The 57,671-nt window shown below is 64.5% G+C and carries 48 protein-coding genes (1 of these 48 running past the window's edge); 17 read left to right on the top strand and 31 right to left on the bottom strand.

Annotation, left to right across the window (positions count from 1 at the left end; genetic code table 11):
* A protein-coding gene (locus tag AB5Y72_RS04060) for a TIGR01621 family pseudouridine synthase (RefSeq protein WP_325782988.1) crosses the window boundary here: on the bottom strand, positions 1-420 show its 5' portion. It extends 225 nt beyond the left edge of the window; only the first 420 of its 645 coding nucleotides appear in the window; it begins with the start codon at positions 418-420; the stop codon falls past the left edge of the window.
* An 89-nt stretch (positions 421-509) separates the two neighbouring features.
* On the opposite strand from AB5Y72_RS04060, the gene AB5Y72_RS04055 reads away from it, so the two are divergent.
* Positions 510-2,102, top strand: a complete 1,593-nt coding sequence (locus AB5Y72_RS04055) for an ABC transporter substrate-binding protein (RefSeq protein WP_325782989.1) — start codon at positions 510-512, stop codon at positions 2,100-2,102.
* A gap of 136 nt (positions 2,103-2,238) precedes the next feature.
* Here AB5Y72_RS04055 and AB5Y72_RS04050 read toward each other — a convergent pair whose 3' ends face one another.
* The 3 genes from AB5Y72_RS04050 to AB5Y72_RS04040 all read right to left on the bottom strand — a co-directional run bounded on the left by AB5Y72_RS04050 (position 2,239) and on the right by AB5Y72_RS04040 (position 6,220).
* A complete protein-coding gene (locus tag AB5Y72_RS04050) occupies positions 2,239-3,792 on the bottom strand; it encodes a PAS domain-containing methyl-accepting chemotaxis protein (RefSeq protein ID WP_209792764.1) in 1,554 nt (517 codons plus the stop codon).
* Between the two features lie 119 nt (positions 3,793-3,911).
* On the bottom strand, positions 3,912-5,570 hold the full coding sequence (locus tag AB5Y72_RS04045; RefSeq protein ID WP_325782990.1) for a fatty acid--CoA ligase: 1,659 nt from the start codon (positions 5,568-5,570) through the stop codon (positions 3,912-3,914).
* 71 nt (positions 5,571-5,641) lie between these two features.
* Positions 5,642-6,220 (bottom strand): RBBP9/YdeN family alpha/beta hydrolase, encoded by a 579-nt coding sequence (locus tag AB5Y72_RS04040; RefSeq protein WP_368198620.1) that lies wholly within the window; start codon positions 6,218-6,220, stop codon positions 5,642-5,644.
* A 298-nt stretch (positions 6,221-6,518) separates the two neighbouring features.
* Here AB5Y72_RS04040 and AB5Y72_RS04035 point away from each other — a divergent pair, with 298 nt between their 5' ends.
* Positions 6,519-7,571 carry an AraC family transcriptional regulator gene (locus AB5Y72_RS04035; protein ID WP_368198619.1) on the top strand — a complete coding sequence of 351 codons (1,053 nt, stop codon included), beginning with the start codon at positions 6,519-6,521 and terminating at the stop codon, positions 7,569-7,571.
* A 207-nt stretch (positions 7,572-7,778) separates the two neighbouring features.
* Here the strand turns inward: AB5Y72_RS04035 and AB5Y72_RS04030 are convergent, their stop codons facing one another.
* The 12 genes from AB5Y72_RS04030 to AB5Y72_RS03975 form a co-directional block, all read right to left on the bottom strand.
* Entirely contained in the window at positions 7,779-10,292 is a 2,514-nt protein-coding gene (locus AB5Y72_RS04030; RefSeq protein ID WP_368198618.1) for an RND family transporter, read from the bottom strand.
* A gap of 69 nt (positions 10,293-10,361) precedes the next feature.
* Positions 10,362-11,459, bottom strand: a complete 1,098-nt coding sequence (locus AB5Y72_RS04025) for a YCF48-related protein (protein ID WP_325782993.1) — start codon at positions 11,457-11,459, stop codon at positions 10,362-10,364.
* Between the two features lie 87 nt (positions 11,460-11,546).
* Positions 11,547-12,908 (bottom strand): DUF1329 domain-containing protein, encoded by a 1,362-nt coding sequence (locus AB5Y72_RS04020; protein ID WP_325782994.1) that lies wholly within the window; start codon positions 12,906-12,908, stop codon positions 11,547-11,549.
* Between the two features lie 26 nt (positions 12,909-12,934).
* Positions 12,935-14,848, bottom strand: a complete 1,914-nt coding sequence (locus tag AB5Y72_RS04015; protein WP_368198617.1) for a DUF1302 domain-containing protein — start codon at positions 14,846-14,848, stop codon at positions 12,935-12,937.
* A gap of 456 nt (positions 14,849-15,304) precedes the next feature.
* On the bottom strand, positions 15,305-15,934 hold the full coding sequence (locus AB5Y72_RS04010; protein ID WP_042078516.1) for a CoA transferase subunit B: 630 nt from the start codon (positions 15,932-15,934) through the stop codon (positions 15,305-15,307).
* 2 nt (positions 15,935-15,936) lie between these two features.
* Positions 15,937-16,632, bottom strand: coding sequence for a CoA transferase subunit A (locus AB5Y72_RS04005; RefSeq protein ID WP_325782996.1), 696 nt, complete (start codon positions 16,630-16,632; stop codon positions 15,937-15,939).
* A gap of 173 nt (positions 16,633-16,805) precedes the next feature.
* A complete protein-coding gene (locus AB5Y72_RS04000) occupies positions 16,806-17,831 on the bottom strand; it encodes a putative sulfate exporter family transporter (RefSeq protein ID WP_325782997.1) in 1,026 nt (341 codons plus the stop codon).
* Entirely contained in the window at positions 17,819-18,817 is a 999-nt protein-coding gene (locus tag AB5Y72_RS03995) for a DsbA family protein (RefSeq protein ID WP_325782998.1), read from the bottom strand. The genes AB5Y72_RS04000 and AB5Y72_RS03995 overlap by 13 nt, the downstream gene beginning before the upstream one ends.
* Positions 18,818-18,892: 75 nt before the next feature.
* Complete coding sequence (locus AB5Y72_RS03990) at positions 18,893-20,227, bottom strand: MFS transporter (RefSeq protein WP_325782999.1); 1,335 nt, start codon at positions 20,225-20,227, stop codon at positions 18,893-18,895.
* 188 nt (positions 20,228-20,415) lie between these two features.
* The gene (locus AB5Y72_RS03985; protein WP_042078521.1) at positions 20,416-21,465 is read right to left on the bottom strand and encodes a 3-keto-5-aminohexanoate cleavage protein; all 1,050 of its coding nucleotides are present in this window, start codon (positions 21,463-21,465) and stop codon (positions 20,416-20,418) included.
* An 80-nt stretch (positions 21,466-21,545) separates the two neighbouring features.
* On the bottom strand, positions 21,546-22,394 hold the full coding sequence (locus tag AB5Y72_RS03980) for a TauD/TfdA family dioxygenase (RefSeq protein WP_325783000.1): 849 nt from the start codon (positions 22,392-22,394) through the stop codon (positions 21,546-21,548).
* Between the two features lie 66 nt (positions 22,395-22,460).
* Positions 22,461-23,441, bottom strand: a complete 981-nt coding sequence (locus AB5Y72_RS03975) for a quinone oxidoreductase (protein ID WP_325783001.1) — start codon at positions 23,439-23,441, stop codon at positions 22,461-22,463.
* A gap of 382 nt (positions 23,442-23,823) precedes the next feature.
* On the opposite strand from AB5Y72_RS03975, the gene prpB reads away from it, so the two are divergent.
* The 4 genes from prpB to prpF all read left to right on the top strand — a co-directional run bounded on the left by prpB (position 23,824) and on the right by prpF (position 29,834).
* Positions 23,824-24,723 carry a methylisocitrate lyase gene (gene prpB, locus AB5Y72_RS03970; RefSeq protein WP_325783002.1) on the top strand — a complete coding sequence of 300 codons (900 nt, stop codon included), beginning with the start codon at positions 23,824-23,826 and terminating at the stop codon, positions 24,721-24,723.
* A 64-nt stretch (positions 24,724-24,787) separates the two neighbouring features.
* The gene (prpC, locus tag AB5Y72_RS03965; RefSeq protein WP_042078526.1) at positions 24,788-25,945 is read left to right on the top strand and encodes a 2-methylcitrate synthase; all 1,158 of its coding nucleotides are present in this window, start codon (positions 24,788-24,790) and stop codon (positions 25,943-25,945) included.
* The gene (gene acnD / locus AB5Y72_RS03960; RefSeq protein WP_325783003.1) at positions 25,945-28,563 is read left to right on the top strand and encodes a Fe/S-dependent 2-methylisocitrate dehydratase AcnD; all 2,619 of its coding nucleotides are present in this window, start codon (positions 25,945-25,947) and stop codon (positions 28,561-28,563) included. Before prpC ends, acnD begins: the two co-directional genes overlap by 1 nt.
* A gap of 71 nt (positions 28,564-28,634) precedes the next feature.
* Positions 28,635-29,834: a 2-methylaconitate cis-trans isomerase PrpF gene (gene prpF, locus AB5Y72_RS03955; RefSeq protein WP_325783004.1), complete on the top strand. Its 1,200-nt coding sequence runs from the start codon at positions 28,635-28,637 to the stop codon at positions 29,832-29,834.
* A gap of 90 nt (positions 29,835-29,924) precedes the next feature.
* On the opposite strand, the gene AB5Y72_RS03950 is transcribed toward prpF, so the two are convergent.
* Positions 29,925-30,179 carry a DUF6719 family protein gene (locus AB5Y72_RS03950; protein ID WP_157005451.1) on the bottom strand — a complete coding sequence of 85 codons (255 nt, stop codon included), beginning with the start codon at positions 30,177-30,179 and terminating at the stop codon, positions 29,925-29,927.
* A gap of 466 nt (positions 30,180-30,645) precedes the next feature.
* Here AB5Y72_RS03950 and AB5Y72_RS03945 point away from each other — a divergent pair, with 466 nt between their 5' ends.
* The 4 genes from AB5Y72_RS03945 (at position 30,646) to AB5Y72_RS03930 (ending at position 34,213) form a co-directional block, all read left to right on the top strand.
* Entirely contained in the window at positions 30,646-31,302 is a 657-nt protein-coding gene (locus AB5Y72_RS03945) for a Bax inhibitor-1/YccA family protein (RefSeq protein WP_042078530.1), read from the top strand.
* Between the two features lie 95 nt (positions 31,303-31,397).
* Complete coding sequence (locus AB5Y72_RS03940) at positions 31,398-31,565, top strand: hypothetical protein (RefSeq protein WP_157005453.1); 168 nt, start codon at positions 31,398-31,400, stop codon at positions 31,563-31,565.
* Between the two features lies 1 nt (position 31,566).
* Positions 31,567-33,708: a YccS family putative transporter gene (yccS, locus tag AB5Y72_RS03935; RefSeq protein ID WP_325783005.1), complete on the top strand. Its 2,142-nt coding sequence runs from the start codon at positions 31,567-31,569 to the stop codon at positions 33,706-33,708.
* Positions 33,709-33,868: 160 nt separating this feature from the next.
* The gene (locus tag AB5Y72_RS03930) at positions 33,869-34,213 is read left to right on the top strand and encodes a TusE/DsrC/DsvC family sulfur relay protein (protein ID WP_325783006.1); all 345 of its coding nucleotides are present in this window, start codon (positions 33,869-33,871) and stop codon (positions 34,211-34,213) included.
* 105 nt (positions 34,214-34,318) lie between these two features.
* On the opposite strand, the gene dedD is transcribed toward AB5Y72_RS03930, so the two are convergent.
* The 7 genes from dedD to AB5Y72_RS03895 all read right to left on the bottom strand — a co-directional run bounded on the left by dedD (position 34,319) and on the right by AB5Y72_RS03895 (position 43,157).
* Positions 34,319-35,122 carry a cell division protein DedD gene (gene dedD, locus AB5Y72_RS03925; protein ID WP_325783007.1) on the bottom strand — a complete coding sequence of 268 codons (804 nt, stop codon included), beginning with the start codon at positions 35,120-35,122 and terminating at the stop codon, positions 34,319-34,321.
* Between the two features lie 144 nt (positions 35,123-35,266).
* Positions 35,267-36,520, bottom strand: coding sequence for a bifunctional tetrahydrofolate synthase/dihydrofolate synthase (gene folC / locus AB5Y72_RS03920; protein ID WP_325783008.1), 1,254 nt, complete (start codon positions 36,518-36,520; stop codon positions 35,267-35,269).
* Positions 36,521-36,522: 2 nt separating this feature from the next.
* On the bottom strand, positions 36,523-37,386 hold the full coding sequence (accD, locus tag AB5Y72_RS03915; protein ID WP_209792798.1) for an acetyl-CoA carboxylase, carboxyltransferase subunit beta: 864 nt from the start codon (positions 37,384-37,386) through the stop codon (positions 36,523-36,525).
* Positions 37,387-37,505: 119 nt separating this feature from the next.
* Positions 37,506-38,315, bottom strand: a complete 810-nt coding sequence (truA, locus tag AB5Y72_RS03910) for a tRNA pseudouridine(38-40) synthase TruA (protein ID WP_042078536.1) — start codon at positions 38,313-38,315, stop codon at positions 37,506-37,508.
* 164 nt (positions 38,316-38,479) lie between these two features.
* On the bottom strand, positions 38,480-40,585 hold the full coding sequence (locus AB5Y72_RS03905; RefSeq protein WP_325783009.1) for a FimV/HubP family polar landmark protein: 2,106 nt from the start codon (positions 40,583-40,585) through the stop codon (positions 38,480-38,482).
* 286 nt (positions 40,586-40,871) lie between these two features.
* On the bottom strand, positions 40,872-41,888 hold the full coding sequence (locus AB5Y72_RS03900; RefSeq protein ID WP_042078538.1) for an aspartate-semialdehyde dehydrogenase: 1,017 nt from the start codon (positions 41,886-41,888) through the stop codon (positions 40,872-40,874).
* A 141-nt stretch (positions 41,889-42,029) separates the two neighbouring features.
* Positions 42,030-43,157 (bottom strand): 4-phosphoerythronate dehydrogenase, encoded by a 1,128-nt coding sequence (locus tag AB5Y72_RS03895; protein ID WP_325783010.1) that lies wholly within the window; start codon positions 43,155-43,157, stop codon positions 42,030-42,032.
* Between the two features lie 243 nt (positions 43,158-43,400).
* Between AB5Y72_RS03895 and AB5Y72_RS03890 the strand changes: the two genes are divergently transcribed.
* On the top strand, positions 43,401-44,123 hold the full coding sequence (locus AB5Y72_RS03890) for a phosphatase PAP2 family protein (RefSeq protein ID WP_216991845.1): 723 nt from the start codon (positions 43,401-43,403) through the stop codon (positions 44,121-44,123).
* Positions 44,124-44,186: 63 nt separating this feature from the next.
* Here the strand turns inward: AB5Y72_RS03890 and AB5Y72_RS03885 are convergent, their stop codons facing one another.
* Entirely contained in the window at positions 44,187-45,008 is an 822-nt protein-coding gene (locus AB5Y72_RS03885) for a MetQ/NlpA family ABC transporter substrate-binding protein (RefSeq protein WP_219142154.1), read from the bottom strand.
* Between the two features lie 353 nt (positions 45,009-45,361).
* Between AB5Y72_RS03885 and AB5Y72_RS03880 the strand changes: the two genes are divergently transcribed.
* From AB5Y72_RS03880 to AB5Y72_RS03870, 3 genes are all read left to right on the top strand, one after another.
* On the top strand, positions 45,362-45,748 hold the full coding sequence (locus AB5Y72_RS03880; RefSeq protein WP_325783011.1) for a VOC family protein: 387 nt from the start codon (positions 45,362-45,364) through the stop codon (positions 45,746-45,748).
* Positions 45,749-45,825: 77 nt separating this feature from the next.
* Complete coding sequence (locus AB5Y72_RS03875) at positions 45,826-46,365, top strand: hydrolase (protein WP_325783012.1); 540 nt, start codon at positions 45,826-45,828, stop codon at positions 46,363-46,365.
* A gap of 5 nt (positions 46,366-46,370) precedes the next feature.
* A complete protein-coding gene (locus AB5Y72_RS03870) occupies positions 46,371-46,562 on the top strand; it encodes a hypothetical protein (RefSeq protein ID WP_244462950.1) in 192 nt (63 codons plus the stop codon).
* Between the two features lie 18 nt (positions 46,563-46,580).
* On the opposite strand, the gene modF is transcribed toward AB5Y72_RS03870, so the two are convergent.
* Positions 46,581-48,035, bottom strand: coding sequence for a molybdate ABC transporter ATP-binding protein ModF (gene modF, locus AB5Y72_RS03865; RefSeq protein WP_368198616.1), 1,455 nt, complete (start codon positions 48,033-48,035; stop codon positions 46,581-46,583).
* Between the two features lie 120 nt (positions 48,036-48,155).
* Positions 48,156-50,528: a phosphoenolpyruvate synthase gene (gene ppsA, locus AB5Y72_RS03860; protein ID WP_325783014.1), complete on the bottom strand. Its 2,373-nt coding sequence runs from the start codon at positions 50,526-50,528 to the stop codon at positions 48,156-48,158.
* A gap of 307 nt (positions 50,529-50,835) precedes the next feature.
* On the opposite strand from ppsA, the gene AB5Y72_RS03855 reads away from it, so the two are divergent.
* A complete protein-coding gene (locus AB5Y72_RS03855; RefSeq protein ID WP_209792829.1) occupies positions 50,836-51,648 on the top strand; it encodes a pyruvate, water dikinase regulatory protein in 813 nt (270 codons plus the stop codon).
* A gap of 120 nt (positions 51,649-51,768) precedes the next feature.
* Here the strand turns inward: AB5Y72_RS03855 and AB5Y72_RS03850 are convergent, their stop codons facing one another.
* The gene (locus AB5Y72_RS03850) at positions 51,769-52,062 is read right to left on the bottom strand and encodes a hypothetical protein (protein ID WP_084202974.1); all 294 of its coding nucleotides are present in this window, start codon (positions 52,060-52,062) and stop codon (positions 51,769-51,771) included.
* Between the two features lie 149 nt (positions 52,063-52,211).
* On the opposite strand from AB5Y72_RS03850, the gene AB5Y72_RS03845 reads away from it, so the two are divergent.
* The gene (locus tag AB5Y72_RS03845) at positions 52,212-52,394 is read left to right on the top strand and encodes a hypothetical protein (RefSeq protein ID WP_264818473.1); all 183 of its coding nucleotides are present in this window, start codon (positions 52,212-52,214) and stop codon (positions 52,392-52,394) included.
* 25 nt (positions 52,395-52,419) lie between these two features.
* Positions 52,420-53,796 carry an amino acid permease gene (locus tag AB5Y72_RS03840; RefSeq protein WP_042078547.1) on the top strand — a complete coding sequence of 459 codons (1,377 nt, stop codon included), beginning with the start codon at positions 52,420-52,422 and terminating at the stop codon, positions 53,794-53,796.
* A gap of 212 nt (positions 53,797-54,008) precedes the next feature.
* On the opposite strand, the gene AB5Y72_RS03835 is transcribed toward AB5Y72_RS03840, so the two are convergent.
* The 3 genes from AB5Y72_RS03835 to AB5Y72_RS03825 form a co-directional block, all read right to left on the bottom strand.
* Positions 54,009-54,707 (bottom strand): SIMPL domain-containing protein, encoded by a 699-nt coding sequence (locus AB5Y72_RS03835; RefSeq protein WP_042078562.1) that lies wholly within the window; start codon positions 54,705-54,707, stop codon positions 54,009-54,011.
* A gap of 55 nt (positions 54,708-54,762) precedes the next feature.
* Positions 54,763-55,320 carry a hypothetical protein gene (locus AB5Y72_RS03830; protein WP_319890603.1) on the bottom strand — a complete coding sequence of 186 codons (558 nt, stop codon included), beginning with the start codon at positions 55,318-55,320 and terminating at the stop codon, positions 54,763-54,765.
* Positions 55,321-55,406: 86 nt separating this feature from the next.
* Positions 55,407-57,671 (bottom strand): type I secretion C-terminal target domain-containing protein (locus AB5Y72_RS03825; RefSeq protein WP_368198615.1); only part of this gene is annotated, 2,265 nt, incomplete at its 5' end.

Raw genomic sequence — 57,671 nt, 5'->3', positions numbered from 1 at the left:
CTGGGGCTTGATGCGATAGAGGCGCAGCCCCTCGCGCACCGACACCGAATCGAACCAGCTGATGGCGGGGTTGTTCAGGGTGCGGGCCAGCATCCAGCTGCCACCGCGCCCCTTCTCCATGTCCCCCTTCACCCAGCCCTGCTTCTTCTTCGGCTTGCGATCGGAGAGGGCCAGATACTGCTTGCTCACCTCCCTCGCCGCAAAGGCCATGCTGAGCGCACGGTTGGCCTCGGGCGTGCGGGCCAGCAGCACCAGTCCCGAGGTCATCTTGTCCAGACGGTGGACCGGATAGAGGGTGAGCCCCGTGTCCTGCTTGACCCGGCTGACCAGGCCAGGCTCACCGCCGTCGTCATGCATGCCTAGGCCTGGACTCTTGTCGATCACCATGAAATCTTTGTGTTGCAACTGTATCCGGTACATCTATAACCCTTTAGAATGTATTTTGTTAACAACTAGAATGCAGGCCTGCAGGCCATCCCCCATGGACCCTCAGTACAAGAATCGCACGAATGAAAAAATGCCTGTTTTGGCTGTTGTTGATTGGCATCAATTACGCCTCCCCCCTCCTGGCCAGTGAGCGCACTCATGAGCTGCCGGACCGGGTGGTCTTGCAGTTGCGCTGGCTGCACCAACCCCAGTTCGTGGGCTATCACATGGCCAAGGCCAAGGGGTACTATGCCGACGCCGGGCTGGATGTCGAGATCCGTCCGGGCGGCAAGGGGATAAGCCCGGTCCAGGAGGTGCTGAGTGGCCGCGCCGACTTCGGGGTCGGCAACACCGAGGTGCTGACGAGTTACGCCAATGGTGAACCCCTGCTGGCACTTGCCAGCGTCTATCAGCACTCCCCGTCCATCTTCCTGGCCCGTCGCGACAGCGGCATTCTCACCGTTGCGGACATGCGTGGCAAACGGATCATGATGTTCCCCGGCCATCAGGACGCCGAGCTGCTCGCCACCCTCTACTATCAGGGGCTGCACGAGCGCCAGCTCATCCCGGTGCCCACCTCGGTCAACATCGACGATCTGATCGAGGGCAAGATAGACATCTTCAACGCCTACCTCAGCAACGAGCCTTTCTACCTGGAGGAGCGCGGCGTCTCGGTCTCCGTCATCAATCCCCGCAACTACGGCATCGACTTCTACAGCGACATCCTCTTCACCACCCAGACGCAGGAACAGCTCAACCCGGATCGGGTGGCGCGCTTTCGGGCCGCCAGTCTCAAGGGGTGGCGCTACGCCCTCGCCCATCCCGAGGAGGCCATCGCCCTGCTGCGCACCGAATATGGTGTCAGCCGCAGCCAGGCCCACATGGAGTACGAGTTGCAGATGAGCAAGGAGATGATCCAGCCGCTCTATGTGGAGATCGGGTATATGAATCCGGATCGCTTCGCCCACATCATGCAGCAGCTGGTCGAGATAGGGCTGGTGGCCAGGCCGGTGTCCCTGACCCGCTTCCTCTACCGGGTGCCGTCCGAGCAGTGGATCTTCTGGCGCCCCTGGTTCTTGCTGAGCCTGGGAGCCGGCGCCATCATACTGCTGCTCGCCCTCTACCTGCTCGCCAACAACAAGCGGCTCTACCGGGAGGTGGCGCTGCGCAAGCAGCGGGAGCAGGAGATACTGCAGCTGGCTCGGCGCGATCCCCTCACCGGATTGCCCAATCGCCTGAGCCTGATGGAGCAGTTGAAGACGCAGGTACAGAGCGACAAGCCGGGCTGCCTGCTGTTTTGCGATCTCGATGACTTCAAGCGCATCAACGACAACTTCGGCCACAGCCAGGGGGATGCGCTGCTCTGTCAGCTGACCCGGCGGATCCACGACGCCATCGGCCATCATCACTTCTTCGCGCGCCTCGCGGGGGACGAGTTCATCCTGCTGCTGCCCGGCTACGACACCCATCAGGCGGAGGCGGTCACCGGGGTGATCCGCCAGGCCATGGAGGCCCCCTTCGTGGTGAGTGATCAACCCATGCGGGTCGGGATCAGCATAGGGGTCAGCCAGTACCAGCAAGACTGGAGCCCGGAGCAGTGGCTCATCCAGGCCGACAGGGCCATGTATTGCGACAAGAGCGGCGGCCTCATGACGCTGGCGGAACAGTCCGGCTGATGCCGCGATGGCAGATGGTGCGAAGGCCGGAGGGGGCCGGCCGAGGGGGGCATGCCCCGCATCCAACACCGCGAGCCCCGCGCCCGCAAGAGAGAGGCCACCCAGGGGTGGCCTCTTTGCATTCAGGGGATGGAGACTAGCCGAAGGTCTGCCCCAGGGACTTGAGCTGGCGCGCCTTGGTGAGCAGGATGTCGCTCGAGGCGTCCATGTCCTGCATCTTGCTGCTGTTGGTGTGGGAGTGCTGGGAGATGACGTTGACGTTTCGGCTGATGTCCTCGACCACCGCCTGCTGCTCCTCCGCCGCCGCCGAGATCTGGGTCGACAGGTCGACCACCCGCTCTATCTCCGCCAGCACCTGATGCAGGCTCTCCGATCCCTGCCGGGTCAGGGCGACGCAGGACTGGGTCTGCTGCAGGTTCTGCTGCATCATCCCCTTCCAGTTGTTCAGGGTGCGCTGGATCTGCCCTATGCTGCCCTGGATCTGTTCGGTTGCCTTGTGGGTGCGGGTGGAGAGGGTGCGCACCTCGTCCGCCACCACCGCGAAACCGCGCCCCTGCTCCCCGGCCCGCGCCGCCTCGATGGCGGCGTTGAGCGCCAGCAGATTGGTCTGATCCGCGATGCCCTGGATCTCGCTCATCAGGACTCCGATGCGATCCGACTCCTCCGCCAGTGCCACCGCGGCCGTGAAGGCATGCTCTGCCTGGGTCGCCAGCTCCGTCACCCTCTGCTGGGTATCCTCCAGCTGCTGGTCTGTGTTCTCGCAGTGGGCCTTGGCCTGGGCGATCTGGTTGTCCGTCTCCTGGATGTTGCGGGCGATCTCGTGGGCGGTGGCCGCCATCTCGGTGATGGCGGTCGCCACCTGCTGGGTCTGGATGTCCTGCTCGGCGATGTCGGCGCTGGCCTCGCTGGAGGCGGTCTTGAGGTGCACCGCCAGATCCTGCAGGGAGAGGGTGGCATCGTCCACCCGCCCGAGTACGGTGCGGATCCTGGCCTGCAGCAGCTTGATGTGGAAATCGGCGATGGCGCTGGGCTCGTCCCCCGAGTAGATGAGCCGGGTCAGGCTGTCATACTCTTCGGCCAGCTGGCGCAGATAGCGGGGGGTGGTGATGAGGGCGTGGCGATAGAGAAGGCCCAGCCACGCCATGGGCAGCAACATGAACAGGGGAGCCCACGGCCCCATCAGATAGCCGCCCCCTGCCAGCATCAGCAAGAGGCCGACGATGGCCAGCGCGGGGCGCACGGGGCGCAGGCTCAGGCCCGCCTTGCGCTCCCCCCGCTCCACCGCCTTCAGCCTGGCGTAGGTGCGGGCGGCCACTTCCTTCATCTCGGGGGTGGCGCGGCTGCGCACCGACTGGTAGCCGTTGATCCGCCCCTGCTCGAAGATGGGGGTGACATAGGCATCGACCCAGTAGTAGCGCCCATCCTTGCAGCGGTTCTTCACCATGCCGCGCCAGGGTTTGCCCTGCTTGAGCTTGCCCCAGAGATCGGCGAAGGCCGCCTTGGGCATGTCCGGGTGGCGCACCATGTTGTGGTGCTGCCCTATCATCTCCGCACGGCTGTATCCCGCCACCCGACAGAAGTGATCATTGGCGTAGGTGATGACCCCCTGCAGATCCGTGGTGGAGACCAGCTGTTCATTGACGGGAAAATCCACTTCTTCGTTGACAAGATGAACCTGATGTTTACCCATAGCGCACGCCTCTTATGTAATGGCTCAATTAGCGTAGTCAAGCGTTCTGGTCCCAACAATATGCCCCCTCAAACAGTGGGGGCGGACTAGGGGCAGGTTCAGGTGTGATGGTGGGAGGCTCAGTGTCCCCCCGACCCGCCGAGCTCCCGCTCCCGGATGAGCCTCTTGTTCACCTTGCCGACGCTGGTCCTGGGGATCTCCTGCACGATGCGGATCTGGCGGGGAATGGCCCAGCGGTTGATGCAACCGCTCTCCACGAACCCCTGCAGGTGCGTCTTGATGGCCTGGGGATCCAGGCTCACTCCCTCCTTGCCGACCACCAGCGCCAGCGGGCGCTCCCCCCACTGCTCGTCGGGTACCCCCACCACGGCCACCGAGTGGACCCCGTCGTGGGCGCTGATGAGGTTCTCCAGCGCCAGCGAGCTGATCCACTCGCCGCCGGTCTTGATCACGTCCTTGATGCGGTCCTTGATCTCCACCGTCCCCTGGGGATCGATGGAGGCCACGTCCCCGGTGTGCAGCCAGCCGCCTTCCCAGAGCTCAGCCCCCTTGCCCGGCTCCTTCAGGTAGCCCTGCACCAGCCAGGGGGCGCGCACCACTATCTCCCCCATGGCCTCGCCGTCGTGGGGCAGCTCCCGGCCCGCCAGATCGACGATGCGCAGATCCACCAGGCCGATAGGCTTGCCGGTCTTGATGCGCAGCGGCAACTGTTCCGCCATGGGCAGTGCCAGCTCCGTCTCGGTCAGGTGCACCACGCACAGGAGCGGGCAGGTCTCCGACATGCCGTAGCCGGCGTGCACCCGGATCCCCTTCTGGCTGGCCTGGGCCGCGAGGCCGAGCGGCAGCGCGCTGCCCCCCAGCAGCATCTTCCAGCCCTCGAACGAGGTCTGTTTGGCCTCCTCGCAATCGAGGATCATCTGCAAGATGGTCGGCACGCAGTGGGAGAAGCTCACCCCCTCGTCCCGATAGAGGCGTACCAGCTTGTTCGGCTCGTAGCGGCCAGGATAGACCTGCTTCACCCCCAGCATGGTCGCCACATAGGGCACGCCCCAGGCGTGGACGTGGAACATGGGAGTGATGGGCATGTAGACATCGTCGGAGCAGAGCAGCGACTGCCCCGCATGGGCCGCCAGGGTCCCCAGCTCGTTGAGGGTGTGCAACACCAGCTGGCGGTGGCTGAAATAGACCCCCTTGGGATCCCCCGTGGTGCCCGTGGTGTAGAACAGGGTCGCCACCGAGTGTTCATCGAAGTCGGGGAAGTCGAAGTGATCGCCCGCCCCGGCCAGCAGCGTCTCGTACTCCCCCAGCACCGGCAGGCGGGTCGGTGTCGCTTTGTCGTCGGTCAGCTGGACATAGCCGCGTACCGTGGGCAGCTGGTGCTGGATGGTTTCCAGCACCGGCAGGAAGTCGTCGTGCACCAGCACCAGGTGATCCTCGGCGTGGTTCATCGTGAAGGCGATCTGCTCGGGGGAGAGGCGCACGTTCACCGTGTGCAGCACGGCGCCTATCATGGGCACCGCGAAGAAGCACTCGAGGGAACGGTGGCTGTCCCAGTCCAGCAGGGCGACGGTGTCGCCGGGGCCCACTCCCGCCGCCGTCAGCAGGTTGGCGAGGCGGTGGATGCGCTGCTTGAGGGTGCGATAGTCGTAGCGAAGCCTGTCTGCGTAGACGATCTCCCGCTCCGGGTGATAACGCCCCCCGGACAGCAGCAGGCTCTTGATCAGCAGCGGATAGGCGTGGGCGCCCTCTGCCGGCGCAATGATGCGGGTCTTCACCATAGGGACTCCTTTCGGTTCATGGTCACAGGCTTGTGGACTGCAGGGGAGACTCCGTCCCCTGAATGGGATGATCAGCGCTCGAAGCGTGCCAGCAGCGCCCGGGCCTCTGGCCAGGGGCCGAAGCCGCTCGCCGGATTGAGGTGCCCCACGGCGCCGACGTCGACGAGCGCGCTCCCCCAGTCGCGGGCCAGGGCGCGGACCGCCTCCGGACTCGCCAGGGGATCGTTCTGGCTCATGGCCACCAGGCTCGGGAATGGCAACCCGGTGCGCGGCAAGGGGTGCCAGCCGCCAGCCGCCATGGCCTCCTTGCTGGGGTAGTGGGACGGCCAGTCGGCATCCAGATCCGGTGGCGTCACCAGCAGGGCGCCCTGGACCCTGTGCTGTCTGGTTGCGCCGTACTGGGCAGCCCAGTGGGCCACCATCAGCACTCCGGCACTGTGGGCCACCAGGATCACCGGCCCCTCGATGGCGGCGAGGGCCTCCTCGATGGCCTCGACCCTGGCCTTGCAGCTCAGCTTGTCCGAGGTGAGCGGCGGCACGGTGACCACCTGCTCCAGCTCGGCGGCGAGCAGGGCCTGCCAGTGATCCACCACGTGATCGCGCAGGCCCGGCACTATCAGCACCCTGGCCCTGGGTTGCCCTTGTTTCATCTCACTCCCCCTGTCCTGGCTATCCGGCGAGAGCCGGCCGATATGGAAGCCACAGTAAGGGGCTCACCATTCGGCTGCTTTACCTTGGGTGCCATGGAGTTGTCTTTTTGCGACAGAGACTCGGCCGGACAAGGCGGCGATCACGGGGTCGGGACGCCATCGGAAGCGGACTGTGAGCGAGCTCACCCCCTGGGATCTGCGACTAATAGATAAGTTAATAAGCCTTCCCATGATGTAGCCGAAATGATAATAAATGGTTAACAACCAGCAGATGAGCTGTCGCCATGGGAACTGCATCATGACCCTTCTTGCCAGAGCCGCTACCCTCACCAACTACCTCGACGTCGCCCGCCAACTGGGCCTCAACACCCCCAGCCTGCTGTCCCAGGCCGGGCTCAGCGCCTCCATACTGGATGTCCCGAATCAGCGCATCCCGGTCGCCACCATCATCAACCTGCTGGAGCTCACCGCCCGCACCGGCGACTGCCAGAGCCTGGGACTGCGCATGGCGGAGCATCGCCAGCTGTCAGATTTTGGCGAGGTGAGCCTGCTGCTGAGCTACCAGCCCAATCTGCGCGAAGCCCTGCAGGTGATGGTGCAGTACATCCACCTGTTCAACAACGCCCTGGCCATCTACATCGAGGAGGCGGGCAAGACGGTCATCATCCGCGAGGAGATCATCACCGACACCCCCATGCCGTCGCGCCAGACCACGGAGCTCGCGGTCGGCGTCATGTACCGTTTCTGCGCCTCCCAGGTTGGGATTGGCGCCAACTGGCACCCAATCAGCATCAACTTCACCCATGACGCGCCGGCGGATCTCTCCATCCACAAGCGGCTGTTCGGCTGCAAGCTGGAGTTCGGCAGCGAGTTCAACGGCATCGTCTGCCACGCCGCAGATCTGGACGTTCCCAATCCCCTGGCCAACCAGGCCATGGCCCGCCACGCGCGCCAGTACCTGGACACCCTGGTGGTGGAGACCCAGCAATCCCTGCTCACCGACGTGCGCAAGGCCATCTACCTGCTGCTGCCCATGGGGCGCGCCACCATAGAGCAGATCGCCCGCACCCTGGGGATGAACGTGCGCACCCTGCAGCGCCACCTCGAGGAGAGCGGCGCCACCTTCAGCGAGCTGGTCAACGAGGTACGCCGGGACCTGGTGATGCGCTACCTGCAAAACTCCGGCTATTCGCTGGGCCACATCGCCGACATGCTGGGCTACTCCATGCCGAGCTCCTTCACCCGCTGGTTCAACGCCCAGTTCGGCATGCCGCCGGCCACCTGGCGCACCCGCAACAAGATAGTGCCCAAGGCGGCCCAGAACGTGCGCACCAGCCTGGCCTACGGCTAGGCCAGTCAGCTCTGTTGCCAGAGGTTAACGAGGGAGGCCAGTGCCTCCCTCTTTGTATTCCCCTCTCCTGGCGGCAGGAGCCACCGCCTATCAGCACGGGGATCAAGGTAGCGACATCCCCTTCCCTGTTCATCCCGCACATTTCCACCATAGCGTCCAAAAGAAGAGGGAGGCCTGACGCCTCCCTCTGTTGCCCCTTGCCGCTTCCTAGCGGGCATCGGCCGGCAGTGGCGGCGCCATCCTCCCCTGGGGCGCGCTCGCACTGGGTTCTGCCCCCTTCTCCCCGGCCAAGGCGGGCCGGGTGCCGCGCAACAGGAAGTAGGAGAGCGCAGGCACCCCGATCAGCGCCCCCAGCATGTTCCACAGGAACATGAAGGTGAGCAGGATCCCCATATCCGCCTGGAACTTGATCGGTGACCAGGCCCAGCCCACCACACCGGCGGCCAGGGTGATCCCCACCAGCCCAACCACCCGGCCGGTGAAGGCCACGGCGTTGCGGTAGGACTCCACCAGCGACATGCCCTGGCGCTGGTAGTGCAGCTGCACGCTCAGCAGATAGAGCGCGTAGTCCACGCCGATGCCGACCCCGAGCGCGATCACCGGCAGGGTTGCCACCTTGACGCCTATCCCCATGGCTACCATCAGCGCCTCGCACAGCACAGAGGTGAGCATCAGCGGCACCAGCGCCACCACGGTCGCCCGCCAGCTGCGGAAGGTGATGAGGCAGAAGACGGTCACCGCCAGGTAGACGTAGAGCAGCATGGTGCGGTTCGCCTCGTGCACCACCAGGTTGGTGGCGGCCTCGATGCCGGCCGAACCCGCGGCGAGCAGGAACTGGCGATCCGACGACGAGTTCTCCCGGGCGAACCGATCGGCGATGGCGACCACGCCACTCAGGGTCTCGGCCTTGTGATCCTTCAGGTAGGCGATCACCGGCATCAGGGAGCAGTCGGTGTTGAACAGCTCGGGGCTGTTGACCGAGGCCTGCTGGGCCGCGTAGTTCAGCACGTTCTGATTGCGCTGGATGCTGGCGAGCCTAGGGTTGCCCTCGTAGGTGCCGGCGGTGATCTGGCGCACCGCGTTGACCAGGGAGCTGGTGGCCTGCACCCCCGGGTGCTGCTGCAACTCCCAGCCCAGGCGATCCGCCAGGATCAGGGTCTGATAGTTGAGGCAACCTTCCGGCGCCGTCTTGACCATCACCGCGAACAGATCGCTGGAGAGCGCATAGTGGCCGGTGATATAGCCGTTGTCCCTGTTGTAGCGCGAATCCGCCCGCAGCTCGGGGGCCCCGCTGTCCAGATCGCCGACTTTCAGGTTCAGGCTCACCAGGTAGCCGCCGATCCCCATGGCCAGACCCAACGCCACCACAAAGGTGGCCCACTTGCGCTCGGTGCAGCAGTCCAGCAGCGCCCAGAGCTTGCCGAAACCCTGGTTGGCGGCGGCATTGGTGTCGATCCTGAGGGCCCGCTCCGCCGCCTTGCGCCCGACCCCCACGAAGGAGAGCGCCACCGGCATCAGCAGCAGGGAGGTGAAGATCAGCACCGCCACCCCTATGCTGGCGGTGATGGCGAGATCCTGAATGACCGGGATGTCGATCAGCATCAGCACCGCGAAGCCCACCGCGTCGGCGAGCAGCGCCGTGACCCCGGCCAGGAACAGGCGGCGGAAGGTGTAGCGGGCGGCGATCTGTTTGTGGGTGCCGCGGGCGATATCCTGCATGATGCCGTTCATCTTCTGGGCCGCGTGGGAGACCCCGATGGCGAAGATGAGGAAGGGCACCAGAACCGAATAGGGATCGATGGCGTAGCCAAGCCAGGCGACTAGCCCAAGCTGCCACACCACGGCGATCAGCGAGCAGCCCACCACCAGCAGGGTGCTGCGCACGCAGCGGGTGTAGAGGAAGATGATGAGAAGCGAGGTCACCACCGCCAGGCCGAAGAACATGATCACCTGGATCAGGCCGTCGATGAGATCCCCCACCAGCTTGGCGAAGCCGATGACCCGGATCTTGTACTTGCCCGTCCCCTCCTCTACCGCCTTGTGGGGCTTGCCGTCGAACTCGATCTGGCTGCGCAGCTGTTCGATGCGCTGGGAGAACTCGTGATAGTTGAGGGGCTGGCCTGTGGCCGAGGCCTTGTCCAGCAGGGGCACGATCAGCATGCTGGATTTAAAGTCGCTCGCCACCAGGCTGCCGACGATGCCGGCCCGATGGATGTTCTGGCGCAGCTGCTCGATGTCGGCGGGCTTGCCCTGATAGGCGTCCGGCATCACAGGCCCGCCCTGGAAGCCCTCTTCCGTCACCTCGGTCCAGCGCACCGCCGGGCTCCACAGGGACTTCATCCAGGCCCGGTCCACCCCCTCGGTGAGGAACAGCTCGTCATTGACCCGCTTGAGGACGCTCAGATAGCCGGGATCGAAGATGTCCCCTTGGGTGTTCTCCACCACCACCCGCACCGAGTTGCCGAGGCCGCGCAGGGACTGGCGGTTCTCCAGGAAGTTTTTGATGTAGGGCTGGCTCTGGGGGATCATCTTCTCGAAGCTGGGCCTAAGCTCCAGCCTCGTCGTCGCCATATAGCCGAGCACCAGGGTCGCCAGCGTCATAAAGAGCATGAACAGGGCTCTGTGGTTGAACACCAGTCGTTCCAGCAGGTTGCCGGAGCGCCGATCGAAATCCGCCAGCTCGCGGATCACCGGCATCGCATCTTGCTTCACATGGCCCATCTCTGAATCCTCGTTATCGTTATTGGGCCGTCATCCTGACGGCCTGATTTGGCAAAGCCTGTGACGGCCTCAATTCACCGCCAGGGTGCGCACGCCGCGGTGACCCACCAGCGCCAGGGTGCCCTGGGGCGTCAGCAGGGCGCCCGCCACCGGCGAGGGCTCCGCCTCGGGCATCAGTTGCAGCGGCCTATCGCCATTCACCCGCAACATGTGGCCGGCCTGGGTGAAGAGGCGGACATGCCCGCCGGCATCCTGTACCGCCGCGCTGATGCTGATGGGCAGCTTGCTGGCGAGTTGAGTCCAGTTCGCGCCACCGTCCGTGCTGCGATAGACGTGGCCGCGCAGGCCATAGACCAGCAGCTCGCCGGGGCGGCCGATCAGGCCGAAGAAGCTCCCCTCGTAGGGGGATGGCAGCGCCACGAAACGTTGCGCCGCCTCATCCCACTTGCGCAGCAGACCCTGCTCGCCGGCGAGATAGAGGCTCTCCCCGGCCCGGGCGATGGCGTTGAGGTGGAGCCCGTCCGGGTTGTCGGTGCGATCCTGCATGGGCGTCCAGTGCTGGCCGCCATCCTCGGTGCGCAGAATGAGGTTGAACACCCCGACCACATAGCCGACCCTGTCGTCCTGGAACCAGACGTCGAGCAGCGGCTTGTCCGCCCCCTCCTCGATGAGGCGCCGGCCCTCGTCCACCAGGGCGGCCCACTGCTCGTTGTCCGGTTCGGCCTTGGCTCTCTCGGCGTAATAGGCGCGCACCAGCTCGCCTATCTGGCGGCCGTCGAGCTGTTTCTGCCAGCTGGCCCCGCCGTCGGCGCTGTGCAGGATCACCCCGTCCCCACCCACGGCCCAGCCCTGCTCGGGGCTGGGGAAGGCGACGGCGGTGAGATCCACGCTCACCGGCACCCCGGCCTGCTGCCAGTGCCGGCCGTCGTCATCGGAGTAGAGGATGTGCCCGCGCTGCCCCACCGCCACCAGCCGTTTCCCGGCCTGGGCCAGATCGAGCAGGGGGCTCTGCCTGGCCAGGGCGCTCGCCTTGGCCGGCAAGTCCAGCACGTCCACATAGGCGGCCGCGCCTGCGCTCTGCGCTGCCGTCACCTGTGCGCTTTGCGCGAGCCCCGGCATCAGCAGGGCGCAGCACAGCCAGGGCGCCAATTTGTTGAATGAACCCATACCACGTCCTTGTATCAAGAGGCGCCGGGCAGCCCCGACGCCGACATCGAGAAGCCCGGCTCGCTGGGCGAACAGGGCTCCCGTGGGCTAGCGTATACCCGCGCCGGCCAGGGACTCCGGCGACCACTTCGCCTTGGACAGGGGGGCGCCATACTTGATGCCGCCATGGGGGCCCACCACACCGTTGATGTTGTAGGTGCCCGCCACCAGGTCATAGATCATGAAGGGGGTGGCATCCGGGGTCTGCTTGTCGTAGCTCTGGCTCAGGAAGGCGAAGGAGCCGCGATAGAGCTGACCACGGGCGTCGTACTGATCGGACGCCAGGGCCATCCAGCTGTCCTCGTCCAGGTAGAAGCGACGCTTGGCGTAGATGTGGCGCTCGCCGGCCTTGAGGGTCCCCTCCACCACCCAGACCCTGTGTTTCTCCCAGCGCACGTGATCCGGCGACAGGAAGTTCGGGGTGGTCAGCGCCCGGGCATCGGGCTCGTAGGTCAGCTTGTAGGTGTTGTAGGGAACGATCATCTCCTGCTTGCCCACCAGCTTCCAGTCGAAGCGGTCCAGCGCGCCGTTGAAGACGAAGACGTCGTCATAGGTGCCGGCGCCCGAGGTGCCCGGGTTCGGGGTGTCATAGGCCAGGTTCGGCGCCAGCTTGACCCGGCGCTGCCCCGGCAGGTACTGCCAGGCCTTGCGCGGCTGCTCCAAGGGGTTTGCGGCATCGCGCAGCATGATGGCTTCACCGGCGCGGCGGGCGGGCCCGGTGTAGTAAAGCTTCATCTGGTAGTAGGTATCCCTGGCCGAGATGGGTCTCTTCATGTCCTCGTAGATGGCGTAGTTGATGAACGCCTGCCCCGTGGTGGAGAGCGCCGCCGTGCCTGCGGCATCGACGTTCCAGGAGTCGTACTTGGTGGCGATGTTCACCCCCTGATAGCGCAGCAGGAAGTTCCACATGGCCTCGGCCCCGGTCTGCGGGATCGGGAAGGGAATGCCCGGCAGCACCTTGTCCACCGCGAGCCCCCCCTCCAGGGTCTGGGCGCTGACGGCGTTCAGCCTGGTGTTGTCCAGCACCTCCCTGGGCAGCGCCACGCTGCGGTGGGTCGGGTAGACATCCACCCGGAAGTCAGGGAAGCGCTTGAGCAGCTCCGCCGTGGTGGCGGTCAGCGCCCCCTTGTACTGGCCTGCGTTCTTGCCGTCGATCACCAGCAGGGGCTTGTCGCTCGCATAGGGGTCAGGGCGCATGCTGTCGCCCGCCTTGAAGCCGGCCGGCGGGGTGGTCAGGCCGCCGGTATAGGCGGGGATGGAGCCATCGGCGTTGGCCGCCGCGTCGGCGCCCACCCCGGTCAGGCTGGTGCCGAGCTTGCCCGCCTCGCTCGCGGAAACGGCCGCCTGGGCCTGGCCGGCAAAGGCCAGGGCGAGGGAGAGGGCCAGCAATGTTTGTGTAGGTTTCATCATCTCGTTCTCCGACTCGGTCGCTTGACTCAATAGGTGGTCTTCAGGGTCAGGTAGATGGCGCCCCTGTCTTCCGTGGTGGCGCCGCCACCGGAGAAGGAGGAGTAGCCGCCGGCATAACAGGTGGTGCGCTGGGCGCCGTCTAGGGCGTTGGGGGTAGCCCCGTCCCTGGCGCCATCGTTACAGTCGGCGGACTTGCCGAAGGAGTCCACGTACTTCAGATCGACGAAGTACTGGTTGTAGATGGTCGCGCCGAGGCCGACCGCGTAGTTGCCGGTCTCCTTCGCCCCGCCCGCCTGCACCGGCGAGATGCCGGACAGACCCCAGTTCACCGACAGCGGCATGGTCATGTCGACGCCGGGGAAGACCTGATACCAGGTGGGGGTGAAGTTGACCGCCAGGCCCCAGTTGTCACGGGTCGGCTTGTCGATGCCCTGGTAGCTCTCCTCGCCCTTGTAGAGCGCCTTGTTGTGCTCGTCCAGGCTCAGCAGGTTGCTGTAGTAGAGCTCGGCCAGCAGGGCGGCGCCGTCGAACAGCGTGGTGTCGGCTATGGTCATCAGGCCGTTCAGGGTCCAGTGCAGGGTGTCGCCGGTGGCGCTGTAGCCGTCGGAATCATCGGTGATCACCCCGGTGCCGGCGTGGCGGGGGGGCAAGGCACCGAAGCCATTGGCCAATCCACCAGGCCCTGCGGCACTGAGCAGCGCAGGGATGCTGGCGAGCGGCATCTTGTGGCGATAGTTCAGATCGCTGCCCACGCTCACCCCGGCGATGTCCTTGGAGAGGCTCAGGCCGAAGATGTCGATGCTCTCGCCGTAGGCCAGGGAGTAGCTGGTGGTGGCGATGGACTGGCGCAGGTTCGGGATGGCGCCGCCCGGCAGCGGCGCGGCGCCGCGAATGGTCATGCCGCGGGCATCCAGTACCGCCTGGGGCAGGATGTCCGCGGTGCGGCGGTAGAAGGCCCCCAGAGTGGCGTCCAGCGCCTCGGGGGACCACTTGGCCATGATGCCCCAGTCGCCGTGCTTGCCCGGCTCGATGTCGGTGCCGCGGCGGATGTTGGTCAGGGTGCCGTTCGGCCCGGCGAGACCCGGCCCGCCGGTGTGCCCCAGCAGGAAGGACTGGGCGCCGAAGCCCACCAGATCGGAGCTGCCGTAATAGGTGCCGGCCTCCGGCAGGCGGGCGGCGTCCCACTCCAGGAAGTACTGGGCGGCGAAGGTCCACTCGGGGTTCAGGGTGAAGGAGGCGGAGACCTGGTTGCGCGGCACGAACAGCTCCTTCGCCTCCGTGCCCGGGGAGGCCGCGAGTTTCGCCAGATCCAGGCCCGACTGGCCGTAGCTCAGGGAGTGCACCGGGTTGAGCAGGGTCTCCCCCCAGTAGACGTTGTGCTGGCCCACCTTGAAGCTCAGCAGCGACTCCTCGCCGACCTCCATGCTGTGGAACACGAAGGCGTCGAGGATCTCGCCGGAGGGGCCGTGGTAGTAGCGGTTCGCATAGTCGCTCAGGTGAGCATTGGCCGCCACGGGCGGCTGGCCGACGATCCCCGAGGTGGCACTATTGCCGTTGATGAAGGGGTTGTCATCGGCGCCGACGTCGCGATAGGCGTAGTCATACCAGCTGGCGGCACTGACACGGAAACCTGTGTTGCCCTTGTTCACCACGTCCAGCTCGGTCAGCAGATCGAAGCGGGTGGCCACTGTGTCCCCGGCGTCCTTGAAGTTGTAGTCGCCGTCGTTGTTGTTCGGGGTGGCAAGCATGCGGGAGTCCGCACTCTCGGTGCGCACGCCATAGTTGAATTTACCTGTGTTGTCGAAACGCACGGACCACTCTTCACTGCCCGTGTCGATCTCGACCGCCTGAACGGTGGGCAGGAGAGCGGCCGCGATGGCCGTCGCCAGCAGGCTGAGGCGCAGGGCACCGCAACCATGACTCGTGTGCTTGTAATCCATTACAGTCTCTCCGAGTGTCGTCATCTGATGTCGTTGTTGTTATCTGTCTGAGCGCCGTTTCCGTTGGCTTTTTTATTGATGCAAGCGGGATGACCTGGCTATGGCGCACCGCCTTGTTCGGCTCCTGGATGCAGCTCTGTTTTTGCATCGGCCCCGGGGTGTCGCTCGCGCTGATGACGCGGTCTCTCTCTTCTTGTGCGTCGACTGTAAGGCCTCCCTCCGGGGCCACGCTTGCCATTGAACGTCAGCCACTTTTCATTTGGTGACAGCCCAGGGGGGCGAAGACGACGAGGGCTGAAAACGGTGTCAACCAGCCCCGATGCCGGGCCCATCAGCCCTGTCGGGCGGCAGGGTCAGGTAGTGTGGGAGGGGTGTTCGGGGCGAAGGAAAACGGGGCGAGGAAAATAAAAACGGCGGGGAAAGGCCAGGCCCCTTCCCCGCCGGAAAACCGCGCGCTCAGCGCGCGATGGCGCAGCCGGTCGCGGCCTGCAACTGTTCGAATGCGATGCCGGGGGCCAGCTCCACCAGCCTGAGGCCGTGCGGGGTGACGTCCAGCACGGCGAGATCGCTGATGATGCGATCCACCACCCCGACCCCGGTCAGCGGCAGGTTGCACCACTCCAGTATCTTGTGCTCACCGTTCTTGGCGCAGTGCTCCATCAGCACCACCACCCGCTTGACCCCGGCCACCAGATCCATGGCGCCCCCCATCCCCTTGACCATTTTGCCGGGGATCATCCAGTTCGCGAGATCGCCGCGCTCGGACACCTGCATGGCCCCGAGCAACGCCAGGTTGATGTGGCCACCGCGGATCATGCCGAAGCTCTCCGCGCTGTCGAAGAAGCTGCTGCCGGGCAGGGTGGTGATGGTCTGCTTGCCGGCGTTGATGAGGTCCGGATCCAGCTCCTCCTCACTCGGGAAGGGGCCTATGCCGAGCAGGCCGTTCTCGCTCTGCAGCCACACCTCCATCCCCTCCGGGATATAGTTGGCCACCAGGGTCGGCAGGCCGATGCCGAGGTTCACATAGAAGCCGTCCTGCAGCTCCCTTGCGGCGCGCTGCGCCATCTCTTCACGGGTCCAGGCCATGGTTAACTCCTCACTGTCCGCACTTCGATACGTTTCTCGGGGTTGGGGTTCAGGACCAGCCGCTGCACATAGATGCCGGGCAGGTGGATCTCGTCCGGGGCCAGCTCCCCCACCTCGACGATCTCCTCCACCTCGGCGACGCAGACCCGGCCCGCCTTGGCGCAGAGCGGGTTGAAGTTGCGGGCGGTCTTGTTGAACATCAGGTTGCCCGCCCGATCCGCCCTGGCCCCCTTGATGATGGCCAGATCGGCGGTGAGGGAGTGCTCCATCACGTACCACTCCCCGTCGAACTGACGGGTCTCCTTGCCCTCGGCGATCAGGGTCCCGTAACCGGTCCTGGTGAAGAAGGCGGGAATGCCGGCGCCGCCGGCCCGCAGCTTCTCGGCGAGCGTGCCCTGGGGGGTGAACTCCAGCTCCAGCTCGCCGGCGAGATATTGGCGCTCGAACTCCTTGTTGCCCCCCACGTAGGAGGAGATCATCTTCCTGATCTGGCGGCTGTAGAGCAGCGGCCCGAGGCCGAACTCGTCCACCCCGCAGTTGTTGCTGATGACGGTGAAGCCGCGCTTGCCGGTCTCGCGCAGCGCCTCGATCAGCCGCTCGGGGATGCCGCACAGGCCGAAGCCCCCCGAGGCGATGGTGATGCCGTCCTGCACCAGATCGCCGAGGGCGGCCTGGGCGCTGGGATAAATCTTGTTCATGGATACCTCTCTGGCTAGTCCGTTGGCCACGGGGGCGCGTTCGTTTTATGACCGTTTTCGTTATTCGGCGCAGTGTCGCATTCACAACCCCCTCCCAGCCTCCCCCTTCATAAGAGGGAGGAGCTATTTAGCTCCCACCCCTGCCAAGGGGAGGGGTGGGGTTTCTCTATTCGTTACGGCTTGATGCCCCAGTGCATCAGCACCAGCACCAGGGCGACGAGGAAGGCGGTCTCCCCCACCATCAGCAGGATGGGTTTGATGCCGACCGAGGCCAGCTCCTTCAACTGGGTCTTCATGCCGATGGCGGCGATGGCGATCACCAGGCACCAGCGCGACAGATCGTTGACCCCGCTCTGGACCAGGGCGGGCACCCAGCCGGTGCTGTTGATGCAGGCCAGCACCAGGAAGCCGACGGCAAACATGGGCAGCAGCGGCGGGCGCTTGTCCAAGGCGCCGTCCGCCCCCTGCATCCGGGTGATCATGGCGGCGGCGACGATCACCGGCAGCAGCATGGCGACCCGCATCAGCTTGACCACGGTGGCCACGTCCCCGGTCTCGGTGGACATGCTGTAGCCCGCCCCCACCACCTGGGCCACGTCGTGGATGGTGGCGCCGAGGAAGACCCCCGCCTCCACCGGCGTCAGCTCGAAGAAGCGGGCGATCATGGGGTAGGTGATCATCGCCAGCGTCGAGAGCACCGAGACCCCGATCACCGTGAACAGGGTGGCGCGCTCCTTCTGGGGATGATTGGGCAGGGAGGCGGCCAGGGCCAGGGCGGCGGAGGCACCGCAGATGGCGGTGGCACCGCCGGTCAGCATGCCGAACAGACGCTGGAAGCCCATCCACTTGGCCACCACCACCGACAGGCCGATGGTCACCACCACCAGGGTCACCACTAGGACAACCGGCATCCAGCCGAGCTCGGCGATCTGGCCCAGGGTGATGCGCATGCCGAGCAGGGCCACCCCGATGCGCAGCACGCTGCGAGCCGTGAACGCGATCCCCTCCTTGCAGCTCCCCTCGGCGCTGAGGAAGTTCAGGGCCATGCCGAGCAGCAGGGCAAACAGCAGCACGGGGGCGCCGTAGTGCTCGGCCAGGAAGGTGGCGGCGGCGGCCACCACCAGGCTGACCGCCATGCCGGGGGCCAGCTCGCGCACCCGCGAGACGCGGGCGGTGACGGCGGGGTTCAACGCGTGCATGGGATGCCCTCCTCCGGTGCAACGACGATATGGAGCTGGTCGCCCGCCCGCTCGACCGGGTAGCGGTTGACCCTGAGCTGGGTGGAGCCCAGCAGATAGCCGGTGTTCAGGTTGAAGCGCAGGCCGTGGGCGCAGCACTGGATCACCTCTCCCTCCAGCTTGCCGCCGCAGAGCGACGCCCCCTGGTGGGGGCAGCCGTCGTCGATGGCGTGGAAGCGGCCATCGATGTTGAACAGCACCAGGCTCCTGCCCCCCTCCTCGATCAGGGCGCGCTTGCCCGGCGCCGGCACCCGGCTGGCTGGCACGGCGATGCGCCTTTGCGCCGCCGTGCTCTCGGCCACGACGGCCTGACGCAGGCTGGCGAGCAGGCGCTCCACCGGCTGGGCCCCGGAGAGAACCCGTCCCCCCAGCACGAAGCTGGGTACCCCCCGGCTGGCGGCCCCCTCGGCGGTGCCGCAGAAGGGGCTGCCGTCCCCCTCCAGGCAACCCACCAGGGCGTCGGTGGCGAAACCGGCCGCGGCGGCCAGATCGAGCAGGGTATGACAGTCCCCCAGATCCCCCCCCTGCTGGAAGTGACAGGCAAACAGGGATTCCAGCAGCGCCTCGCACTGTTCAGGGGTGCCGAGCTCGCCGGCCCGCTGCCACAGGCGGTGGGCATCGGCGGTGTTCGGCATGCGGGGGATGCGGGTAAAGTCCAGCGCCACCCCGACGCCGGCCGCAGCCTCGCGCACCTGGGTCTGGCGCAGGCGCAGCGCCTGCTCGCCCCCCAGCCTCTGCAGGTAGAAGGCGTTGAAATCCTCCCCCCTGGCCGGCAGCTGGGGCAACAGCTGCACCCCGCGCCAGCGCAGCGTCACCTGCAACCCGGGGCGCTCGGCCCGCAGCAGTGCCAGGGCCTGGTCCAGCTGGCGCTTGCCGATCAGGCACCAGGGACAGATGAAATCGAAATAGACCTCTATGTTCAGCGTATTGTGCAGGGTACTGCCCATGCCCTTGTCTCCCTGTGATCAACCCCTATCCGGCGATCGTCGCCGGACGGATAAAACTCATGTGCCCCCAGGGCCTCAGCTCCTCGCCTCGGCGGGGGCCGGCTCGATGACGGAGGCGCCAGCGCCCCTGGGCTGCGACTCCCCCTCCAGCCGGGCCACGTCCTTGTGGTAGTGGCGCCTGGCATAGAGGAAGACGAGCGCCGCCGCGATGCTGATGAGGGGCACCAGCTGGAAGGCGTTGTCCAGCCCGATATGGTCGGAGACCTTGCCGGTGATGAAGGGACCGGGCGCCAGGCCCAGCAGGTTGTTGGCCAGCGTCAGGGTCGCGAAGGCGGTGCCGTGGATGCTGGCGTGGGTCAGGTTCGCCACCATGGCGCCGGCGGGGCCCGAGGTGCCGGTGGCGATGAACATGCCGAGGCAGATCAGGAGTATCTGCGCCAAGCCCACCGGCAGCGCGAACGCCAGGGAGAGCAGGACGCAGCTGCCGAGGCAATAAGCGATGGCGAGGCTTATCTTGCGATCCGGCCGCGCCTTGCACAGCCTGTCGCTCAGCATGCCGCACAGGATCATGCCGGCGCCGCTGCACAGCACTATGATGGCCGCCGCCGCCCCCGCCTTGTCCGTCGCCATGCCGTAGTAGCGGTTGAAGTAGCTCGGCATCCAGACGATGACGGTGCCGCCGACGAACAGCTGCAGGCCGCTACCCACATAGGCGGCGATCACCGAGCGGCTGGCATAGAGGCTGCGCAGCGGGCTGCGATCTCCAGCCTTGTCCTTGGCTGTGCGGCAAGGGGTCGCGATGCGCGACTCCTTCACCACCATGGGGTAGAGCGCCGCCAGCACCAGGCCGAACAGGGCCATGCCGGCGAAGGCCCAGCGCCAGCCCAGAAAATGGGCCAGCACGCCCCCGGTCGCCATGCCGAGCACTGAGCCGAACAGACCGCCCGAGATGAAGGCGCCGGAGAGGGTGGCCCGCATCTCCCGCGGGAAGACGGAGACCACCACGGCGATGCCGACGCTGCCGTAGGCGGCCTCCCCCACTCCCACCAGGAAGCGGGCGACGAACATCTGTTCGTAGTTCTGGGCCAGAGCGCAACCCAGGGTGGCCAGGCTCCAGAGGGCGGCCATCAGGGCCAGGCTCTTCACCCGCCCGAACCGGTCGGCGAGCAAAGAGAGCGGGAAGGTCAAGAGCCCGACCATGAGCGCGACTATGCCGCTCAGCAGGCCAAGCTGGGTATCCGAGAGCGCCCACTCCCCCTTGAGCATGGGGAAGACGGCGTTGAGCACCTGGCGCGACATATAGTCGGAGATGAGCAGACCGAAGGTCAGCGCAAACACTATCCAGGCATAGCGGCGGGGCACGGCAACCTTGCCGGCCTCGGCGTCGTCATCGATACGATACGTAGCCATACAATCCCTCGTGCTACTCCAAATTGGCAGGTTCCCGGTCTGGGTCCCGGTGGCCGGAGCCACCGGGCACCCACTACTGATACATCGCTCAGTTTACCGGATGCTGCATAGTGCAAGGGCTGCCGCCCTCTTGGCAAACGGTGTTGGCGGGTCGCGGCGTTTCTTTTTCACACCGCGACCCGACTGGCTCAGCGCTGCGGCACGCCGAGCTGACCCGGGACGCGATTCGGCGCCATGCCGTTGGCCTTCAGGGTCTCCTCGATGCTGTCGTACTGCACGCCGATGCGGTAGATGGCGCGGGCCTCCTTGCCATTGGCCACCTCGCGACCCAGTTCGTGGGCGACGCGCACGCACTGCTGGATCTGCTCCACCGAGCTCATGCGCTGGCCGTGCTGGCCTATGATGGTGTCCTCGATGCCGCAGCGCGGGTGCAGACCCATGGCCATGGCCATCATGTTGAACGGCAGCACGTTCTTGAGCAGGGACTCGGCGGTGACGCAGGCACCGTCTGGCGCACGGTGGACGAAGTTCATGAAGTTGAACGGGTTCGGGCCGTCGAAGCCGCCGCCGATGCCGATCCAGGTGAGGTTCAGCGGGCCCATGTAGATGCCCTTGCGCACCAGCCGCTCCAGGGTCTCCAGGGCGTGCATCCCGGTCAGCTGGAAGTGCGGCTGGATGCCGCTGGCCATCAGGCGCTTCAAGTGCTCGGCCACCCAGGCCGGGCCGGCCGGCACCGTCATCTCGCTGTAGGCGGCCTGGTAGGCGGGGTTCGCGAGCGAGGTGCCTTCCAGATACTCCGGATAGAGCAGCTCCATGATGTTCATCTGGGTGGTGTTGATGGCCACCGTGACCTGATCCGGTTTCGGGGTCAGCTCCGCCAGCATGTGGCGGGTGTCGTCGGAGAGCCACTTGGCCGCCTCCCCCTCGCTCTCGGGGGCGAAGGAGATGGAGCCGCCGACCTGGATGATCATGTCCGGCACCGCCTTGCGGACCCCGGCGATCAGCTCGTTGAACTTGGAGAGACGCTTGGAGCCGGTGCCGTCCAGCTCGCGCACATGCAGGTGCAGCACGGTGGCACCCGCCTCGTAGCAGTCGACCGCCTTCTGGACCTGCTCCTCCATGGTCACCGGGATGTCTTCCGGGAAGTCGCCCGGCGCCCACTCGGGGCCGTAGGGGGCGACGGTGATGACCACCTTCTCCATGTTTTCCGGGTGCAGGGAATCGTCAAAGAATTGCATCTGTTCATTCCTTAAATTGGCTGGCCTTCCATGAAGCGCCTGGCGTGGTGACATCCCCCGGGCGCGGGCCCGGGGATTGATCAGAAGGGCTTGTCGCCCATGATCCCGGCCCGCTCCATCTTGCGATGGCAGGGGGCATAATCCATGGCGGCGTAGTGCTGGGTACTGCGGTTGTCCCAGATGGCCACGCAGCCCGGCTGCCAGCGCCAGCGCACCTGGAACTCGGGGATATAGGCCTGGCTGATGAGGTAGCGCAGCAGATCGCTGCCCCCCATGCTGTAGTCCTGGCCGACGCGGACATTCGCCGGGGTGTGGTAGTTGGTGAAGTGGGTCGCGAAGGCGTTGACGAACAGGATCTTCTCGTCCGTCTCCGGGTGGGTGCGCACCACGGGGTGCTCGGCGTCCGGGAACATGGCCTTCAAGGCGAGCCGCTTCTCCATGGGCATGGCCGCCCCGAAGCTCGCCTCTATGCTGTGGCGGGCGCGCAGGCCGGCGATCTTCTGTTTGATCTCCTCGGGCAGCGCGGCGTAGGCCGCCGCCATGTTGGCCCAGAGGGTGTCCCCCCCCACCGGCGGACACTCCACGCAGCGCAGCACGCAGCCCATGGGCGGTTGCTCGCGCCAGGTGGCATCCGTGTGCCAGGCGTTCTCGTAGCGATCGTTGGGCACATCCGGCGACTTGTAGATGCGCACCAGACCGGGGTGATCCGGATCGCTGCCCGCCACCGGGTGATCCTCCAGCTCGCCGAAGCGGCGGGCGAAGGTCACGTGATCGCTGCGGCTCATCTCCTGATCCCGCAGGAACAGTACCTTGTGCCTGAGCAGTTGGGCGCGGATCTCGGCAAACAGCCCAGCGTCGTGGGCCGCGTCCGCCAGCTGGACGCCGCTGAGCTCGGCGCCGATATGGCAAGTCAGTTGTTCTACACGCATGTCTCTCTCCCTAGATGACAAGTCGGTGCTGCCAGAAGGGCCCCGGGCCCCGCCCGGGGACCCTGCTTAGATAACGAAGATGGAGGAGCCCGTGGTCTTGCGCGCCTCCAGATCCCGGTGGGCCGCCGCCGCATCCTGCAGCTCGTAGCGCTGGTTGATCTCGATCTTGATCCGGCCGCTGGCCACGTGGTCGAACAGCTCGTTCGCCAGGGCCGTCTTCTCCGCCGGATCGGCGATGTAGTCGGCGAGCGCCGGACGGGTCAGATAGAGGGAGCCCTTCATGGCCAGCAACTGGGGGTTGAAGCCGTCGATGGGGCCGGAGGCGGTGCCGACGCAGACCATGAGGCCGCGGCGCTTGAGGGAATCGAGCGAGCCCATGAAGGTGCTCTTGCCGACGCTGTCGAACACCACGTCAACGCCGGCGCCGCCGGTCAGGGCGCGCACCCGCTGGGCCACGTCCTCGTGGCTGTAATCGATGATGTAGTCGCAGCCGTGGGCCCGGGCCAGCTCGCCCTTGGCGTCGCTCGAGACGGTGCCGATCACCGTCAGCCCCAGCAGCCTGGCCCACTGGGCGACGATGAGGCCGACGCCCCCTGCCGCGGCGTGCAGCAAGATGCTGTCACCGGGTTTGAAGTCGTGGATGCGGCGCATCAGGTAGGCGGCGGTGAGGCCGCGCATGGTCATGGCGGCGGCGGTCTCGCAGGGGATGTTGTCCGGCAGGCGGATGAGGGGGGCGGCCGGGATCAGTCGCTCGGTCGAATAGGCGCCGAGTGTATTGATGAAGCCGGTGTAGGTGACGCGATCGCCGACGGCGACGCTGGTGACGCCCTCGCCCACCGCCTCCACCACCCCGGCCGCCTCGACCCCCAGGCCGTTGGGCAGCGGGATCGGGTAGGTGCCGTTGCGAAAATAGGTGTCCGCGTAGTTCAGGCCGACCGCGGCGTGGCGCAGCCGTACCTGGCCAGGCCCGGGTTCACCGACCGAGACCTCTTCGTAGCGCAGGACCTCGGGGCCCCCGGTTTCATAGAAGCGTATGGCGTTGGCCATGGCTGTTCTCCAGATTCATTCATGGGTGAAAACATCGTCCAGAGTGAATCTAGGGATTTACGTGAACGTCCGCTTTGCATCGGGCGACAGCCACTTTTCATCTCATGACACCCCCCTGCTAACCCGTTGCCCCCCCTCGGGGAAGAGGCCAGAATCGGCCCTGCTCCACCAAGGCGGCGCCATGGCATTGACCAGGCGCACCTGGGGAAGAAAGAGCTATCCGATTGAATAAAAAGCAGTTATCAGAAGGGAAGCCGCCGGTGCCCGCAGATTGACGGGCCTTGGACCTAAGCATAATTGACGTTGACGTAAACGTAGTGTGAGATGGTGGTATTCACAGCCAGCATCCACAGCAGACAAGCACCCCATGAAAGGAGTCACCATGTCCAACCTATCCCCCTCGGCCGGGACGCGTTTTCGCACTGCCCTGGCCAACGAGAAGCCCCTGCAGATCGTCGGCACCATCAACGCCTACATGGCGCTGATGGCCGAGCGCAGCGGCTTCCAGGCCCTCTACCTCTCCGGCGCCGGGGTGGCGAACGCCTCCTTCGGCCTGCCGGATCTCGGCATGACCTCCATGAACGACGTGCTGATCGACGCCGAGCGCATCACGGCCGCGACCCAGGTGCCGCTCCTGGTGGACATCGACACCGGCTGGGGCGGCGCCTTCAACATCGCACGCACCATTCGCGCCTTCGAGCGCGGCGGGGTGGCCGCCGTCCACATGGAGGATCAGGTGGCCCAGAAGCGCTGCGGCCACAGGCCGAACAAGGCGGTGGTCTCGGTTTCCGAGATGGTGGACAGGATCAAGGCGGCGGTGGATGCCCGCCAGGACGAGGACTTCGTCATCATGGCCCGCACCGACGCCCTGGCGGTAGAGGGGCTGGGCTCGGCCCTGGAGCGCGCCGCCGCCTATGTGGAGGCAGGCGCCGACATGATCTTCGCCGAGGCCGTGACCGAGCTGAACCAGTACGATCGCTTCAAGCAGGCGGCCGGGGTGCCCATCCTCGCCAACATGACCGAGTTCGGCAAGACGGAGCTGTTTGACAAGGAGGCACTCGCTGCCCACGGTGTCGACATGGTGCTCTACCCCCTGAGCGCCGCCCGCGCCGCCAACCAGGCCGCCCTCAACGTCTATCAGACGCTTCGCCGCGACGGCCACCAGCGCGCCGTGGTCGACACCATGCAGACCCGGGAGTCCCTCTACGACTTCCTCGGCTATCACCATTACGAGCAGACCCTGGACAGGCTCTTCACCAAGGACCTGTCTACCAAGGAATAAGACGGCGACCGGCCGTCTCATGCTGGCGGCCGGCGCTTCAACGGACTGAATGAGGAAACATGTGATGAGCGCCATTCCCGAAACCACCGGCTTCAAGCCGAAGAAATCCGTCGCCCTCTCCGGCACCGCCGCCGGCAACACGGCCCTGTGCACCGTCGGCCTCTCCGGCAACGACCTGCACTACCGTGGCTACGACATCCTGGACGTGGCCACCAGCTGCGAGTTTGAAGAGATAGCCCACCTGCTGGTGCACGGCCATCTGCCCAATGTGGCGGAGCTCGCCGCCTACAAGGCCAAGCTCAAGGCCCTGCGCGGCCTGCCCACCGGGGTCAGGACCGCCCTGGAGCAGCTACCCCCGAGCGCCCACCCCATGGACGTGATGCGCACCGCGGTCTCCGTGCTGGGCTGTCTGTCGCCGGAGAAGGACGATCACAACCACCCGGGTGCCCGCGACATCGCCGACAAGCTGATGGCCTGCCTCGGATCCGTGCTGCTCTACTGGTACCACTTCAGCCACAACGGCAAGCGCATCCATGTAGAGACCGACGACGACTCCATCGGCGGCCACTTCCTGCACCTGCTGCACGGGCACAAGCCGCGTGACTCCTGGGTGCGCGCCATGCACACCTCCCTCATCCTCTACGCCGAGCATGAGTTCAACGCCTCCACCTTCACCGGCCGCGTCATCGCCGGCACCGGCTCCGACATGTACTCCTGCATCACGGGGGCCATCGGTGCCCTGCGCGGACCCAAGCACGGCGGCGCCAACGAGGTGGCCTTCGAGATCCAGAAGCGCTACGAGAACCCGGACGAGGCGGAGGCCGACATTCGCGCCCGGGTCGAGAAGAAAGAGGTGGTCATCGGCTTCGGCCACCCTGTCTACACCGTCTCGGACCCGCGCAACAAGGTGATCAAGGAGGTGGCGCGCGAGCTCAGCCAGGAGCAGCACAACACCAAGATGTTCGACATCGCCGAGCGCCTTGAAGAAGTCATGTGGGACGCCAAGAAGATGTTCCCGAACCTGGACTGGTTCAGCGCCGTCAGCTACCACATGATGGGCGTGCCCACCGCCATGTTCACCCCGCTGTTCGTCATCGCCCGCACCTCAGGCTGGTCGGCCCATGTCATCGAGCAGCGCATCGACGGCAAGATCATCCGTCCGAGCGCCAACTACGTCGGCCCGGAGGATCTCCAGTTCGTGCCGCTCAAGGAGCGCAAGTGATGATCAACAGCCAATATCGCAAGCCCCTGCCCGGCACGGCGCTCGACTACTTCGACGCCCGTGAGGCGGTCGAAGCCATCCAGCCCGGCACCTGGGACAGGCTCTCCTACACCGCCCGCGTCCACGCCGAGAACCTGGTTCGCCGGTGCGATCCGGCCATCCTCGGTGAGTGCCTCGACCAGATAGTGCACAACAAGCGCGATCGCGACTTCCCCTGGTTCCCGGCGCGCGTGGTATGCCACGACATCCTGGGCCAAACCGCCCTGGTGGACCTAGCGGGCCTTCGCGACGCCATCGCCGATCAGGGTGGTGATCCCGCCCAGGTGAACCCCGTGGTGCCGGTGCAGCTGATCGTCGACCACTCGCTGGCCGTCGAATGCGGCGGCTTCGACCCGCAAGCGTTCGAGAAGAACCGCGCCATCGAGGATCGCCGCAACGAGGATCGCTTCCACTTCATCAACTGGACCAGGCAGGCGTTCAAGAACATCGAGGTGATCCCGCCAGGCAACGGCATCATGCACCAGATCAACCTGGAGAAGATGTCGCCGGTCATCCACGCCGATCGCGGCCTGGCCTACCCGGATACTTGCGTCGGCACCGACAGCCACACCCCCCATGTGGACGCCCTCGGCGTCATCGCGGTGGGGGTGGGCGGACTGGAGGCCGAGAACGTGATGCTGGGGCGCGCCTCCTGGATGCGGCTGCCGGAGATCGTCGGTGTGGAGCTGACCGGCAAGCCGCAACCCGGCATCACCGCCACCGATCTGGTGCTGTCCCTCACCGAGTTCCTGCGCCAGCAGAAGGTGGTCGGCGCCTATCTGGAGTTCCGTGGCGAGGGCGCCGCCGCCCTCACCCTCGGCGATCGCGCCACCATCTCCAACATGGCGCCGGAATATGGCGCCACCGCGGCCATGTTCTTCATCGACCAGCAGACCCTCGACTACCTCAAGCTCACCGGCCGTGACGACGAGCAGGTCAGGCTGGTGGAGATCTACGCCAGGGAGGCGGGCCTCTGGGCCGACGCCCTGGCGGCAGCCCAGTACGAGCGCGTGCTGCACTTCGACTTGTCGACCGTGGTACGCACCCTGGCGGGCCCCTCCAACCCCCACCGCCGCCTGCCGGTATCCGCCCTGGCGGAGCGCGGCATCGCGGTGGATCTGGACAAGGCCCGCGCCCAGGAGGCGGACGGCCTGCTGCCCGATGGCGCCGTCATCATCGCCGCCATCACCAGCTGCACCAACACCAGCAACCCGCGCAACGTCATCGCCGCAGGCCTCCTGGCCCGCAACGCCAACAGGCTCGGCCTCAGCCGCAAGCCCTGGGTGAAGTCCTCCCTGGCACCTGGCTCCAAGACAGTCGCGCTTTACCTGAAAGAGGCCGGACTGGACGACGAGCTGGAGCAACTCGGCTTCGGCGTGGTGGCGTTTGCCTGCACCACCTGCAACGGCATGTCAGGTGCGCTGGATCCCGCCATCCAGCAGGAGATCATCGACCGGGATCTCTACGCCACGGCGGTGCTGTCGGGCAACCGCAACTTCGACGGCCGCATCCACCCCTACGCCAAGCAGGCGTTCCTCGCCTCCCCGCCCCTGGTGGTGGCCTACGCCATCGCCGGCACCATCCGCTTCGACATCGAAAAGGATGTGCTGGGGGTGGTGAACGGCAAGGAAATTCGCCTCAAAGACATCTGGCCGAGCGACGAGGAGATCGACGCCGTGGTCAAGGCCTCGGTGAAGCCGTCCCAGTTCCGCCAGGTCTATATCCCCATGTTCACCCTCGAGGAGGATAAAGGCCCCAAGGTGGCGCCGCTTTACGACTGGCGCCCGCAGAGCACCTATATCCGTCGCCCCCCCTACTGGGAGGGGGCCCTGGCGGGTGAGCGCACCCTCAAGGGGATGCGGCCGCTGGCGCTGTTGCCGGACAACATCACCACAGACCATCTCTCCCCCTCCAACGCCATACTGCGCAGCAGCGCGGCGGGCGAGTACCTGGCGAAGATGGGCCTGCCGGAGGAGGACTTCAACTCCTACGCGACCCACCGCGGCGACCACCTGACCGCCCAGCGCGCCACCTTCGCGAACCCCCAGCTGGTCAACGAGATGGCTGTGGTGAACGGCGCGGTGAAGAAGGGATCCCTCGCCCGGGTCGAACCGGAGGGCCGGGTGATGCGGATGTGGGAGGCCATCGAGACCTACATGGCGCGCAAGCAGCCGCTCATCATCGTGGCCGGTGCCGACTACGGCCAGGGCTCGTCCCGGGACTGGGCGGCCAAGGGGGTGCGGCTGGCCGGGGTGGAGGTGATAGCGGCGGAAGGCTTCGAGCGCATTCATCGCACCAATCTCATCGGCATGGGGGTGCTGCCGCTGGAGTTCAAGCCGGGCACCACCCGCCTGACCCTGGGCCTTGATGGCACCGAGACGTACGATGTGGTGGGTGAGCGCCAGCCGCGCGCCGATCTCGTGCTCGTTGTGCGCCGCCAGAGCGGCGAGGTGCTGGAAGTGCCCATGACCTGCCGCCTCGACACCGCCGAGGAGGTCTCGGTCTACGAGGCCGGTGGCGTGCTGCAACGCTTCGCCCAGGACTTCCTGGCGTCGACCGCGCACAAGGCCGCGAGCTAACGCCACCTCAAGACGGCAGCCACCCTGGCTGCCGTCTTCTATCCCGAACAAGCACGATCAGGACAATCTCTATGGCCCACACACCACAAGTCAGAATCCCGGCCACCTATATTCGCGGCGGCACCAGCAAGGGGGTCTTCTTCCGTCTGCAGGACTTGCCCGAGCGCTGCCAACAGCCGGGCCAGGCCCGCGACAAGCTGTTTATGCGGGTCATCGGCAGCCCGGACCCTTACGGCGCCCACATCGACGGCATGGGGGGCGCCACCTCCTCCACCAGCAAGTGCGTGATCCTCTCCAGGAGCAGCCAGCCCGATCACGACGTGGATTACCTCTACGGCCAGGTCGCCATCGACAAGGCGTTCGTGGACTGGAGCGGCAACTGCGGCAACCTCTCCACCGCCGCGGGGGCCTTCGCCATTCACGCAGGACTCCTGGATCCGGCCCGCATCCCGGACAACGGCATCTGCGTGGTGCGGATCTGGCAGGCCAATATCGGCAAGACCATCGTTGCCCACGTGCCGGTGACCAACGGCCAGGTGCAGGAGACCGGCGCGTTCGAGCTGGACGGGGTCACCTTCCCCGCCGCCGAGATCGTGCTGGAGTTTCTCGATCCCTCAGACGATGGCGAGGAGGGCGGCGCCCTCTTCCCCACCGGCAACCTGGTGGATGAGCTGGAGGTGCCGGATTCTGTTGTAAAGAGCGGCACCTTGAAAGCGACCATGATCAGCGCCGGCATCCCCACGGTCTTCGTTAACGCCGAAGAAATTGGCTACACAGGCACCGAGCTGCGCGAGGCCATCAACACCGATCCACAAGCCCTGGCCCGTTTCGAGCAGATCCGCATCGCCGGCGCCCTGCGCATGGGGCTCATCAAGAGCGCCGAAGAGGCGGCCACTCGCCAGCATACACCGAAGATCGCCTTCGTCGCGCCGGCCAAGGACTACAGCACCGCCAGCGGCAAGGAGGTCAACGCGAGCGAGATCGACCTGCTGGTGCGGGCCCTCTCCATGGGCAAGCTGCACCACGCCATGATGGGCACCTGCGCGGTGGCCATCGGCACCGCGGCGGCCATTCCCGGCACCCTCGTCAATCTGGCCGCGGGGGGGGGCGAGCGCGAGACGGTGCGCTTCGGCCACCCGTCCGGCACCTTGCGGGTGGGCGCAGAGGCGCGGCTGGTGAACGGGGAGTGGTCCGTCACCAAGGCGGTGATGTCCCGCTCCGCCCGCATCCTGATGGAGGGCTGGGTGCGGGTGCCGGGGGATGCGTTCTAGCCACCCCATCGGCGTTCGACCATAGAAAAGAGCCGAGGCGATCGCCCCGGCTCTCTTTGTTGCAGTGAGTTCACCCAGCAGTGTCCCGCCTCATTGCGGACGCGGCACGCACTCCACCTGGCGCGGGATATTCTTCTTCGCATCCCCTCCGATCAACTGCTTCACCTGACCGGCCGGACACCTGCCATCATCCACATAGCGCTTCTGCCCATGGGGCAGCGCCCCCGGGGGCGGATCCTGGCTCAGATATTCGATGGGGGCCGGCACCAGGGCGGCGCACCCCGTCATCAGTCCCGCCACCAGCAATGCCGCCAGCCACCTCACCCTCTTCCATGCAACCGCCATAGGCCACTCCCTCTGTGTGATCCGGATGCGCCGGGCTAGAGGCGCCCGGCCCGCATCGACTCAGGGGAGTGTAGCCATCCCGCCCCTTGGGCCGAAACCCGTCACGGGCGGCATTCCGACGATTCCAGACACAGCCGACACACGCCCTCCCCTGCCGCAGGCCAACCCTGACAACCGAGGAGGAAGGAGAGGCCTCGGCCCTCATGCCGCACAGGGGCGCCTTCAGGCTGGTCGACAGCCAGGCCGGGGAAGGGGGACGCCCTGCCATGGACAGGGGAGCGGTGCGGCCCAGAATGGCAACGACCTCCACTTGTTCATGCGCAATACATCTTTGCTCCGGGATAGTAGGCACCACGCAGGTGGGGAGGCGCTTGAAATCAGCGCTCGTCATCCACACATTCAGTGCATACAATGCGTTAACGAAGCACAATGGGTTGCTTCACCCGGAAATCAAGAGGACATCAAGATGGATACCCGTTCTATCTACACTGGCACCCAGGGTGCCGTGCGCGACACCAACAAGGTGCTGCGCAACACCTACATGCTGCTCTCCCTCACTCTTGGCTTCTCCGCCGTGGTAGCCGGGGTTGCGACCGTGATGAACCTGCCCCCCCTGCACTGGGCCGTGTTCCTCATCGGTGTCTACGGTCTGATGTTCCTGACCGAGAAGAACCGCGACAACGGCATGGGGCTGGTATTCACCTTCGCCCTGACCGGCCTGCTGGGCTATAGCCTCGGCCCCATCATCAACATGTACATGAACAACGGCGGCGGCGAGATCGTGATGACGGCGCTGGGCGGTACCGCGCTCACCTTCTTCGGCCTGTCTGCCTATGCCCTGACCACCAAGCGGGATCTCTCCTTCCTCGGCGGCATGCTGTTCGTCGGGTTCTGGGTGCTGCTGGTGGCCATGGTTGCCAACATCTTCCTGCAGATGAGCGCCCTGAGCCTGGCCCTGTCCGCCATGTTCATGCTGTTCTCCTCCGGCGCCATCCTGCTGACCACCCAGCAGATCGTGCGCGGCGGCGAGACCAACTACATCTCCGCCACCGTCACCCTGTATGTCTCCATCTACAACATCTTCCTGAGCCTGCTGAGCCTGCTTGGCGGCAACCGCAACTGATGGATGCTTAAGATGCACAAGACCCCGCTTCGGCGGGGTTTTTATTGGCACCTGTTTCTGTCAGGATAAGTTGCAAATCAAGGATATGAAGCTAAGTGGCCCTGATCCAAATCAGGGCCGTTTCGTTGTCGACGGGTTATGCTTTCGCTTTCGTTTCGCTCAAGGGTTGCCTTCATCCCATGCCGATGGATTTCTCCGGACTGCTGCGCCGGCTGCTGACCGACAGCCGCATCGATGTCACTTCGCTCAAGGGTGGTGCCTAGCATGCCCATGGACTTCTCCAGTTTGCTGCGCCGACTGCTGACAGACAGCCACATCTATTTCGCCCTCAAGGTCCTGCTCGCCATCCTGGGGCTGCTCGCTTTTGCGCTGGCCACCGGCGACATCCAGCTCACAGTGCTGCTCTCCCTCGGGGTGGTGGCGGGGGCCATCGCCGAGACCGACGACAGTCTCTGGGGCCGAGTCAAGAACCTCGCCATGACGCTGGTGTGCTTCCTGTTCGCCTCATTGTGCGTCCAGTATCTTTTCCCCACCCCCTGGCTCTTTGCCCTGGGACTCGCTGGGTCCACCTTCCTCTTCGTGATGGTGGGAGCCCTCGGTCAGCGTTACGCCACCATCAGCTTCGGCTCCCTGCTCATCGCCATCTACACCATGCTGGGGGCCGCCAAGGCACCGGATCTGCTCTATCAGCCGCTGGCACTGGGGGCCGGCGCCCTCTGGTACGGCCTGGTGTCGCTGGTCTGGCTCTGGCTGCTGCCCTACAAGACCCTGCACGAACAGCTGGCCCAGAGCTACTTCGCCCTCGCCCGCTACCTGCAGGAGAAGTCCCGCTTCTTCCCGGCGGACGAGCACGGCGCCCAGGCCATCCGCCACAACCTGGCCCAGCTCAACATAAACCTGGTCAACGCCCTGAACCAGGCCAAGACGGCGCTCAATGCGCGCCTCCATGCCCCCGGCCGCCACGGGGTGGCCCCCGAGCTCGCGGGCCTGCTGCGCCTCTACCTGCTTGCCCTGGAGATCCAGGAGCGGGCCACCTCCAGCCACTACCCCTACAGCAAGCTGGAAGCCGAGCTCAAGCAGGGCATCGTCCTCGACGGCTTCCAGGAGGTGCTGTCACAGCTTGCCGACGCCTGTCAGCAGCTCGGCTACGCCATCCTGGTGCACAAGCCCTACACCCACCACAAACGCATTCACTGGACCCTGGAGGCCCTCGGCGATCAGCTGGAGTTCACCCACCTCAAGCAGCACTACCCCAAGACCCTGCTGACGCCGATGAAGTTCCTGCGCCGCAACCTGGCCAGCATCAACCAGCTGCTGCAAAGCGCCGAGGAGCTGCAAAACCCCGCCGCGCCGTCCACCAGCCTGCCTCCCCTGGCACGACCGGTCGCCCTGCCCCTGCTGGCATTGGTCAGGCAGCACCTGACCCCGAACTCCATGGTGTTTCGTCACGCCCTGCGGCTCTCGCTGGGCCTGGTGGTGGGCTATGGCATCCTGCAGGCATTCAGCCTGGACAAGGGGTACTGGATCCTGCTCACCGTGCTCTTCGTCTGCCAGCCGAGCTACAGCGCCACCCGCCGTCGCCTAGTGCAGCGGATGCTCGGCACCTTCGCCGGCATCCTCATCGGCGTGCCCGTGCTCTGGCTCTTCCCCGAGCTGCACCTGCAGCTCGGGATCATGGGGCTCGCCGCCTTCCTGTTCTTCACCCAGGTGCGCAGCAACTACAGCGCCGCCGTCTGCTTCATCACCCTCTACGTGCTGATGGCGTTCAACCTGCTGGATGGCATCGGCTTCGCCATCCTGGGGCCCCGCCTGCTCGATACCCTGCTCGGCTGCCTGCTCTCCTACGCCCTGGTGGCCTGGCTCTGGCCCGACTGGCAATACAAGCGGCTGCCGACCCTGATTGCCAACTCCCTGTCCGCCAATGCGAAGTACCTCTCGGCGGTGCTCGCCAGCCTGCATCGCCAGCGGGACGAATCCCTCGACTACCGGGTGGCCCGCAAGTGCGCCCACCTCGCCGACAGCGAGCTGGCCATGGCCTGGCAGAGCATGCTGGTGGAGCCGAGCAAGCGCCGCCGCTTCCTGGATCTCTGCTTCACCCTCACCTGGCGCAACCACGCCCTGCTCTCCTACATCTCGGCGCTCGGGGCCCATCGCGACAAGCTCGAGCCCATCGAGGGGCTGGAGGAGATCAGCCGCCACATCAGCCAGACCCTGGAGCAGGCCGCCGGCCACCTGGCGGGGGAGATGCCGGCCCCGCTCGCGGGAGCCTGTCCGGCCATCGCTCCGGAGAGCAGCGAGGAGCAGCTGATGCTGAGCCAGCAGCTCACCCTCATCAGCCAGCTGGCGGACGAGCTGCTGATGCTGGCCAACGACGGCCAGTTGTTGACCCGGCAGGATCAGGCCTGAGGACGCGGATCTCGCGACCAGACCCCCTGGCGGCAGGGCCATGATCGGTAAAGGGACGCGGCGGAGCCTCCGCACCGGTTGCCGATCCGGGATCAAGGCGCTACCATGCCCGCCCAATCTCAATAACCCAGTCCCGACAGCCCCTTTGTGAGGAGCCCTTATGTCTGAGCATCATCAGCTGGAATTCAACGGCCAGGCCATCGAGACCGATGCCCAGGGCTATCTGCGCCACAGCGAGCAATGGAGCGAGGCGCTGGCCCTGGTGCTGGCCGAGAAAGAGGGGATAGTGCTGGAGGCGCCGCATTGGGAAGTGGTGCGGTTCGTGCGGGCCTTCTACCTGGAGTTCAACACCTCCCCCGCCATCCGCGCCCTGGTCAAGGCGATGGAAAAGCAGTACGGCCCGGAGAAGGGCAACAGCCGCTACCTCTACAAATTGTTCCCGGAGGGGCCCGCCAAACAGGCCACCAAGATCGCGGGCCTGCCCAAGCCGGTGAAGTGCATCTAGGCCTCCTCGGCTGCCCGATAGCCACACTGCCTCCCCCGTTTTGGACACAAAAAAAGACCGCGCCCATGTTGCCATGAGGCGCGGTCTTTTCATTTCATCACCCTGTCAGGGGTTGTAGGCCACCACTGAGCCGCTCAAGCCGGTCATCTGGCTGATCCGGCTCTGCATGCCCTGCAACTTTGCCTTGGAGACATCCGGCCCGATGAAGACCCGGTTGATCTGCCCCTGCACCGGGGTTCTCGGCGACGTCTGGGCCGAGTAGCCCGCCGCCCTCAGCTTGCTCACCAGGGCATTGACGCTGTCTGCATTCTTGAAGGCGCCGAGCTGCAGGATCCAGCTTCCCTGGGCCGACGTGGCGGCAGGAGCCGGGGCCGGCTGGGCCATCTTGCTCGCGATAAGATCATCCATGGATTTGATCTGGCCCGCCTGCGGCTTGGCCTCCACCGGCTTTTGCACCTCTACCGGCTTGGGGGGCACCGGCTTGGGCTTGGGTTGCTCCACCGGCTTCCTGGCGATCACTTCCGGCTTGGGCTCGGGTTTGGGCTGCGGCTTGGGTTGTGCCGCGGCCTGCACCGGCTGCTGCTGGGTGACGGGCGCCTGGTTGGTCACCGCCGGGTTGGTTCCCGCCTGATTGGCCAGGGTCACGGTGTCGCCGATCTCCTCCACCTGCCACTGGGTCGCGGCAGAGGCCTGCTGCTGGCTCGCCAGATGCTCGGCCGGCAGGGAGCTCGCCGCCGAGACCTGAAGGGCGGGCTTGGCGGGCTCCAGCTCCGGACGCAGCGGGATCTTGGCGAAGGCCTCGTCCTTCTGCTCCAGCTTGTTGCCGTCCATCAGGTCCGGCAGAAAGATGACCACCAGGGCGACCAGGATGACGGTCCCCACCAATCTGTTTTGAAACTTCGAAGCCAAGTTAATTCCCACCCATGTTGCTTAGTATTTTTGCAATTTTGCCGGCATCCACCATGAACGGCCCCTCACGCCATTCCGTTTTGAAACCTCAGCGCCAGGCAGCGCCCTGCCCGTGTCGCTGGACCCATGATGCGCAGAAACGGCTCAGGCGCTCGCCGCCAGCACGTCGGCGACAGTGTAAAACGAGCCGAACACGATGACCATATCGTCAGGACTCGACACGGCCAGAGCAGCCTCATAAGCCTCGCTCACCGACTCAAACTGCGCGGCCGGCCCCTGTTCACCCAGGGCGGCGGCCAGCTGGGCCGCCGTGGCGGCACGGGGACCGTGAAGGCTCGCGAGATACCACCCATCGACAAGCCCCTGAAGCTCCTTAAGGGAACCCGCCATGTCCTTGTCCTTGAGCATGCCCACCACGGCGCGGCGCTTGCCCTTGCAGGGAAGCAGGCGCAGCTGGCTCGCGAGATAGGCCGCCGAATGGGGATTGTGGGCCACGTCGACGATGACGGCGGGATCGCTTTGCAGACGCTGCATCCGCCCCGCGAGGCGGGCGTTTGCCAGCCCTTCGCGGATGGCGGACTCCGCCAGCGGCAGGCCGAGGGACTCCAGGGCCGCCAGCACGGTGACCGCGTTCATCAGCGGCAGGGCCGGCTTGGGCAGCCCCAGCCAGTGGTGCAGGCCGTGGTAATCCCAGTCGCCTTCGTGCTCTTCCCCGTGAAAATCGCGGCCCACCTGACGCAGGCAGGCGCCGAGGCGCGCCGCTTCGCTCGCTATGGTCGCAGGCGGATTGGGCTCCCCGCTGATGGCGGGTTTACCTTTGCGATAGACGCCGGCCTTCTCCACTGCCACCGCCTCCCGGGTATCCCCGAGCCAATCGCAGTGATCCAGGGCGATGGAGGTGATCAGGGCGACGTCCGATTCCACCACGTTGGTGGCGTCGAGCCGCCCCCCCAGCCCCACTTCCAGCAGGAGCACATCCGGGGCGGCGCGGCAAAACAGCCACAGACCAGCCAGGGTGGCGAACTCGAAGAAGGTGAGGGCAATGTCGCCCCGGGCCACCTCCACCGCGGCAAAGGCGGCGCAGTGCTCCTCATCGGGCAGCTCGGCCCCATTCACCCTGACCCGCTCGGCAAAGCGCAGCAGGTGCGGCGAGGAGTAGACCCCCACCTTGTAGCCCGCCGCCATCAGTATGCTGGCGGCCATGGCGCAGGAGGAGCCCTTGCCGTTGGTGCCCGCCACCGTGATCACCTTGAACGGCAGCTCGGTGAGGCCCATGCGCCGGGCGACGGCGCCGACCCGCTCCAGCCCCATGTCGATGTTGGCCGGGTGGATCTGCTCCAAATAAGAAAGCCAGTCGACCAGCGACCGGCTTTGGGATTGTTGCATGTGTGAACTCATCTTCAGTCTTCGATGACCTGAGTGTTCATCAGCTTGGCCAGCAGGCCGGCCAGGCGGTTGCGCATCTCGCGGCGGTCGATGATGAGATCGATGGCGCCCTTCTCCAGCAGGAACTCGGAGCGCTGGAAGCCTTCCGGCAGCTTCTCGCGCACGGTCTGCTCGATGACGCGGGGGCCGGCGAAGCCGATCAGCGCCTTGGGCTCGCCCACGTTGATGTCACCCAGCATGGCCAGGCTCGCGGAGACGCCCCCCATGGTGGGGTCGGTCAGCACGGAGATGAAGGGCAGGCCCGCCTTGGTGAGCCTGTCGAGCGCCGCACTGGTCTTGGCCATCTGCATCAGGGAGAACAGGGCTTCCTGCATCCGCGCCCCACCGGAGGTGGAGAAGCAGACCAGGCCGCGGCCCTCCTTGATGCTCTCCTCGACGGCGCGCACGAAGCGGGCGCCGACCACGGAGGACATGGAGCCCCCGATGAAGGAGAACTCGAACGAACAGGCGACGACCGGCACCCCCTTGAGGGTCCCCTTCATCACCACCAGCGCATCTTTTTCTCCCGTCTCTTTCTGGGCGGCAGACAGACGATCCTTGTAGCGCTTGGAATCCTTGAATTTCAAGATGTCTTGCGGCTCCAGCTCGGCCGCGACTTCACTGCGACCCTCGACGTCGAGGAAGCTCTCGAGACGGGCGCGGGCGCTGATGCGCATATGATGATCACACTTGGGGCACACTTCGAGATTGCGCTCCAGTTCTGCCCGGTAGAGCACCTGTTCGCAAGCAGTACACTTGGTCCACACCCCTTCCGGAATGTTGTGACGACGCGGTGTGGTGATCTTGCTCTTGGGAAGGATCTTCTCAAGCCAGCTCATGGAATTCCTTAATGCATTTGTGCCTGACAAAACACATCGAGCCTAGATTGTTCAATGACTTAAGGGCTCGATGGCAATAAACGACGGATCATTAAACCACAAATTTTCGGGCCCAGTTACTAAAAACTGGTCGTACCCGGTGCCGAGTCCGGCAGCCAGAGCGGCCCGAGGGGCAACTGGGGCAGGCCGAACTCGGCCGGGTAATCCACGTCCACCAGATAGAGGCCGCCCGCCTTGGCGGTGGGGCCCGCCAGGTTGCGATCCTTCGCCGCCAGCACCTCGGCAATCCACTCCACCGGCTGAAGACCCTGCCCCACCAGCAGCAGGGAGCCGGTGATGTTGCGCACCATATGGTGCAGGAAGGCGTTGGCCTTGATGTCGAGCACTATATAGGGGCCGGAGCGGCTGACGCACAGGTGGGTCACGTTGCGCCAGGGGGTGTTGGACTGGCAGGCGACGGCCCGGAAGGTGCTGAAGTCGTGCTCGCCCAGCAGGGACTGGCCGGCCTGGTGCATCAGCTCGGCGTCGATGGTTTCGTGGTAGTGGCTGACGCCGCTGCCGAGGATGGCCGGGCGGTAGTTGTGGTTGTAGATGACGTAACGGTAGCGACGGGCGGTGGCGCTGAAGCGGGCGTGGAAGTGCTCGTCCACCTCCTTGACCCAGCGCACGGCGATGTCAGGGGGCAGGTTGGAGTTGAGCCCCAGGGTCCAGGCCCCCTCGGCGCGATTGGACTCGGTATCGAAGTGGATCACCTGGCCGGTGGCGTGCACCCCCGCATCGGTGCGACCGGCACACTGGATGGAGACGGGGTGGTTGGCGATGCGGCTGAGGGCTTTTTCCAGCTCCTCCTGGACGCTGATCACTTCGCGCTGACGCTGCCAGCCGAAATACCGGCTGCCGTCATATTCAATACCTAGGGCAATTCGCATGGATAACGGTGTCTTCTGATGAAAGGATGCGGTGAAAGAAACGGGGCGGATTATACGCGCTCGGGCTCAAAAGTCCCAGACCGTGGAGGCGGCGGCACTCGTGGCCATCAAAGAGAGGGCAGCCCGCAGGCTGCCCTCTTGGTTCGTTCGCCGGCAAACGGCCCTTATCCCAGGCGCTTGAGCAGCTTCTGTGCCTCGGCGCGCTGGTGTTCGCTGCCCTGGGCTGCGGCCTCTTCCAGCAACTCCCGGGCGCTCTCCTTGTCGTCGATCTCGAGGTAGGCCCGGGCCAGATCCAGCTTGGCTCCCACCCCGCCGTCGTCGGCATCCACGTCGAAACCGTTGGACTCCGGCAACACCTCGGGGAAACCGTCCAGCCCCACGTCCAGGGAGAAGCCCTGATAGGGTTCCTGCTCCGTGCTGCTGGCGTTGGCCTCGGCCAGGAGCTTGTCTATCTCCACGTAGTCGTTGGCCTGCGCCTGCTCGCGGGGCTTCAGATCGCCTGCATGGGGCTCCACCTCGGCGAAGGCATCCTCGAAGTCCGCCAGGGCCAGCTCGTTGGGATCCCAGGCCGGGCTCGCCCCCTTGGTGGGTTCCAGCCCGAGTTCGGCCAGCATGTTGTCCACGTCATCCTTGCCATAGCCGGCCCCCTCCTGAGCGTCCTTGGCGGCAGGCGCGTCCTGGGCTGGCTCGCCAAAGCCGGTCTCCACATCGCTCAAGTCGAAGTTGTCGAACGGCTCGTCACGGCGGCTCCGGCTCTCTGCCTGGGCCTTGGCCAGATCCGCCTCGAGATCCGCATCCAGCTCGGCAAACAGGGCGGCCTGCAGCTCCTCCTCCGTCATGACCTCGTCGCGGGCACGGGGGGCGGCATCAGACTCGTCGGAGAGATCCAGTTCGGGCACCACGGGGAGATCGAAGCCTCCCTCGTGGGCCAGATCGAGCTCTGGCACCAGATCCGGATCCCGGTTCGCCGTCGCCACCGCGGGCTCCACGTCGAAGGCGGACAGGGCGGTCTCGTCATCACTGAAGATGACGTCGGCCGAGGCATAGGCTCCGCCCTGCTTACCGCTGCCATCCGGTTCGTTGAGATCCGGCATGGGGTGCAGGGGGTCTTCATCCGTGATGCCCACCGTCATCAGCTGATCGAACTCGCTGCTCTCGTCCCCCATCACCATGGAGGTCGATTCGGACAGGCTCTTCTCCTGCTCTTCCAGCTCGCGGCGTGCGCGGGCCCGCAGCCAGAGCGTCACCAGGGCCAGCACCAGCAGCACCGGCAGCAGGATGATCATGGCGAGGTTGAGCGGCGAGGAGAGCAGCTCCATCAGCCAGCTCTGCTTGGGCGCGGGTGCCACCACGGGGGGCACCGGCTTGGCCTTGAGCTCCGCCACCTCCTTTTGCAGCGCGGTCTGATCCTGCAACTGGGCCTTGAGGGTCTCCACCTCTTCGGTCAGGGATTGCAGGCGCAGCTTGAGCCTGTGGTTCATCTCGGTGACCTGGCCGAGCTGGGCGTTGGCATCTTCCAGCGCCAGCGCCATCTCGGTGGAGGGCTTGCCCACCGGGGTGGCGGGAAGAGGGGTTGGCGCCGTGCCGGCGGCGCTGCTCGCGGCACTGTTCGCTGCCACGGGGGCGGGCGCGGCCTTGGCGGTCTCCTTCACCTCGGTGGCAGGAGCGGTCACCTTGGGCGCCGCCGGGATCGGGGCCGCCTTGGGGGCGGCAGCAGGTTTGGCCGGCGCGGGCTGACTGGCGACGGGCTGCGCGGTGCGAGCCTGCTTGCTGGCCAGGTATTTGGGGCTCAGCCCCTTCCAGCTGGCGTTGTCGCTGTTGAAGCGGCGGCGCGCCTCGGCATCCGTGATGCGGCCCGCCTCGGCCGCCGTGGGCAGCAGGATGTGGGAGCCCACCAGAATGTGGTTGATGTTGCCATCGGCAAAGCTTCTGGGGTTCTTGTCATAGATGGCCACCATGGTCTGGTAGACGCTCACCCGATTGGAGGGGCGATGCTTGCTCGCCAGGCTCCAGAGGGTATCGGTGGGACGAACGGGACCATAACTGCCCGCCTTCGCAGAGGCCACCTGACGCACTATCGGCTCTGCCTTGGGCAATACGACGGGGGCCACGGGCTGGGCCTGGGGCTCTGGTTGCACCGCGGGGGGTGGTGAGCCGTCCGGCCCCTTGAGCTCGACAAAGAAAGGCTCTCGCCCCGCCTCGTCGGCCTGAACCGTGCCCAGAAGCCCCAATGCGAGTAGCGTTGCCAGCGTTATGCGGGAATGTCCCATATTCGTTCCTTCGTATGACGGCCCTATCACATTGAAAAATCTGGATAGTTACCCCAAAACAATCGGCTCAATATAAATCAGGCGCCGGCCTCAAGCCAGCGATCCGACATATTTCGCGCCCGGCCGCTGCCAAATAAGAGCCCCGGACGCGAACCAGAGTGTAGAAAAAAACCTAGTTCACTGATATCTCTCAAGATTCCAAAAACCGGAGAGTGGGTTCCCGGTCACATCCCGGCGCCACGGCGCCGGCGCAAGGGCGGGGTTCCCTCCCCGCCGCAGGCCGGCATCAGAGGTAGTCGCGCACCAGCAGTTCGGCAATCTGCACGCTGTTGGTCGCCGCGCCCTTACGAACGTTATCGGCCACGATCCACATATTGATACCGCAAGGGTGAGAAATATCCTGGCGTACCCGGCCCACCAGCACCTCATCCTTGCCGGTGGCGTCGCGCACCGGGGTCGGATAGTCGTGCTCGTCGTCAAACAGGGTGACGCCCGGGGCATGGCGCAGCAGCTCCTTCACCTGTTCGGCGTCCAGCGGCTGATGCAGCTCCACGTGGACCGCCTCGGCGTGGCCGTAGAAGACCGGCACCCGCACGCAGGTGGGGTTCACGGCGATGCTGGCATCCCCCAGGATCTTCTGGGTTTCCCACACCATCTTCATCTCCTCGCGGGTGTAGCCGTTGTCGGTGAAGGCGTCGATCTGCGGGATGAGATTGAAGGCGATCTGCTGCGGGTAGAGGGCGGGCTCCACCGGGCGACCGTTGAGCAGGTGAGCGGTCTGGCCCGCCAGCTCGCTCACCCCCTCCTTGCCGGAGCCGGAGACGGACTGGTAGGTCGCTACGTTGATGCGGGCGATACCCACCTCGTCGTGCAGGGGCTTGAGCGCCACCAGCATCTGGATGGTGGAGCAGTTCGGGTTCGCGATGATGTTGCGGTTGCGAAAATCCGCCAGGGCGTCCGGGTTCACTTCCGGGATCACCAGGGGGATGTCCTCGTCATAACGGAAGCAGGAGGTGTTGTCGATGACGATGCAGCCGTGCTCGGCGGCAATCGGCGCCCACTTGGCAGAGACCTCGGCCCCGGCGGAGAAGAGGGCTACTTGCACCTGGCTCCAGTCAAACGCCTCCACGTCCAGGATCTCGACGTTCTTGCCGCCAAAGCGCACCGTGTCGCCGGCACTGCGGCTGGAGGCCAGCGGATAGAGGGTGGCGACCGGGAAGCCGCGCTCCTCCAGGATCTCGATCATGGCCTCACCCACGGCGCCGCTCGCGCCCAATACCGCTACGTTGAATTGCTGACTCACTGTTGTCTCTCCTGTGATGCTGCCTGTCGGGGCCGGGCATGAGGCCCCCCGGGTGGCAAGCGTGATCGTCTGATGGCGGCCCGGCACCACGCCGGGCCGAGGCGAAGATCCGGCCTTGCGCCCGGATCCTCGCCGTTGAAATTAGGTTGATGCGCCCACGACGGCAAAGCCCAGGCGGGCCAGCCTGTCGTCGGCGAAGGGGCCCTTCACCTGCAGGGAGGAGAGCTCGCGCCGCTCCGGGTAGCGCTTGCGCTGCTCGTCGAAGCTACTGGGCAGCCCGATCCGGTTGCGAAAACGGGCGTCGTCCCGGCGCACGTCATAGATGAGGTGGACGAGCTGCTTGATGAGGCCCTGATCCGCCGGCTGGCCCGGCGTCACGTCGCGCACCTCGGGGGCGGGCAAGAGGGATTGCAGATCCTGGCGCGGCGTGCGCCCCAGCTGCCGGCAGAGCGCCTCATAGAGCATCCAGGTGCCGCGGGCCTTGCCCTCCAGGCTGTAGCCCGCGATGTGCGGCGTGGCTATCTCGGTGTAAGGCACCAGGGCTTCTAGGGGCTCGGGCTCCCCTTCCCAGACGTCCATCACCAGCCTGAGTGGGGCCGGGCCTTGCTGGCGGGCGAGCAGGGCCCGGTTGTCCCACACCTCGCCGCGGGAGGCGTTGATGAGGATCTGCCCGGCCGGACGAGCCGCTATCTCGCGCTCCCCCAGCAGGTGGAAGGTGGCATCCTGTCCCTCGCGGGTATAGGGGACATGGAAGCTGACGATGTCGGCGCCAAGGGCGGTCCGGTAGTCCACGTAGTCGCCGGCCGCGCCGCTGCGGACCCGGGGCGGGTCACAGCGCAGCACCTTCATGCCGAGCGCCTCGGCCTTGCCGGCCACGCTCTCGCCGGTGTTGCCGGCGCCGATGACGGCGAGGCTCATCTCGCTCAAGTTCAGCTCGTGGCGCTCGGCCAATACCAGCAGGGCCGAGAGCACATAGTCGCCGACCGACACCTTGTTGCAGCCGGGGGCGCTGAAGAAGGGAATGCCCCGTGCCGCCAGCAGGCCCTGATCGATGTGGTCCGTGCCGATAGTGGCGGTGCCGACGAAGCCCAGCCTGGGGCTGGTCGCCAGCAACGCTTCGTTGACCCGGGTCACGGAGCGCACCAGCAGCACATCCGCCTCTTGCAGATCCGCCGCCGTTATTGCTCTTCCCGGCAGGGGGATCACTTCACCAAATTCGGCAAACAGCTCCAGGGCATGGGGCATATTTTCATCAACGACGATCTTCATCGACACGGGTCTCAATCCACAAGGGCCACAGGCGCGCCATTCTAGCCCAAACGCACCGAATTTTCAGAGGCTTGTTCTCGAACGCCCCACCCGGCACAGAGGGGCGGCGCCGCCACGGGCTGGCGACCTCCCTGTGTAACAGCATGTTGCCCCACGCCGCCCCCGGCTTGACCGCTGGGGCCTGGCTGGCACAATGGCGCCTCCTTGTTAGCCGCGCACAGCGCCACCGACCAGAGCTCCGCCATGCCGACCCACTCCTCTTCACTGCCCCGCCGTCAGGTGCTTGGCTTCAACGCCGTGCTGCTGTTGCCACTGCTGTTGCTCGTCTGCCTGCCCTGGCAGCCCTTCATGAGCGACGCCCTGCACTCGGGCTGGCTGTGGTGGCCCTATGCCCTGACCCGGATGGTGGACCTGCCGGGCATCGCCGTCACCGTTGCCGCCCTGTTGCTGCTGACCCGACACAAGCTGACGCTGGATGGTCGCGCCCTGCTGGCGCTGGCCGGCGCCCTGTTTGCCGTACTGGCGAGCGACTGGATCATCAAGAGTCTCGTCAAACAGCTGACCGAGGAGCCCAGACCCTACCTTCTCTGGCTGGAACGCCAGGAGCTCATCCCCGCCATCCGCCAGTTCTATGCCGGCAGCCTGGCGCTTCGCGGCGAACAGGTCCACGCCGCGACCCAGTTGCTGGCGCTGCCCGCCTGGCTCGGCCAGCACTGGCAGGCAGAGGTCAACTACGCCTTCCCCTCCGGCCACAGCATCGCCGCCATGAGCCTGGCCCAGTTCTTCGGCCTGATCTGGCTGGCCCGCGCCCCCGCCGGGGTCTGGCTGCTGCCGCTCTGGGCCCTCGGCATCGGTCTGTCACGCACCCTGATCGGCATGCACTGGCCCCTGGACGTGCTGGCGAGCGCCCTGCTCGGCAGCCTGACCGCGCTCCTGGCCGCCCGCTGGTGGCTGCGCCACTACTGACGCCTCCCCTTTGTCCAATGAAAACGGGCACCTGGGTGCCCGTTTTCATTGCGCGTGCAACCTTCAACCCTTCTGTTGCCAGCCCTCAGGGTACTTGTAGCCGACGAAGCGCTTGGCGGCATAGGCCTTGAACTCGGGGGAGTTGTAGGCGGCCGCCACGTCCTTGGCGAACGGCTTGTCCGCGTCGGCGCTCTTCACCACCACCCAGTTGATGAAGTCGTAGCTGCGCTCGAGGAAGAGTCCGGAGCTGAACGGGATGCCGCTCGAGGCGGCGAAGTTGCCGTTGATGACCGAGAAGTCCACGTCCTCACGGGAGCGCGGCAGTTGCGCCGCCTCCAGCAGCACCAGCTTGAGGTTGTGGGGGTTGTTCACCACGTCGAACTCGCTCGCCTTGAGGGGATTTATCCCCTCCTTGAGGGTCAGCCAGCCCAGATCCTGCAGCATCAGCAGCGCCCGCGCCTGGTTGGTGGGATCGTTCGGGATGGCGACCGTGCTCCCCTCTTTCACCGCCTTCAGCTCCCCCAGTTTGCCGGCATAGAGCCCCATAGGGCCGGTCGGCACCTGGGTGATGGGCGCCAGCGACAACCCCCTGTCTTTGGAGAAGCTATCCAGATAGGGCTTGTGCTGGAAGCAGTTCACGTCCAGCGAGCCATCGGCCAGGGCGATGTTGGGGGTCACGTAGTCGGTGAATTCCACCAGCTTGACCTGGTAGCCCTTGGCCTCGAGCTGCGGCTTGATGGAGTCGGTCACCATGTCGGCAAAGTCCCCGACCGTGGTGCCGATGACGATCTCCTTCTTGGCCGGATCGGCGGCCAGAACGGAAAGCGGCAGGCTGCCGGCCAGCAGGGCCAGGGCGGAGAGGGTGAAGAAGGTACGACGCTGCATAGAAACTCCCTGTCTACATGATGATCAAAACGGTGGTCGTGGGTGTTGTGGAAGAAGAAACACCATAACCATCTAGCCATCCAAACGGCCAATTAAGGACACCATAACAGAGCTTTTCCTCATCGCCAAGCAACAAAACCGGGCAAGCTTGCCCGAATGCTGGCTGAGCCAGGCCGGTGCCTGGATAGAAAATCTTCGACAGAACACACAGTTGCGGCTTTCTCTCATCCCGCAGAAGGCAGCATATGGCCTACAGTGGTCAGTCGGCACCCATCATTCGGGGGATACGGCTGGTGGCTCCGAAGGGCGACATTGCCCTCACCCCCTTCATCCAGACAACACAAGGAGTGGCAATGTTCGAGCATGTTGAAATCAAGGTGGTGCGTTTCGACGACTGCCAACGCTTCTACGCAACCGTGCTGGCGCCCCTCCTGATAGAACTCAAATGGGCAGGCAAAGACGCCGCAGGTTTCGGCCGACTTGGTCACGACAAGGTAGGCTTCCTGATTGAGTGGGGCGACCAGGGCGCCCCCTGCCATCTCGCCTTCGCGGCCAGCACCGCGGCGCAGGTGGATGCGTTCCATCGGGCTGGCGTCATGGCCGGCTTTGCCTGCAACGGGCAGCCGGGGCTGCGCCCCCACTATGCCCCCGATTACTACGCCGCCTTCCTGCGCGATCCGGACGGCAACAACATAGAGGCATTGACCTACCTTGCGCCCCCTGGCATGGCGAGCGCGTGAAGAGGCGCAGCTTGCCAGCAGAAGCCGGTATCTTTGACCTAGGGGCCAGGAAACCCGCCACAAACGAGGAGAAAATCATGCTTGAACGCCGCGACGCCGGCCTGCTGGTCGTGGATATCCAGGGCAAGCTCGCCCGCCTGGTGGAGGGGAGCGACTCGCTCATCGCCAACACGGCCAGGCTGGTGCAGGGCGCGAAGGCGCTGGGCCTGCCGGTGGTCTGGCTGGAGCAAAATCCCGAGAAACTCGGCGCCACCGTGCCCGAGTTGCGGCCGCTGCAGGCGGGGGATCCCGTGCTGACCAAGTTCAGCTTCGGTACACTGGGGGAGCCGGCCGTGGCCGACACTCTCGCGAGGACGGGAGTCAGCCACTGGCTGGTGTGCGGCATCGAGACCCATATCTGCGTCTACCAGAGCGTGCTGAGACTGCTGGCGGGCGGCGCCCGGGTCTCCCTGGTGGTGGATGCGGTGTCGTCCCGCAGTGCCGCCAACCGGGATCTCGCCATCGGCCAGCTGGCAGCCAGGGGGGCGGCCCTCACCTCCGTGGAGATGTGCCTCTTTGATCTGATGGGGGATTGCCGCCACCCGGCGTTTCGCCAGATCCTCTCCCTGGTGAAGTGACCACCATGATGGACAACATGGCGCCCCTGATGTTTGCCCTCATTGCCTTCGGGGTGGCGCTCACGGTAACCATGACGGGCATGGCGGCCACCCGCCACTATCTGGCCTGGCTCTGGCTGGGGATCATGCTCTTCTTCGGGCTGTGGTGGGTGCTGCTGGGCCTGCCTGCGCTCCTCGCCGAACCGACCCCTCTCTGATCATACCGCCCGGGCGGCTCAGTCCCCCAGGCGCTCCTGCAGATAGTCATAACCCCCCTCTTCCCTCGGCACGAAACTCAGTCGGTGGGTGAGGCCGGGGGGGGCATCCTCCGGATGGTGGGAAACGAACAGCAGCTGGGTACCCTCGCCGATGAGGCGCACCACCAACGCCCGCACCAGATGGCGGTTGAGGGGATCCAGCCCCTGCAGAGGTTCGTCCAGGATGAGCAGCGGCGGATGTTTGACCAGGGCCCGGGCGATCAGCACCAGCCGCTGCTGGCCGAAGGAGAGGCTGTGGAAGGGCTGAGCCCCCTGCTCCTTTAACCCCAGTAGGGCCAGCCACTCGTTGGCCATCGCCAGCTGACGATCCCCCGGGCGGGTATAAAGCCCGATGGAGTCGTAGAAGCCGGAGAGGATCACCGCCAGCACCGAACAGCTCACGCGATAGTCCAGATGCAGCGCCGGGCTCACGAGCCCGATATGGCGCTTGATCTCCCAGATGCTCTCGCCGCTGCCCCGCCGCCGCCCGAACAGATGGAGCTCATTGTTGTAACCCTGCGGGTTATCCCCGGTGATGAGGGAGAGCAGGGTCGACTTGCCGGACCCGTTCGGTCCCACCAGTTGCCAGTGCTCCCCCTCGGCAATGGTCCAGTCGAGCCCGTCGAGCACCACCTGGTCCCCGTAAGCGATACGCATGGCTTTCATGACCACCCGTGGGCCTGAAGGCAAGGGCACGGGAGTCGCGAGCGGAGGCGGCAAGCGGGGGGAGACGGCTTCGGCGCGCGCCAGCTGGGCCACCTCCCGGCTGCCGAGCACGACATCGCGCTCCCCCGCCAGCAGCAGGCGACACTCGCCGAGCAGGCCGAGGTGGGTGGCAAAGGGCGGGATCTCGTCGAAGCGGTTGACGATCACCACCAGACGCAGCCCTTCGCTCACCAGGTGTGCCAGCAGCGACATCAGGGAGGCTCTGGCCCCCTGATCCAGCCCATCGAAGGGCTCGTCCAGCACCAGCAGCTCGGGCCGTCCCAACAGGGCCCGGGCCAGCAGCAGCTTGCGCCCCTCCCCGCTCGAGAGGTAACGGTAGGGACGATCCCACAGGGACTCGATGCCGAAGCGCGCCAGCAGCGAGCGGGCCTGCACCTCCTCGCCCCCCTCCTCCAGCATCAGAGTCGACACCCGGTAGCCCACCTCCTCCTCTTCCCCCAGCATGTCGGTGTTGCGCCGCTGGAAATCGCGCTCGCCCAGTTGCTGTTGCGACTCGAACGAGAGTCGCTCGGCCCGGACCCGACCCGTTACCACCCCGGTACGCACCGCCAGCTCGCCGCACAGGGCCGACGCCAACGCCGTCTTGCCGCTGCCATTGCTGCCGACAAAGGCCCAGCACGCCTGAGGGGTGAGACAGAGTTCGGGAATAATCAGGGAGTGTTGGCCACGCAGGGCCAGGGTGGCGGATTGCCACTGCAATGAGGTCATGGGGTCGTCCTGTGAGTCGCGGGAAGCAGCCTTGCTCCCTCCCCTTGTAACAGAAAAAGGGGGGCGCAGACAAAAACGGCGCCATTGCGGCGCCGTATCGTTGAAGAGCGGGGGACGAGCTTAGCCGGCCTTGTGCTGCTCGGCCAGATAGAGCCAGGTGTCGACCACGGTATCGGGGTTGAGCGACACCGAGTCTATGCCCTGCTCGACCAGCCAGGCGGCGAAGTCCGGGTGATCGGATGGGCCCTGGCCGCAGATGCCCACATACTTGCCCGCCTTGCGCGCGGCCTGGATGGCCATGGCCAGCAGCGCCTTGACCGCCTCGTTGCGCTCATCGAATAGATGGGCGATGAGGCCGGAATCCCGATCAAGCCCGAGGGTGAGCTGGGTCATGTCGTTGGAGCCGATGGAGAAGCCATCGAAGTGCTCGAGGAACTGATCCGCCAGCAGGGCGTTGGAGGGCAGCTCGCACATCATGATGACCTTGAGGCCACGCTCGCCACGGCGCAGGCCGTTTTCCGCCAGGATCTCCACCACCTGCTCCGCCTCGCCGACGGTGCGCACGAAGGGGATCATCACCTCGACGTTGGTCAGCCCCATGACATCCCGCACCCGCTTCATCGCCTCGCACTCCAGGGCGAAGCAGGGGCGGAAGCTGTCGGCGATGTAACGGGAGGCGCCGCGGAAGCCGATCATCGGGTTCTCCTCGTGGGGCTCGTAGCCACGGCCGCCCACCAGGTTCGCGTACTCATTTGACTTGAAGTCCGACATCCGCACTATCACCCGCTCCGGCCAGAAGGCGGCGGCCAGGGTGGCGATCCCCTCGCTCAGCTTGGCCACGTAGTATTCACGGGGGCTGTCGTAACCGGCAATCATCTTGGTGATGGTGGCTTGCAGCTCGGGCGTCTGCTTGTCGAACTCCAGCAGCGCCTTGGGGTGCACCCCTATCATGCGGTTGATGATGAACTCGAGGCGCGCCAGCCCCACGCCGGCGTTCGGCAACTGGGCGAAATCGAAGGCCCGATCCGGGTTGCCGACGTTCATCATGATCTTGATGGGCAGGCGCGGCATGTTGCCCACCTCGGTCACCGCCACGTCGAAGTCGAGCTCGCCGTCATAGATGAAGCCGGTGTCCCCTTCCGCGCAGGAGACGGTGATGAGGCGGCCATCCTCGATATGGTCGGTGGCGTTGCCACAGCCGACCACGGCCGGGATGCCGAGCTCACGGGCGATGATGGCGGCGTGACAGGTGCGGCCGCCGCGGTTGGTGACGATGGCGGAGGCCCGCTTCATGATGGGCTCCCAATCCGGATCCGTCATGTCGGTGACCAGCACGTCGCCGGGCTGCACCTCGTCCATCTGGCTGATGGAGGAGATCACCCGCGCCGGACCTGCGCCAATCTTGTGGCCGATGGCGCGCCCCTCGATCAGCACCTTGCCGGATTGCTTGAGGGCGAAGCGCTCGAGGGTGTTCGCCTCCTGGCGACTGCGTACGGTTTCCGGACGGGCCTGGACGATATAGAGCTTGCCGTCCTGACCATCCTTGGCCCACTCGATGTCCATCGGGCGGCCGTAGTGCTGCTCTATGATGAGCGCCTGTTTCGCCAGCGCCATCACCTCTTCATCCGTGATGCAGAAGCGGTTGCGCTCGGCCTCGCTGGTGTCGACGATCTTCACCTGACGGCCATGACCGGCATCCCCGGAGTAGGTCATCTTGATGAGCTTGGAGCCCAGCGTCTTGCGCACCACGGCGGGGCGACCGCCCTTCAAGGTCGGCTTGTGCACATAGAATTCGTCCGGGTTGACGGCCCCCTGCACCACCATCTCCCCCAGGCCCTGAGCGCCGGTGATGAAGACCACGTCGTTGAAGCCGGATTCGGTGTCTAGGGTGAACATGACGCCGGAGGCGGCCAAGTCCGAGCGCACCATGCGCTGCACCCCGGCGGAGAGGGCGACGCCCTTGTGGTCATAGCCCTGATGCACCCGGTAGGAGATGGCGCGATCGTTGAAGAGGGAGGCAAACACATGCTTGATGGCGGTCATGACAGCATCTATGCCGCGCACGTTGAGGAAGGTCTCCTGCTGACCGGCGAAGGAGGCGTCCGGCATGTCCTCGGCAGTGGCGGAGGAGCGCACGGCAAAGGAGGCCTCGAGCCCGGCGCTCAGCTTGGTGTAGGCCTCGCGCACCGCCTGCTCCAGCGCGGGCTGGAACGGCGCCTCCACCACCCAGTCGCGGATCTGCTGGCCAGCCCGGTTGAGGGCGGCGATGTCGTCCACGTCCAGGCTGTCGAGCAGGTCGTGGATCTTGCCGTTGAGGCCGCTTAACTCCAGAAACTCGTTAAACGCAAAGGCGGTGGTCGCAAAGCCACCCGGCACGGACACGCCGGCACCGGAGAGGTTGCTGATCATCTCGCCAAGGGATGCATTCTTGCCGCCGACGCGCTCTACGTCCTGCATACCGAGCTGTTCGTACCAGAGTACGTACTGTTGCATTTGCATGTCTCCAGGTTGGGGGGCCAGGGTGACAACTCACCTGCTGTGCCAAGTCATGTGTTTTTGTTAGTGTCTGTTGCCAACGACCGTGAAAACGTTTTCTATTTATGGTCAAAAAAATCCCCGAGCAAGAGTTGGGGATGGTCGTTTGACACAGGCATTCTACAATAGCGACACAAAAAGGTAACGACTCAGGTTTGCAAGCGAGTTCACAACTTGGGCACGGCAGATCTGTTGACAAAAACGATATGGTTTCGAGAGATACTTGTTTCTCGTCATCCCCCGGAGCGCACCACAGGAGTCCGCAGTGCACACCGTATTCTATGTATCCGACGGCACCGCCATCACCGCCGAAGTCTTCGGTCACGCCGTGCTGAGCCAGTTTCCACTGGTCTTCGAGCAGGTCACCATTCCCTTCGTGGAAACCCTGGAGAAGGCGCGCCAGGTGCGGGCCCGCATCGACGAGCAGTTCCGCCAGACCGGGGTTCGCCCCATCCTGTTTCACACCATAGTCGACCCGCAAGTACGGGAAGAGGTGCTCAAGGCCCAGGCCAGCAGCCACGACTTTCTCAACACCTTCGTGAGCCCCCTCGAACAGGAGCTCGGGATCAAGGCCGAGCCCAGACTCCACCGCACCCACGGCATGGAGAACCGCAAGCTCTACGACGATCGCATCGAGGCGGTCAACTTCGCGCTGGCCAACGACGACGGCATCACCACCAAGGAGTATGACGAGGCGGACATCATCCTCATCGGTGTCTCCCGCTGCGGCAAGACACCGACCAGCCTCTACCTGGCGTTGCAATTCGGCATCCGCGCCGCCAACTACCCCTTCATCGAGCAGGACATGGGCTCCCTGGATCTGCCCGCCCCCCTCAAGGCCAACCGCCACAAGCTGTTCGGCCTCACCATAGCGCCACAGCGGCTGCACGAGATCCGCAACCAGCGCCGTGCCAACAGCCGCTACTCCTCGCTTGATCAGTGCAAGCAGGAGCTGGCCAGCGTCGAGCGGCTGTTCCGCCAGGAGGCGATCCGCTTCCTCGATACCAGCTCCCACTCGGTGGAGGAGATCAGCGCCAAGATCCTGGAAGCCACCGGGTTGCGCCGCCAACTCTGCTGACGATGCGAATCGCAGCAGCGAAAAACACCAGCACAATCACCACTGTCAAGATAAGTGAACGATTGAAACGGTAGAGATGTGAAGCCGATGACGCCAGCGGGGTGGCTGGCGTCATCCTGCTCAGGGATTGGGCGGGGAAACCGGCTTGTTGAGCTCCCTGTTGTTCATCAACATGCCATAAAAACCCGGCAAGCCGTGGCACCTGCGCACCCGCTCGCTCAGCCAGCAGGCGGGGAACAGGCCGAGGCCCGCAGCCAGGGCCAGCACCATGACGATATGGCTCACCAGATACTCCGCCCCCAGCCATCCCCAGACCACGAGGCAAACCATCGCCATCGTCAACAACATGGGGGAAAGCCAGACACCCAGCCACAGCACGGCAGTCAACAGACCACCGACAACACGCTCGATCATATGAGTCCCTTCTGGAGAAACCGGCAACAACCCATGTTTCTGGCAACTTGTCAAATACCAAAAATCCAACTGACCACAAAACAACCAATCACTTCCAGAACCCCTTTCCAGATCATAAAAAACCTGCATGACGCACAAAAAGCCAGCCGATGATGATGAAAACAGGTGCATGGGCGAGCGTTTATCACTATTCTGCTCGGGTTGGTAGCCGCCATAAAAAACAGCTGGCGGCGAGCCGTAACGATATAAATACGGATTTCGTCACGTTTTCGGCACAAGATGCTGCGCCTGGCACAGGAAGTGCCATGGCCGACGAGGCGGGAGACGAGTGAATTCAGCGACGTTAAGGAAGGAAGAATGGATCTTCAACAAAACGGCGAAGAGCTCAAGCGCGGCCTGAAAAACCGCCATATCCAGCTCATCGCACTGGGCGGTGCCATCGGCACCGGCCTGTTCCTCGGCATTGCCGACACCATCAAGATGGCGGGTCCCTCCGTCCTGCTCGGCTACGCCATCGGCGGCTTCATCGCCTTCCTCATCATGCGCCAGCTCGGTGAGATGGTGGTGGAAGAGCCGGTTGCCGGCTCCTTCAGCCACTTTGCCTACAAGTACTGGGGCGACTTCGCCGGCTTCGCCTCCGGCTGGAACTACTGGGTGCTCTATGTACTGGTGAGCATGGCGGAGCTGACGGCGGTCGGCATCTATGTCCAGTACTGGTGGCCCGAGATCCCGACCTGGATGTCGGCGGCCTTCTTCTTCGTGCTGATCAACGCCATCAACCTCTCCAACGTCAAGGCGTTTGGCGAGATGGAGTTCTGGTTCGCCATCATCAAGGTGGTCGCCATCCTCGGCATGATAGGCTTCGGCGGTTATCTGCTGTTCTCCGGCACCGGTGGCCCCGAGGCCACGGTCAGCAACCTCTGGGCACAGGGCGGTTTCTTCCCGAATGGCGTGGGTGGGCTGGTGATGGCCATGGCCTTCATCATGTTCTCCTTCGGCGGCCTGGAGCTGGTCGGCATCACGGCGGCGGAAGCGGACAATCCCGAGAAGAGCATCCCAAAAGCCACCAATCAGGTGATCTACCGCATCCTGATCTTCTATATCGGCGCCCTGACCGTACTGCTCTCCCTCTACCCCTGGGGTAAAGTCGTCGAAGGCGGCAGTCCGTTCGTGATGATCTTCCACGCCCTGGACAGCAACCTGGTGGCCAATGTGCTGAACCTGGTGGTGCTGACCGCTGCGCTGTCCGTGTACAACAGCTGTGTCTACTGCAACAGCCGCATGCTGTTTGGCCTGGCCAAGCAGGGCAACGGACCCAAGGCCCTGCTCAAGACCAACAAGAGCGGCGTACCCCTGACTGCCATCACCATCTCGGCCGCAGCCACCCTGCTGTGCGTGCTGATCAACTACCTGATCCCTGGCAAGGCCTTCGGTCTGCTGATGTCCCTGGTGGTCTCCGCCCTGGTCATCAACTGGGCCATGATCAGCCTGGCACACCTCAAGTTCCGCAAGGTCAAGGCCGCAGAAGGCGTCACCACCAAGTTCAAGGCACTGTGGAGCCCGTTTGGCAACTACCTCTGCCTCGCCTTCATGGCCGCCATCCTGGTGATCATGTACATGAACGACGGCACCCGCATCTCGGTCGAGCTGATCCCGGCCTGGGTCCTGGTGCTCGGCATCGGCTATCTGCTCAAGCAAAAGAGCCAGCGCAAGGTAGCCACCACCCTGGGCTAAGCATCACGCCCCTCCTATGCAAATGCCGGTCTTTGACCGGCATTTTTCTTTTTACCGGCCCCCATATGGCCTCCATCGCGGTGCAGCTCCTGCTTGCATCATCAACCCCCCGTTGCTGTCGTGCTCCGAGCAAAGCCATGCCTCTCCCCCCAAAACAACAAACCCGAGGCCTGGCCTCGGGCTTGAAAGCACACGATATGGGGGTCGACGGCTTATTCCAGCAGGAAGACGGCTTCCACGTTGTCCGTGATGCTGATCTGCTGTTGCTGGTAGCTGCTTTCCATCATGTCGGCAGCAGGGGCGGCGGCCTTCATGGCCCGGCTGTAGACAGGCACCGGCGAGCTGTTGCGATACTCGACGCTGTAGACTTTGCCAAGCTTCATGCCAAACGCCTTGGCCAGAGACTCCGCCTTGCTGGTGGCATCGGTCACGGCACCGAGACGGGCCTGCTCCTTGATGGTCTGCGGCGACTTGAGACCGTATTCAATCTGGGAGACGGACTCCAGCCCCGCCTTGAGGGCGGTATCCATCAGCTGACTCAGCTTGTCCAATTGATAGAGTTTGACGGAGAGCTGGCGCTGGGCACGATAACCCACCATCTCGGGCTGCTTGTTCTGGGGATACTGATACTCGGGGGAGATCACCAGGTTGCCGGCCTCCACATCGCTGCGCTTGATGCCGAGTCCCTCCAGCTGGCCAAAGAAGGCGGCGACCTTGGTATCCACCTTCTGCTTGGCCTTGATGCCCTGTTTCTCCAGTGCAGTCACCGCCACATTAAGGGTCAGCATGTCGGGCTCGACCTTCTGCTCGGCATAACCACTGACCACCAGATGGGGAGCCTGGGGTACCTCGATGGCAAGCAGCGGGGCACTGGCAACCAGTGCGGACAGGGTAAGAAGGGGACGCCACATAGAAAAAACCTCCAAGGATTAGATGGAGGTCATTATGCACATCGTCGATTGGGATTCATATATCGTGCGAGGGGGGGATCTGATCCAGCACCTGATTGGTCATGTCGATGTTGATGCTGATCTCGCCGCCAAAGAGGTGGTCATGACTTGCGATCACGGACGCAGGAGCGTCGGCCCCGAGCAGCGGCTCATCGTCGAAATGAAATGAGTCCCACGACAGAACATGACCTTGCGATGGCATGCCCGGCTCTGAAGCCGGCACCACGGCAAGGGCACTCCAGTCGAGCTCTTCCCCATGGCTGAGCAGTCCCTGCAAGGAGGTATCGCTCAGACTCTGCAATGAATACTCCTGCTGCCCCCACTCATGGCCAACCAGGACCACCATGTGAGGCAAGGGAGCATCTTCTGTCGGTGTGAAACTGATGCTGGAGGCGGCGAAGTCCACATTGAGCAGACCCGCCAGATCGCCATCCTCGCTTTCCAGCTCCAGACCATTGAGCTTGTCACCCGTCATCGTGGCCTGATAGCCGAAACGACCGGAGCAGACGATGCTGTCCTGCCCATCCCAGCTATAGCGAATGCCATCGATGTCGACCCAATTGAATGACTGCATGGTGACGCTCTCCTGATACTGCCGCTATCTTAGCCGCCCTCTCCATCAAATAATAGGGACCGGGCAAGCCCGGCCCCTGGGTTTGATTAAGGATCGACCTTGAGATTGCCCTGGTCCAACAAGTCCTGAATGATCTGCAGGTCAGTCCGTGTCGAATTGGCCGTCAGATCCACGTTGTCAAAGAAGATGGTATGGGTCGTGGTCCCCCCAGCCGAACCATCCAGATCGATCGTCAGGGTCGATTTATTCGCTCCCGGACCGGAGGCAAAGTTCAGATACTGATCCAGAGAGGTTGCGTTGGCATGCTCGCCACTCAGCAACTCACTCAGGTCCAAAACATCCCCATTAGATCCTGTAGTGAAATCTTTGATGATGTCCGGCCCCCCTGATTCTCCTGATTGCCATTTGAAGGTATCCCTCCCGGAACCACCAGTCAGGGTGTCATTACCAAAACCGCCTATCAACACATCATTACCATCACCACCATTCAAAATGTCACTACCAAAGCTGCCATCCAAAATATCGTTACCCGCTAGAGCATTGATAGTGTTACTACCAGCATCCCCGGCAAGCGAATCATTGGCTATCGAACCATCGATAGGGTTACTCCCATCGACAGTGACGGCGATTACTTGGCTTGTGGTGTCACCATCACCATCAGTCGCTTTGATCCCAAACTCCATATTCAACGTGCCAGTATTTGTAACGGTCGACAAATTTACCAACTGGAACTTTCCACCACCGCCACTTTCAACATCAAGTAATTCGATGTAATCAATGTACTTGCCGCTGCCCAGAGTCATCGTCAGATCAGTTCCAGCCAAAGTAGCCACAGTGCCATTACCAGCCTCGAAGGTGTTATCCTCGTAATGAATGACATAAGCTACTTTTTCTGTCTGCGCAAAACCGACTAATTGGATAGTCGCATAATTAACAGCAGGACCATCAAATGCACTAGGCAAAATCGCACCATCGAAACTCGAGTAGTTGTTGAAATCCATGCGTAAGATTTCACTCGAATTGAAGTTGTTATTATCAACCCCCCAACCTGCCGTACTACCGTTTACCGAGGCTTGGTCGACATGAGCTGCATTCAAGACTCCTTGCGCTTGCCAATTATTGAAGTCAGCTGACGTCCAGGAGTTATTGGTCATCCACCCTTGTAGCACGGCAAGCTGTAATGTACCCCCTGTGTTAGTGAGGAGCTGACCTTGGGCAGGCCCAGAACCAAAGGAGCTAGATCCACCGATCCCAACAGTTTCAGGCGCATCCAGTTGTTTTAACAATGTGAATGTATAAGTGCCATTTGTATTCAGTTGCAACCTGAAAGCTTGTTCTCCATTTTCAACTGTATCGTTGTTATTAGCATCCACATACCCGGTCAGTACATTCCCCGTCTGGACGTATTCAACTGTACGGCCCCCAGATGTCACATTGGGGAATGGAGTGTCAAAACTGTAAGATCCAAAACCATCTGCGCCAAACGATATAGCCAAATCTCCCGTGGCAGAGGTATTAACGCTATTGGCGACATAACCGTGATGGGCTGAGCCTGTAGTAATTGGCGTATCATCATCGAGGCTGACCGTGAAGCTGGTAGTCCCTTCGCTGTTGTCCACATCCTTGACACTGACCGCTACCGTGAAGCCAACATTATCCTCAAACGATGTCTCCACCACGTCGCTGGTTGACAGGTCATCATGACCCGGGTGTGTCACCGGCTGGAACAACGTCATGTCATAGTCTGCACCACCGCTGCCAATGTTCTTCAGCACAATGGTGAACACCACATCCGCCAAGCTGGTGCCATAACCAGTCAGGGTGTGGGTATTCGCATTCCAACTCGTCTGGACTGTCGTACCGTCCAGCTTGGTCAACCCCGTGTTCGCGACCGACAGCGTGATGCCCTGCAGGGCATCTGCACCCAGGGTATAGGAGATATGCCCTGTAGTTACCGGCACATCGTCGCCCGCACCACCGGCATTGCCTGTGTTACCCCCCACAATATCGTCTTCATCGACCAATTCATTGGTGGCCGAGACATTGCTGACCCCCGTATCGGTCACACCGAACGTCACCGTCCGGGTAATCGCATCACCATCCTTGTCAGTCACTGTGTACAAGAAGGTCTCGGTCACCGCAGCGCCACTGGTCACATTACCCGGTGAGGTGTAAATCAGATTGCCCGAGCCATCGATGGCCAGCGTGCCACCCGTCGCGCCCTGGTTGGTGAACACGATGTCCTGGAGGGTGCCCTGCAAGCCATCCTCACCCGCACTGATACCGAGCACCGTGGTGGCAGACCCGATGTTGTGCGCGCCACTGCCCTCGGCAAAGTTAGCGCCGGTGTA

This window comes from Aeromonas sp. R7-4 (genome assembly GCF_040908055.1).
GTDB lineage: Bacteria > Pseudomonadota > Gammaproteobacteria > Enterobacterales > Aeromonadaceae > Aeromonas > Aeromonas sanarellii.
Note: the sequence above shows the minus strand (reverse complement) of the source record. Positions and strands in the feature narration are given on the sequence as shown.

Bases quoted from the DNA above. Each gene is read 5' to 3' on its own strand.
- AB5Y72_RS04055 (WP_325782989.1), top strand. From the start codon at position 510: ATGAAAAAATGCCTGTTTTGGCTGTTGTTGATTGGCATCAATTACGCC.
- AB5Y72_RS04050 (WP_209792764.1), bottom strand. From the start codon at position 3,792: ATGGGTAAACATCAGGTTCATCTTGTCAACGAAGAAGTGGATTTTCCC.
- AB5Y72_RS04045 (WP_325782990.1), bottom strand. From the start codon at position 5,570: ATGGTGAAGACCCGCATCATTGCGCCGGCAGAGGGCGCCCACGCCTAT.
- AB5Y72_RS04040 (WP_368198620.1), bottom strand. From the start codon at position 6,220: ATGAAACAAGGGCAACCCAGGGCCAGGGTGCTGATAGTGCCGGGCCTG.
- AB5Y72_RS04035 (WP_368198619.1), top strand. From the start codon at position 6,519: ATGACCCTTCTTGCCAGAGCCGCTACCCTCACCAACTACCTCGACGTC.
- AB5Y72_RS04030 (WP_368198618.1), bottom strand. From the start codon at position 10,292: ATGGGCCATGTGAAGCAAGATGCGATGCCGGTGATCCGCGAGCTGGCG.
- AB5Y72_RS04025 (WP_325782993.1), bottom strand. From the start codon at position 11,459: ATGGGTTCATTCAACAAATTGGCGCCCTGGCTGTGCTGCGCCCTGCTG.
- AB5Y72_RS04020 (WP_325782994.1), bottom strand. From the start codon at position 12,908: ATGATGAAACCTACACAAACATTGCTGGCCCTCTCCCTCGCCCTGGCC.
- AB5Y72_RS04015 (WP_368198617.1), bottom strand. From the start codon at position 14,848: ATGGATTACAAGCACACGAGTCATGGTTGCGGTGCCCTGCGCCTCAGC.
- AB5Y72_RS04010 (WP_042078516.1), bottom strand. From the start codon at position 15,934: ATGGCCTGGACCCGTGAAGAGATGGCGCAGCGCGCCGCAAGGGAGCTG.
- AB5Y72_RS04005 (WP_325782996.1), bottom strand. From the start codon at position 16,632: ATGAACAAGATTTATCCCAGCGCCCAGGCCGCCCTCGGCGATCTGGTG.
- AB5Y72_RS04000 (WP_325782997.1), bottom strand. From the start codon at position 17,831: ATGCACGCGTTGAACCCCGCCGTCACCGCCCGCGTCTCGCGGGTGCGC.
- AB5Y72_RS03995 (WP_325782998.1), bottom strand. From the start codon at position 18,817: ATGGGCAGTACCCTGCACAATACGCTGAACATAGAGGTCTATTTCGAT.
- AB5Y72_RS03990 (WP_325782999.1), bottom strand. From the start codon at position 20,227: ATGGCTACGTATCGTATCGATGACGACGCCGAGGCCGGCAAGGTTGCC.
- AB5Y72_RS03985 (WP_042078521.1), bottom strand. From the start codon at position 21,465: ATGCAATTCTTTGACGATTCCCTGCACCCGGAAAACATGGAGAAGGTG.
- AB5Y72_RS03980 (WP_325783000.1), bottom strand. From the start codon at position 22,394: ATGCGTGTAGAACAACTGACTTGCCATATCGGCGCCGAGCTCAGCGGC.
- AB5Y72_RS03975 (WP_325783001.1), bottom strand. From the start codon at position 23,441: ATGGCCAACGCCATACGCTTCTATGAAACCGGGGGCCCCGAGGTCCTG.
- prpB (WP_325783002.1), top strand. From the start codon at position 23,824: ATGTCCAACCTATCCCCCTCGGCCGGGACGCGTTTTCGCACTGCCCTG.
- prpC (WP_042078526.1), top strand. From the start codon at position 24,788: ATGAGCGCCATTCCCGAAACCACCGGCTTCAAGCCGAAGAAATCCGTC.
- acnD (WP_325783003.1), top strand. From the start codon at position 25,945: ATGATCAACAGCCAATATCGCAAGCCCCTGCCCGGCACGGCGCTCGAC.
- prpF (WP_325783004.1), top strand. From the start codon at position 28,635: ATGGCCCACACACCACAAGTCAGAATCCCGGCCACCTATATTCGCGGC.
- AB5Y72_RS03950 (WP_157005451.1), bottom strand. From the start codon at position 30,179: ATGGCGGTTGCATGGAAGAGGGTGAGGTGGCTGGCGGCATTGCTGGTG.
- AB5Y72_RS03945 (WP_042078530.1), top strand. From the start codon at position 30,646: ATGGATACCCGTTCTATCTACACTGGCACCCAGGGTGCCGTGCGCGAC.
- yccS (WP_325783005.1), top strand. From the start codon at position 31,567: ATGCCCATGGACTTCTCCAGTTTGCTGCGCCGACTGCTGACAGACAGC.
- AB5Y72_RS03930 (WP_325783006.1), top strand. From the start codon at position 33,869: ATGTCTGAGCATCATCAGCTGGAATTCAACGGCCAGGCCATCGAGACC.
- folC (WP_325783008.1), bottom strand. From the start codon at position 36,520: ATGAGTTCACACATGCAACAATCCCAAAGCCGGTCGCTGGTCGACTGG.
- accD (WP_209792798.1), bottom strand. From the start codon at position 37,386: ATGAGCTGGCTTGAGAAGATCCTTCCCAAGAGCAAGATCACCACACCG.
- truA (WP_042078536.1), bottom strand. From the start codon at position 38,315: ATGCGAATTGCCCTAGGTATTGAATATGACGGCAGCCGGTATTTCGGC.
- AB5Y72_RS03905 (WP_325783009.1), bottom strand. From the start codon at position 40,585: ATGGGACATTCCCGCATAACGCTGGCAACGCTACTCGCATTGGGGCTT.
- AB5Y72_RS03895 (WP_325783010.1), bottom strand. From the start codon at position 43,157: ATGAAGATCGTCGTTGATGAAAATATGCCCCATGCCCTGGAGCTGTTT.
- AB5Y72_RS03890 (WP_216991845.1), top strand. From the start codon at position 43,401: ATGCCGACCCACTCCTCTTCACTGCCCCGCCGTCAGGTGCTTGGCTTC.
- AB5Y72_RS03885 (WP_219142154.1), bottom strand. From the start codon at position 45,008: ATGCAGCGTCGTACCTTCTTCACCCTCTCCGCCCTGGCCCTGCTGGCC.
- AB5Y72_RS03880 (WP_325783011.1), top strand. From the start codon at position 45,362: ATGTTCGAGCATGTTGAAATCAAGGTGGTGCGTTTCGACGACTGCCAA.
- AB5Y72_RS03875 (WP_325783012.1), top strand. From the start codon at position 45,826: ATGCTTGAACGCCGCGACGCCGGCCTGCTGGTCGTGGATATCCAGGGC.
- AB5Y72_RS03870 (WP_244462950.1), top strand. From the start codon at position 46,371: ATGATGGACAACATGGCGCCCCTGATGTTTGCCCTCATTGCCTTCGGG.
- modF (WP_368198616.1), bottom strand. From the start codon at position 48,035: ATGACCTCATTGCAGTGGCAATCCGCCACCCTGGCCCTGCGTGGCCAA.
- ppsA (WP_325783014.1), bottom strand. From the start codon at position 50,528: ATGCAACAGTACGTACTCTGGTACGAACAGCTCGGTATGCAGGACGTA.
- AB5Y72_RS03850 (WP_084202974.1), bottom strand. From the start codon at position 52,062: ATGATCGAGCGTGTTGTCGGTGGTCTGTTGACTGCCGTGCTGTGGCTG.
- AB5Y72_RS03845 (WP_264818473.1), top strand. From the start codon at position 52,212: ATGATGATGAAAACAGGTGCATGGGCGAGCGTTTATCACTATTCTGCT.
- AB5Y72_RS03840 (WP_042078547.1), top strand. From the start codon at position 52,420: ATGGATCTTCAACAAAACGGCGAAGAGCTCAAGCGCGGCCTGAAAAAC.
- AB5Y72_RS03835 (WP_042078562.1), bottom strand. From the start codon at position 54,707: ATGTGGCGTCCCCTTCTTACCCTGTCCGCACTGGTTGCCAGTGCCCCG.
- AB5Y72_RS03830 (WP_319890603.1), bottom strand. From the start codon at position 55,320: ATGCAGTCATTCAATTGGGTCGACATCGATGGCATTCGCTATAGCTGG.